45 protein-coding genes are annotated in these 49,185 nt (G+C 73.7%); 20 read left to right on the plus strand and 25 right to left on the minus strand.

Annotation, left to right across the window (positions count from 1 at the left end; translation table 11 throughout):
• The first annotated feature begins 968 nt into the window (after window positions 1–968).
• Both AC068A_RS28035 and AC068A_RS28040 read left to right on the plus strand, forming a co-directional pair.
• Window positions 969–1,649: a TRADD-N-associated membrane domain-containing protein gene (locus AC068A_RS28035; protein WP_478589034.1), complete on the plus strand. Its 681-nt coding sequence runs from the start codon at window positions 969–971 to the stop codon at window positions 1,647–1,649.
• 15 nt (window positions 1,650–1,664) lie between these two features.
• Window positions 1,665–1,907: a DUF2277 domain-containing protein gene (locus AC068A_RS28040; protein WP_478589035.1), complete on the plus strand. Its 243-nt coding sequence runs from the start codon at window positions 1,665–1,667 to the stop codon at window positions 1,905–1,907.
• 26 nt (window positions 1,908–1,933) lie between these two features.
• On the opposite strand, the gene AC068A_RS28045 is transcribed toward AC068A_RS28040, so the two are convergent.
• From AC068A_RS28045 to AC068A_RS28060, 4 genes are all read right to left on the minus strand, one after another.
• The gene (locus AC068A_RS28045; protein ID WP_478589036.1) at window positions 1,934–2,440 is read right to left on the minus strand and encodes a hypothetical protein; all 507 of its coding nucleotides are present in this window, start codon (window positions 2,438–2,440) and stop codon (window positions 1,934–1,936) included.
• A 364-nt stretch (window positions 2,441–2,804) separates the two neighbouring features.
• Window positions 2,805–3,434: a DedA family protein gene (locus AC068A_RS28050; protein WP_478589037.1), complete on the minus strand. Its 630-nt coding sequence runs from the start codon at window positions 3,432–3,434 to the stop codon at window positions 2,805–2,807.
• Between the two features lie 319 nt (window positions 3,435–3,753).
• The gene (locus tag AC068A_RS28055; protein ID WP_478589038.1) at window positions 3,754–5,451 is read right to left on the minus strand and encodes an alkaline phosphatase D family protein; all 1,698 of its coding nucleotides are present in this window, start codon (window positions 5,449–5,451) and stop codon (window positions 3,754–3,756) included.
• A gap of 96 nt (window positions 5,452–5,547) precedes the next feature.
• Window positions 5,548–6,192: an HNH endonuclease family protein gene (locus AC068A_RS28060; RefSeq protein WP_478589090.1), complete on the minus strand. Its 645-nt coding sequence runs from the start codon at window positions 6,190–6,192 to the stop codon at window positions 5,548–5,550.
• A 694-nt stretch (window positions 6,193–6,886) separates the two neighbouring features.
• On the opposite strand from AC068A_RS28060, the gene AC068A_RS28065 reads away from it, so the two are divergent.
• On the plus strand, window positions 6,887–7,480 hold the full coding sequence (locus AC068A_RS28065) for a TMEM165/GDT1 family protein (protein WP_478589039.1): 594 nt from the start codon (window positions 6,887–6,889) through the stop codon (window positions 7,478–7,480).
• A gap of 249 nt (window positions 7,481–7,729) precedes the next feature.
• Here the strand turns inward: AC068A_RS28065 and AC068A_RS28070 are convergent, their stop codons facing one another.
• Complete coding sequence (locus AC068A_RS28070) at window positions 7,730–8,413, minus strand: HAD-IA family hydrolase (RefSeq protein WP_478589040.1); 684 nt, start codon at window positions 8,411–8,413, stop codon at window positions 7,730–7,732.
• A 133-nt stretch (window positions 8,414–8,546) separates the two neighbouring features.
• On the minus strand, window positions 8,547–8,753 hold the full coding sequence (locus AC068A_RS28075; protein ID WP_478589041.1) for a peptidoglycan-binding domain-containing protein: 207 nt from the start codon (window positions 8,751–8,753) through the stop codon (window positions 8,547–8,549).
• Between the two features lie 907 nt (window positions 8,754–9,660).
• Here AC068A_RS28075 and AC068A_RS28080 point away from each other — a divergent pair.
• Window positions 9,661–11,727, plus strand: coding sequence for a DHA2 family efflux MFS transporter permease subunit (locus AC068A_RS28080; RefSeq protein ID WP_478589042.1), 2,067 nt, complete (start codon window positions 9,661–9,663; stop codon window positions 11,725–11,727).
• 143 nt (window positions 11,728–11,870) lie between these two features.
• Here AC068A_RS28080 and AC068A_RS28085 read toward each other — a convergent pair whose 3' ends face one another.
• Window positions 11,871–12,386 (minus strand): GNAT family N-acetyltransferase, encoded by a 516-nt coding sequence (locus tag AC068A_RS28085; protein WP_478589043.1) that lies wholly within the window; start codon window positions 12,384–12,386, stop codon window positions 11,871–11,873.
• Between the two features lie 105 nt (window positions 12,387–12,491).
• On the opposite strand from AC068A_RS28085, the gene AC068A_RS28090 reads away from it, so the two are divergent.
• Window positions 12,492–12,887: a nuclear transport factor 2 family protein gene (locus AC068A_RS28090; protein ID WP_478589044.1), complete on the plus strand. Its 396-nt coding sequence runs from the start codon at window positions 12,492–12,494 to the stop codon at window positions 12,885–12,887.
• A 65-nt stretch (window positions 12,888–12,952) separates the two neighbouring features.
• On the opposite strand, the gene AC068A_RS28095 is transcribed toward AC068A_RS28090, so the two are convergent.
• The 3 genes from AC068A_RS28095 to AC068A_RS28105 form a co-directional block, all read right to left on the minus strand.
• Entirely contained in the window at window positions 12,953–13,297 is a 345-nt protein-coding gene (locus AC068A_RS28095) for an antibiotic biosynthesis monooxygenase family protein (protein WP_478589045.1), read from the minus strand.
• A gap of 354 nt (window positions 13,298–13,651) precedes the next feature.
• A complete protein-coding gene (locus AC068A_RS28100) occupies window positions 13,652–14,029 on the minus strand; it encodes a DUF6193 family natural product biosynthesis protein (RefSeq protein ID WP_478589046.1) in 378 nt (125 codons plus the stop codon).
• A gap of 294 nt (window positions 14,030–14,323) precedes the next feature.
• Window positions 14,324–15,610 (minus strand): cytochrome P450, encoded by a 1,287-nt coding sequence (locus AC068A_RS28105; RefSeq protein WP_478589047.1) that lies wholly within the window; start codon window positions 15,608–15,610, stop codon window positions 14,324–14,326.
• A gap of 246 nt (window positions 15,611–15,856) precedes the next feature.
• Between AC068A_RS28105 and AC068A_RS28110 the strand changes: the two genes are divergently transcribed.
• Window positions 15,857–17,026, plus strand: coding sequence for a steroid 3-ketoacyl-CoA thiolase (locus AC068A_RS28110; protein WP_478589048.1), 1,170 nt, complete (start codon window positions 15,857–15,859; stop codon window positions 17,024–17,026).
• Window positions 17,027–17,242: 216 nt separating this feature from the next.
• On the opposite strand, the gene AC068A_RS28115 is transcribed toward AC068A_RS28110, so the two are convergent.
• From AC068A_RS28115 to AC068A_RS28145, 7 genes are all read right to left on the minus strand, one after another.
• Window positions 17,243–17,647 carry an aggregation-promoting factor C-terminal-like domain-containing protein gene (locus AC068A_RS28115; protein WP_478589049.1) on the minus strand — a complete coding sequence of 135 codons (405 nt, stop codon included), beginning with the start codon at window positions 17,645–17,647 and terminating at the stop codon, window positions 17,243–17,245.
• A gap of 361 nt (window positions 17,648–18,008) precedes the next feature.
• A complete protein-coding gene (locus tag AC068A_RS28120; protein WP_478589050.1) occupies window positions 18,009–18,839 on the minus strand; it encodes an ECF transporter S component in 831 nt (276 codons plus the stop codon).
• Entirely contained in the window at window positions 18,836–20,665 is a 1,830-nt protein-coding gene (locus AC068A_RS28125) for an ABC transporter ATP-binding protein (protein WP_478589051.1), read from the minus strand. The genes AC068A_RS28120 and AC068A_RS28125 overlap by 4 nt, the downstream gene beginning before the upstream one ends.
• Entirely contained in the window at window positions 20,662–21,936 is a 1,275-nt protein-coding gene (locus AC068A_RS28130) for an energy-coupling factor transporter transmembrane component T family protein (RefSeq protein ID WP_478589052.1), read from the minus strand. Before AC068A_RS28130 ends, AC068A_RS28125 begins: the two co-directional genes overlap by 4 nt.
• The gene (locus AC068A_RS28135; RefSeq protein ID WP_478589053.1) at window positions 21,933–22,730 is read right to left on the minus strand and encodes an SCO2322 family protein; all 798 of its coding nucleotides are present in this window, start codon (window positions 22,728–22,730) and stop codon (window positions 21,933–21,935) included. The genes AC068A_RS28130 and AC068A_RS28135 overlap by 4 nt, the downstream gene beginning before the upstream one ends.
• Window positions 22,730–23,998, minus strand: coding sequence for a prenyltransferase/squalene oxidase repeat-containing protein (locus tag AC068A_RS28140; protein ID WP_478589054.1), 1,269 nt, complete (start codon window positions 23,996–23,998; stop codon window positions 22,730–22,732). The genes AC068A_RS28135 and AC068A_RS28140 overlap by 1 nt, the downstream gene beginning before the upstream one ends.
• Before the next feature lie 365 nt (window positions 23,999–24,363).
• Window positions 24,364–25,485, minus strand: coding sequence for an MBL fold metallo-hydrolase (locus tag AC068A_RS28145; RefSeq protein ID WP_478589055.1), 1,122 nt, complete (start codon window positions 25,483–25,485; stop codon window positions 24,364–24,366).
• A gap of 174 nt (window positions 25,486–25,659) precedes the next feature.
• On the opposite strand from AC068A_RS28145, the gene AC068A_RS28150 reads away from it, so the two are divergent.
• Window positions 25,660–27,147 carry an aldehyde dehydrogenase gene (locus tag AC068A_RS28150; protein WP_478589056.1) on the plus strand — a complete coding sequence of 496 codons (1,488 nt, stop codon included), beginning with the start codon at window positions 25,660–25,662 and terminating at the stop codon, window positions 27,145–27,147.
• A 17-nt stretch (window positions 27,148–27,164) separates the two neighbouring features.
• Window positions 27,165–27,401: a ferredoxin gene (locus AC068A_RS28155; protein WP_478589091.1), complete on the plus strand. Its 237-nt coding sequence runs from the start codon at window positions 27,165–27,167 to the stop codon at window positions 27,399–27,401.
• Between the two features lie 31 nt (window positions 27,402–27,432).
• On the opposite strand, the gene AC068A_RS28160 is transcribed toward AC068A_RS28155, so the two are convergent.
• On the minus strand, window positions 27,433–28,050 hold the full coding sequence (locus AC068A_RS28160; RefSeq protein ID WP_478589057.1) for a TetR family transcriptional regulator: 618 nt from the start codon (window positions 28,048–28,050) through the stop codon (window positions 27,433–27,435).
• 184 nt (window positions 28,051–28,234) lie between these two features.
• On the opposite strand from AC068A_RS28160, the gene AC068A_RS28165 reads away from it, so the two are divergent.
• From AC068A_RS28165 to AC068A_RS28180, 4 genes are all read left to right on the plus strand, one after another.
• On the plus strand, window positions 28,235–29,539 hold the full coding sequence (locus AC068A_RS28165) for a glycosyltransferase family 4 protein (protein ID WP_478589058.1): 1,305 nt from the start codon (window positions 28,235–28,237) through the stop codon (window positions 29,537–29,539).
• 57 nt (window positions 29,540–29,596) lie between these two features.
• Window positions 29,597–30,331: a class I SAM-dependent methyltransferase gene (locus tag AC068A_RS28170; protein ID WP_478589059.1), complete on the plus strand. Its 735-nt coding sequence runs from the start codon at window positions 29,597–29,599 to the stop codon at window positions 30,329–30,331.
• A complete protein-coding gene (locus tag AC068A_RS28175; RefSeq protein WP_478589060.1) occupies window positions 30,328–31,416 on the plus strand; it encodes a prenyltransferase/squalene oxidase repeat-containing protein in 1,089 nt (362 codons plus the stop codon). The genes AC068A_RS28170 and AC068A_RS28175 overlap by 4 nt, the downstream gene beginning before the upstream one ends.
• A gap of 120 nt (window positions 31,417–31,536) precedes the next feature.
• Window positions 31,537–32,238: a hypothetical protein gene (locus AC068A_RS28180; RefSeq protein ID WP_478589092.1), complete on the plus strand. Its 702-nt coding sequence runs from the start codon at window positions 31,537–31,539 to the stop codon at window positions 32,236–32,238.
• Between the two features lie 75 nt (window positions 32,239–32,313).
• Here the strand turns inward: AC068A_RS28180 and AC068A_RS28185 are convergent, their stop codons facing one another.
• The 5 genes from AC068A_RS28185 to AC068A_RS28205 form a co-directional block, all read right to left on the minus strand.
• Window positions 32,314–33,324 (minus strand): LLM class F420-dependent oxidoreductase, encoded by a 1,011-nt coding sequence (locus AC068A_RS28185; RefSeq protein WP_478589061.1) that lies wholly within the window; start codon window positions 33,322–33,324, stop codon window positions 32,314–32,316.
• 120 nt (window positions 33,325–33,444) lie between these two features.
• Complete coding sequence (locus AC068A_RS28190) at window positions 33,445–34,248, minus strand: DUF5336 domain-containing protein (protein WP_478589062.1); 804 nt, start codon at window positions 34,246–34,248, stop codon at window positions 33,445–33,447.
• A gap of 137 nt (window positions 34,249–34,385) precedes the next feature.
• Window positions 34,386–35,351: an N-acetylmuramoyl-L-alanine amidase gene (locus AC068A_RS28195; RefSeq protein ID WP_478589063.1), complete on the minus strand. Its 966-nt coding sequence runs from the start codon at window positions 35,349–35,351 to the stop codon at window positions 34,386–34,388.
• 149 nt (window positions 35,352–35,500) lie between these two features.
• On the minus strand, window positions 35,501–36,148 hold the full coding sequence (locus tag AC068A_RS28200) for a class I SAM-dependent methyltransferase (RefSeq protein WP_478589064.1): 648 nt from the start codon (window positions 36,146–36,148) through the stop codon (window positions 35,501–35,503).
• Window positions 36,149–36,233: 85 nt separating this feature from the next.
• The gene (locus tag AC068A_RS28205) at window positions 36,234–37,322 is read right to left on the minus strand and encodes a polyprenyl synthetase family protein (RefSeq protein WP_478589093.1); all 1,089 of its coding nucleotides are present in this window, start codon (window positions 37,320–37,322) and stop codon (window positions 36,234–36,236) included.
• 255 nt (window positions 37,323–37,577) lie between these two features.
• Between AC068A_RS28205 and AC068A_RS28210 the strand changes: the two genes are divergently transcribed.
• Window positions 37,578–39,788, plus strand: a complete 2,211-nt coding sequence (locus AC068A_RS28210; protein ID WP_478589065.1) for an acyl-CoA dehydrogenase family protein — start codon at window positions 37,578–37,580, stop codon at window positions 39,786–39,788.
• 24 nt (window positions 39,789–39,812) lie between these two features.
• Window positions 39,813–41,006 carry a thiolase C-terminal domain-containing protein gene (locus AC068A_RS28215; RefSeq protein WP_478589066.1) on the plus strand — a complete coding sequence of 398 codons (1,194 nt, stop codon included), beginning with the start codon at window positions 39,813–39,815 and terminating at the stop codon, window positions 41,004–41,006.
• Window positions 41,007–41,117: 111 nt separating this feature from the next.
• Here the strand turns inward: AC068A_RS28215 and AC068A_RS28220 are convergent, their stop codons facing one another.
• Window positions 41,118–41,480, minus strand: a complete 363-nt coding sequence (locus tag AC068A_RS28220; protein ID WP_478589094.1) for a response regulator — start codon at window positions 41,478–41,480, stop codon at window positions 41,118–41,120.
• Window positions 41,481–41,774: 294 nt separating this feature from the next.
• On the opposite strand from AC068A_RS28220, the gene AC068A_RS28225 reads away from it, so the two are divergent.
• The 3 genes from AC068A_RS28225 to AC068A_RS28235 all read left to right on the plus strand — a co-directional run bounded on the left by AC068A_RS28225 (window position 41,775) and on the right by AC068A_RS28235 (window position 44,789).
• On the plus strand, window positions 41,775–42,629 hold the full coding sequence (locus tag AC068A_RS28225; protein WP_478589095.1) for a MaoC/PaaZ C-terminal domain-containing protein: 855 nt from the start codon (window positions 41,775–41,777) through the stop codon (window positions 42,627–42,629).
• Between the two features lie 124 nt (window positions 42,630–42,753).
• The gene (locus tag AC068A_RS28230) at window positions 42,754–43,851 is read left to right on the plus strand and encodes a Zn-dependent alcohol dehydrogenase (RefSeq protein ID WP_478589067.1); all 1,098 of its coding nucleotides are present in this window, start codon (window positions 42,754–42,756) and stop codon (window positions 43,849–43,851) included.
• On the plus strand, window positions 43,848–44,789 hold the full coding sequence (locus AC068A_RS28235) for a 3-oxoacyl-ACP reductase (protein ID WP_478589068.1): 942 nt from the start codon (window positions 43,848–43,850) through the stop codon (window positions 44,787–44,789). Before AC068A_RS28230 ends, AC068A_RS28235 begins: the two co-directional genes overlap by 4 nt.
• A 47-nt stretch (window positions 44,790–44,836) precedes the next feature.
• Here AC068A_RS28235 and AC068A_RS28240 read toward each other — a convergent pair whose 3' ends face one another.
• A complete protein-coding gene (locus AC068A_RS28240; RefSeq protein ID WP_478589069.1) occupies window positions 44,837–45,949 on the minus strand; it encodes a hypothetical protein in 1,113 nt (370 codons plus the stop codon).
• A 254-nt stretch (window positions 45,950–46,203) separates the two neighbouring features.
• Here AC068A_RS28240 and AC068A_RS28245 point away from each other — a divergent pair, with 254 nt between their 5' ends.
• The 3 genes from AC068A_RS28245 to AC068A_RS28255 are packed head-to-tail and all read left to right on the plus strand — an operon-like array spanning window position 46,204 to window position 49,075.
• Window positions 46,204–47,061, plus strand: coding sequence for a Nif3-like dinuclear metal center hexameric protein (locus tag AC068A_RS28245; RefSeq protein ID WP_478589070.1), 858 nt, complete (start codon window positions 46,204–46,206; stop codon window positions 47,059–47,061).
• On the plus strand, window positions 47,058–47,801 hold the full coding sequence (locus AC068A_RS28250) for a zinc ribbon domain-containing protein (protein WP_478589096.1): 744 nt from the start codon (window positions 47,058–47,060) through the stop codon (window positions 47,799–47,801). Before AC068A_RS28245 ends, AC068A_RS28250 begins: the two co-directional genes overlap by 4 nt.
• Window positions 47,801–49,075 carry a bifunctional RNase H/acid phosphatase gene (locus tag AC068A_RS28255; RefSeq protein WP_478589071.1) on the plus strand — a complete coding sequence of 425 codons (1,275 nt, stop codon included), beginning with the start codon at window positions 47,801–47,803 and terminating at the stop codon, window positions 49,073–49,075. The genes AC068A_RS28250 and AC068A_RS28255 overlap by 1 nt, the downstream gene beginning before the upstream one ends.
• Window positions 49,076–49,185: the final 110 nt, after the last annotated feature.

Raw genomic sequence — 49,185 nt, forward strand, 5'->3', positions numbered from 1 at the left:
GCACAACCTCGCCCTCGCCGGATAGCCGAGCCACCCACACGGCGACCAACCATGCCCGAGGCAACAGGAAGATCATTTACGGGACAGCCCTTAGGGAACGGACACCGGGCGAGCTTAGAAAGCAGATGTCGGCGGTTCGAAACCGTCCGCGCCCACCAGTAGGACCTGGCAGGTCAGAGCAGTGAGGAAGCCCCCCGGCGCAAGATCGCCGGGGGGCTTCCTCGTGATCGGAGTCCGCCGAGAGTCCACATCGCCCGCGGAGAGTGGCGGTGACGGGGTCTACGGCACGGCGTCAGGATAGGCGCGGGCCAGGCGGCGTGGGGCCGGGTCCGGCCGTGGCGTCGGATCAGGGTCGGCGCGGAGGCCGTGAGCCTTCCGCAGCTGTGCTTCCGTGGCCGGGACGTCGCCCCAGTTGCGTTCGCCGCCGATCTGCACGGGGAGCGCCGTCGTGAGGGAGGCGATCCGCGCGCCGCCCGGTCGTCGGCCGGCTCCGGGGTGTGCGGGGCCCGCCCGTAGTCGAAGCGGGGGCGGCAGCTGACCGTGAACGGAAGGCTGCCCCGCACCAGATGGTGCCGGTCGGTCGGCGTCCTGCCGTCGACCGGGGCATGAAGTGAGCGGGGGGCCGGCGCGGTCGTGTCGGACAGGTGCAGCTGGCGGATCGTCGTGCCGTCCCCGTCCGGGAAATCCACGGCCAGGCGGCAGGGGTCGCCGCGGTCGCGTCGAGGGGCGCGGCGAAGTTGTTGGGGAGTCGGAACGCGGTGTGCACCACCGGTCGATCGTTCCTCCCGAGGCCGACAGGGCCGCGGTCCGGAGGTCGCCGACCATGTCGGGCTCGGCGAGCCTCCCTCCCTCGGTGGGGTGCCGGGGGCCGCAGCGCCCAGGTCCCTCACCGGGCGCGCCGCACGTCAGATGGGCGCATCCCGGCGGAGGGGTGTCGGTGGCGGGCAGGGGCGTGGGATGGTCGGGGGATGGGCGAGTGGGGTGTCGTGGGGGCGGCTCTGCTGGGGGTCGCCGGCGTGCTGGCGGTGTGGGAGAGGAAGGCCGGGGCCGGGTTCGAGCAGCGGCGGGAGGCCGAGCGGGCGCGGCTGATCGCTCAGATCGCCGAGGCGGGGCCGGCGGAGTCGGGGGACGGCGCGGGTAGAGGTGCGGGGAGGACGGAGGCGGCCGGGGATCCGAAGTACGCCGACGTCGGCGGCATCCCGCGCGGGCAGGAGCGGGACAGGCCCGAGGCCCGGGGGGACGCCGGGTTCACGGCCGTTCTGGTCGAGTACTACGCGTACGGGCTCGCGCAGGCGCGCAGCAGCTTCGCCACCAGCCAGCGGTTCGCCGGGGTCGGGGCCGCGATCCTGCTGGTCGGCGTGGCGCTCGGCGTCTGGAAGGCGGAGAGCACCGGCGACCTCTACCTCGGAGTCGTGATCAGCTCGGTCGGGGTGGTCGTCACCCTCATCGGGCAGTTGTTCCACCGGCGCGCCGACATCGCGCTGCGGCACATGGCCGATCAGACCGCGGCCCTGCGGGAGGACCGCCGGGCGGCCGCGGCCATGCAGCAGGCCGTCGTGCTGCTGGACGAGGTCGCGGACCCCGAGCTGCGGGCACGGCTCCAGGCCGGCCTGATCATGAAACTGTCCGGGGCCGAGCTGCCCGGGTAGCGGGATAGTGGGGGTATGTGCCGTTCCATTAAGACCCTCCGCCCGCCCGCCCTCCCCGAGAAGGCCACCGAGGAGGAGATCCACGCAGCCGCGCTGCAGTACGTCCGCAAGGTGTCCGGCTTCCGGGCTCCCGCCGCGCACAACCAGGAGGTTTTCGACGCGGCCGTGGACGCCGTCGCCGACGCGACACGCGATCTGCTGGACGGGCTCCGGGTGCGGGGCTCCACCGCAACGGCCGCCGCCCCTGCCCCTGCCTGATGAGGCCCGATCGGGGGTGACCGGGGTCAGGACGTACGGGCCCGGCGGCGCAGGATCCAGATGCCGGTGCCGAGCGCGCTCGCGGCGAGAGTGCCGCCGATCGCGATCTGGCCCGGGCTCACCGCACCGATGCTGCCGCCCTCGCCGCCGCGGGCCGCGCCGGGGGCTACCTGGAGGGAGACGGTGACGCGCGTCCCGCCGAAGTCCCCGCACTCGAAGGTGACGGGGTGTACGCCGGTGGGGGCGCTGCGCAGGAGGGTGGCGCTCCCGGACAGGATGCCGAAGCTGCTGCCCGGCGACAGCCGGGCCTCGCCGAACGCACTCGACGAGGCCCGGCCGAGGCTGCTCCCGCAGCCCCGGAGGCTGAGGACGACGCGCCCGCCGGGGGCGACGGTGGTGGGTGAGACCGTGGCCGAGAGGGGGGAGCCGCCGGCGGCGGCATGGGCGGCGGGGAGCGGAGCGGCGGTGGCGGCGACGGCGAGCGTCGCGGCCGCGAGGCTCAGCAGCTGGCGGTTCGACGGCTTGGCGGGCATGGAGAGAACTCCTCGGGCTCCTCGAAACGGCGCGGCCAGGCCACGGATGTGACGCGGATTCGGTTGCGCACCGTGCTGTGGACGCTAGGAGCCCGAGCCGCCGACGGCGATCGGGGCCGGGTGAACGGGTGAGCCGCTGCTCCGCCCGGGGGAAGGCACGGAGACGGGCCCGGGCGGGGCGGCGAGGGAGCGCGGCCCGGCAATGCGGGGGCGTAGGACGGCGCCGCGTCGCAACGCGGGCTGTGCGGCGCAGGCTGGCCGTGCGGCGTGGGTGCGCTGTGCCGTCGGCGCCGAGGTCAGGGGGCCGGGGTGATACGCCGTCGGCGCCGAGGACGGGAGGACCGGGCGGGGGCGGGTCTGGCTGTTACGCCGTCGGCGCCGCTGCGGGGACGGGGCGGCGGATGACGAACGCGGCCAGGGCGCCCGCGGCGAACAGGGCGATCACGGAGACCGCGGTACCGAGCCAGGCCGCGCCGAGCCACTGGGTGCCGAAGTAGCCGAAGGCCACGCTGTAACCGGCCCAGGCAATGCCCGCAAGAGCCGACCAGGGCAGGAACTCCCGCACCTTGCGGTGGGTCTTCCCGGCGCCCAGCGACACCACCGAACGGCCGGCCGGTGCGAACCGGGCGATCACCACCAGGGCTCCGCCGCCCCGGGCCAGGGCCGTGCCCAGGCGCTCCTGGGCCAGCGTCAGGCGCCGGGAACGGGCGATGGCCCGCTCCAGCCGGTCGCCGCCGCGCCGGGCCAGCCGGAACGCAGCCATGTCGCCCAGCACCGAGGCGGTCGTGGCGATCAGCAGGAGTGCAGCGATGTCCGGTACCTGCTCCGGCACCGGGACCGGTCCCGCCGCCCCGGCGGCGGCCGCTGCCGCCGCCGCAGTGATCACCAGTACTCCGCTCGGCAGCACCGGAAGGAACACGTCGAGCACGACGGACAGCGCCACGACGGCATAGATCCATGGGCTCGCGGTCAGCGACCCCAGACTCTCCCACAAGACGAGACCCCCCGGTCCGGTTGACGTGCCTCGGCATGAAGCGCCGCGACGTCGCGCGGAAGCGGCAGGGGCGGCTTGACAGCCATACAGCGTACGCCGGGCACTCCCGCTTCGGACGCCCGGGGGCGCCCCACGTGCACGGCGCGTCAGCCGCAGGGTTCCGTTTTACTGCGTTCGGCTCCGCCGGGTCCTGAAGCGTGGTCCGTCGTCGGTCGGCGGTCAGGGTGCCAGGCTGTCAGGTGGTGCGGTTCCGCAAGCCGGATCCGTCCCGGCGGCGCTGGCGGGGTCTGCCCGGTTGCGGGCCGGCCGCCCAGGCCGCTCACGGTTCCGGCGTGAGCCGGCGGTCCAGCACCGTCACCAGCCGGGCGCCTGCGCCCACCCGGCCGCCGCCACGCGGCCTCCACCGCTTTCCGCCCATCCGGCGCGCCTGGTCCAGTTGCAGCCGTGCCGACCGGCCCGACAACGACAGCGTCATCAGCTGGTTCCCGAACCAGGGGCCGCCCGTACGCCGCCAGCTCAGCGGAGGACGGCCCGTCCGTCCGTGCCGCGACAGGCCGCGCCCCAGCCAGCGGCCGACCCTGGACCAGCCCAGCCGGAATCCCCACCGCACCACCGCCGGAATCGAGTTGTGCACGGGCGAGCACGTCAGCTGGAACACCCGCGCCGTGCTGGGTATTCGGGGCTCGGCCACATACGCGTGATGCACGTCCCCCGACAGCACGGCCACCGTCGCCGGCGCCCGCGGCCCCGTCCCCACCTCCTCGATCAGATCGCTCAGTGCCTTGAACGAGGCGGGAAACGCCGCCCAGTGCTCCAGATCGCTGCGCCGCCGCAGGTCCTCGCCGATCCGCGCCCAGCGGGGCCCCCGCCCACCGCTGCACAGCGCGGCGTTCCACACCTCCGCGTCATGGATCAGCGGGGGCATGAGCCAGGGCAGGGAGGACCCGATCAGCAGGTGGTCGAACGTTCCTTGGTCGGCCAGCGCGTTCTTCCGGAGCCACTCCTGCTCGGCCGGGCCGAGCATGGCCCGCCCGTCCTCGGCCAGCACCCGCGCCGCCCGCGTGTCCACCATCAGCAGTCGCGACCGGCCGAGATCGCGCCGGTAGCTCCACCGCACCGAGCTGGGGTCGGCGTCCGCCGCGGCGGCGAAGGCACGCAGCGCGTCCGTGCCGTCCGCGTCCTTGCACACGGCCTGGTACAGCGCGTCGGCCGCGCGCTCGGCGGGCGAGAGATTGCCCAGGTGCTGGTACACCCAGTACGACATCAGCCCGCTGATCACCCGCTCCTGCCACCACGGCGTCGCCCGCATCTCCGCCAGCCAGGCAGCGCTGGTGTTCCAGTCGTCCACGATGTCGTGGTCGTCGAATATCTGGAGGCTGGGGACGGTCGACAGGAGCCAGCGGACCTCCGGGTCGAGCCACGACTCGTAGTAGAGGCGGGTGTACTCCTCGTAGTCGGCGACCTGCGCTCCGGGCGCCTCCCGCAGGCCGCGCCGGGCCGCGAGCCACTGCCGGGTCTCCCGGGACAACCGGTCGGCGTACACCTGGTCGCCCAGGAGCAGCAGGACGTCGGGCCGCGGCTCGTGCGGGGCGGCGGCCAGCCGTGCGGCGAGGGTGTTGAGCGCGTCCGGCCCGTGCGGCCCGTGCCGGTCGGCGGGCGGGGCGGCCTGCCGGCAGGAGCCGAACGTGATCCGCAGGCCGGGGCCCGGCCGGCCGGGATCGTCGAGGGCAGGCGTGCTGATCGTGCTCGGAGGGAAGTCGCTGTCGGGCAGCGGCCAGACACGCACCCCGTCCAGCAGCACCTCGTACGGGGTCGCGGTCCCCGGGGTCAGGCCGGTCACCGGTACCAGCGCGTAGTGGTGCCCGGCGATCTGGAAGGTGCGCACGCTGCCGGCGGCCCCGTCGGCGCAGCGCACCTCGGCCGTGCACGGGCGATCGGTCTCGACCCATATCGTGGCCGAACCGCCCGTGTCCCAGTCGACGTGGCGCAGCAGCGGCCCCAGGCGCAGCGTTGCCATGGAACTCCCCCTCCTCCGTAGCTTTCGATCACGGTACGACGAGGAGGGGGAGCCTGGCCTCCCTCTCGTGGGGGAAATCGGTCGGGTGTCGGGCTGTCAGCAGCCGTTCAGGACATTGACCAGGGCCGTCTTCTCGGCGGAGTCCATGCTCAGGCCCCAGTACTGCTTCACGTGGACCCACATGCGGGCGTAGGTGCAGCGGTAGGAGGTGCGGGACGGCAGCCACTCGGCCGGGTCCTGGTCGCCCTTGGCCTGGTTGACGTAGTCGGTGACCGCGATGAGCTGCGGGCGGGTGAGGTCGTTGGCGAACTGCTGGCGCTTGGAGGTGGTCCAGGAGCTGGCCCCGGAGCGCCAGGCCTCGGAGAGCGCGACGACGTGGTCGATGTCGAGGTCGGCGGCGGCGGTCCACGTGGCGCCGTCGTACTCGGAGAACCAGCTGCCGCTGACCGAGGCGCAGTTGGAGTCGGTGACGACGTTGATGCCGTCCCGCTTGAGGACGGTCTCGCGGGTGTTGCAGGTGCCGGAGACGGTGCTCCAGTGCGGGAACAGGCTGCGGCTGTACCCGCTGGAGGAGCCCTCGGCGCGCGGCGTGACGGTGGCGAGGTAGGCGCGGGCGGCGGAGGCGCTGATGGGGGTGGGCGGGGCGGCCTGGGCGACCGGGGCGTTCACGAGGGAGGTGAGGGCGGCCAGCGCAACGGTTGACGCGAGCACGCCGAGACGACGCGCGTAGACGGAGGGTATGCGGGACGAAAGGGCCATGGGGATGCTCCCTGGGTGCGGGGGGTGTACGGCCAAGTGGCCCCCAGAGGGGGCGCGGCCAGGGTGGCGGTGCCGGATTGCGTGACGGCGGGCGCAAGGTTACAGGTATGCGACATGGGCACGTCACATTCGGGGGTCCAACTTTCCTGAAACAAATGGAAGTTGAAATTCCGAGCACGCCTCTGCTGCGTAACCGGGTGGATGTGGGTGGGAATGGGCGCGGTCGCAGTCGCAGTCGCAGTCGCAGTCGCGGCCGGGTCTGGGCGGGGGCCGGGGGGTGCGTGGGCGTGGCGTGCGCGCGGGTGATGTGTGGGGTGCGTGAGGCGCGTGAGCAGGCCAGGGCGCAGCGCGAGCGTGTGGCGCAAGCGGCCAGAGTCCCGGTCCGGGCGGTCCCGCGCTCCCGTATCCTGGTCTCAGCAGAAGGGGAGTAGCTCTTCGCCGGACCGTCGACATACTGCTGGACACCCAGCCGGCGCCCGGAGGCAGACCGCACGCATGCGGTCGGCCAGCGAGACCTTCGGCCGCAGTGTCCTGTCCAGGTTCACCTGCATCCGTCCGCAACCGGGCGTGTGCGCGTGAACGCCGTCAGGGCGCCGCCGAGCCGAAGCGACCCCTGACACATCCCAGGTCTCTCGGAACCGGTGGCGCCCCACCCACCGATCGAGGTCCCATCCCCGTGCTCAGCGCGAACTTCAGCATCACCGTCACGGCCATCGCCTTCGGCGTCGTCTTCCTCGCCGAACTCCCCGACAAGACGGCCCTCGCCGGCCTGATGCTCGGCACCCGCTACCGCGCCGGCTACGTCTTCGCCGGCGTCGCAGCCGCCTTCGCCGTGCACGTCGCGCTCGCCATCGCCGCGGGCAGCGTCCTCACCCTGCTCCCGCACCGGCTCGTCCAGGCCGTCGTCGGCATCCTCTTCCTCGCGGGCGCGATCACGCTGCTGCTGAAGAAGAGCGACGGCGACGAGGAGATCAAGGCGCCCGCCGACCAGTCCTTCTGGAAGGTCTCCGGAGCCGGATTCATGCTGATCCTCGTCGCGGAGTTCGGCGACCTCACGCAGATCATGACCGCCAACCTCGCCGCCCGCTACGACAACCCCGTCTCGGTCGGCATCGGTGCCGTGCTCGCCCTGTGGGCGGTGGCGGGCATCGGCATCCTGGGTGGCCGCACGCTGATGAAGTACGTGCCGCTGCGTCTGATCACCAAGGTCGCCGCTGCCGTGATGGCCGCCCTGGCCGTGTTCTCCCTGTACGAAGCGATCGCGGGCTGACGCGGGCGGGCGGGTGTGGGCGCCGGGCCGGCGCCGGGCGGAGGGCGGGGCCGTGGAGTAGCCGGCCGGGCGGCCCGCAGCGGTCATGTGTGGCCGGTGGTGGTGGCGACTCGGCGGGCTGCGGACGCCCGTGGTCGACAGGGCCGAGGGCTACGCCCGAGCCGGGCTGGACCTGCCGACTTCCCTTGGCGGGCCTGGACCTGCGGCGGAGGGACGGGGCCGCGGGCAGCCCCGGCCGTGCGTGCGGCGTCAGGCGGTCGGAGTCAGGGCGAGGTGGATCGCGCCGGTCGGGGTTGTGGTGACGCGTACCGCGGTCAGGTCGGGGACGTGGGCCGTCGGGGCGTGCTCGGCGGCGCGGGGGCCGATGCCGACCACGCGCATCCCGGCGGCGCGCCCCGCGGCTATGCCCGCGCCCGAGTCCTCGAAGACGATGCAGTCGGCGGGGTCGACGCCCAGTTCGGCGGCGCCCTTGAGGAAGCCCTCGGGGTCCGGCTTGCTGGCCCCGACGCACTCGGCCGTGATCCGCACCTCCGGCATCGGCAGGCCGGCTGCAGTCATCCGGGTCGCGGCCAGGGCCGCGTCGGCGGACGTGACCAGGGCGTGCGGCAGCCGGGCGATCGCCTTCATGAACTCCGCGGCCCCGCCGACCGGGACCACGCCCTCGGTGTCGGCGGTCTCCCGGGCGAGCATGACGGCGTTCTCGGCGTGGTTGACCTCCATCGGGCGGTCCGGCAGGAGGACCGCCATCGTGGCGTACCCCTGGCGGCCGTGCACCACCTTGAGGGCTTCCTCCGGGTCCAGGCCGTGGGAGACCGCCCACTCGCGCCAGCACCGCTCGACCACCGCGTCCGAGTTGACCAGGGTGCCGTCCATGTCGAGGAGCAGGGCCTTGGCGGTGAGGACTACAGGGGTGGCGGTGGTGCTGGCCGACATCGGCGGGGCTCCAGACAGGGCGGGAGAAGAGAACAAGCGGTTCCGTCCACCGGTCAGGGAATGCGGACGGAACCACTTTGTTCCTACACGATACAAAACAAAGGGCGGTGTGCGCCACTGCCGGGTCGGGATGTCAGCCGAGGCCTTCCAGCACCTTGCGCGTCTGCGGGCCGTAGACGCCCTCCGGGTCGCCCTCGATGTCGTGCTCCCACTGGAACCACGCGACGGCGTTCTCCGTGCGGTCGTCGTACTTGCCGCTGTGCCGCCCCCGGTACAGGCCCTGGGCTGCGAGGAGCCGCTGGAGCTTCTCCACCTCGGGGCCGGAGTCGCCGTACTGCAACGTCGGCCCCTTGGGGGCCGCCGGAGAGCTGCTCGCCGCACGCGGGGCCGACGGGGTCGGCGATGCGGGTGCCGATGAGCGGGAGGTGCTGGGCGACGGTGACACCGATTTGGAGGGCCTGGCGGATTTGGAGGCCGAGGCCTTGGGAGACGGATCTGCCGAGGTGGACGTCCCCGTCGGATCGGTCGGCACCACGCTGACCGCCGGCCCCGTCGGCTTGGCATCCAAAAGAACCGTGTCGCTCTCGGCGGAACGCGGCAGCACCGCCAGCGCCAGGGTCGCCGTACCGACCGCGACCACCGTGCCGGCGCCGGCGAGGACGGTCGGCAGGCGGCGTCGGCGGGAGCCCGAGGAAGGCCGCTTCCCGGGGGCCCCACCCCCACCCCCTCCCCATTTCCTTCCTTCGAGTGTGCCGAGTTCGCCCAAGTCCTGCGGGAACGGCGGCAGCGGGGCCGTTTCCGCAGGCCAGGTCGCCTGCGCTGGTGCATCCGGCCAGATCGCGGGTGTTCCGTACGCAGGGGTGGAGTCCCCGTGTGCCGGCGCATGGGGGTGGGCGTAGCCGTGCCCCGGGCCGGCCTCCGCGCCGTATACCGGCCGGGCTGGCGGTATCGGCGGCACCGGCGGTATCACCTGCGTGGCCTGTGAGTCGGCCTCGCCGGGATGGGACAGCGATATGTACGGGCGGATGCGAAGTGGCTTGAAAGCGCCCCCCGGACCCCCGGGCGCGCACTCGCAGACGACGCCCACCGCGTCGCAATCCGGACAGCGCTCAGCGATCACTGGACTCCCTCCCTGGCCATTGCCTGCGATTATGCAGACCCGTCAAGGGCCGCCCAACCCGCCCGAGAGGCCATAACCGGACACACCGCTCAGGATGGAAATGTTGATCCGGCCTGAGGAGGAGCGGATGGCTCGCGAAGTCACCAAGGGCGCCGTGGATCCCGTCTCCGGCCCGGGGAAATCCGGTCCCGCCGCCGAACACGCCTCCCGTGAGGTACTCGTCTCCATCGGCGCACTGATGCTGGGACTGCTGCTGGCCGCGCTCGACCAGACCATCGTCTCCACCGCCCTGCCGACGATCGTCAGCGAGCTGGGCGGGATGGAGCACCTGTCCTGGGTCGTCACCGCGTACATGCTCGCCTCCACCGCCGCGACGCCCCTGTGGGGCAAGCTCGGCGACCAGTACGGGCGCAAGAAGCTGTTCCAGGCCGCCATCGTCATCTTCCTGGTCGGATCGGCGCTGTGCGGGATCGCCCAGGACATGTCCCAGCTGATCGGGTTCCGGGCCCTCCAGGGCCTGGGCGGCGGCGGACTGATCGTGCTGTCCATGGCGATCGTCGGCGACATCGTCCCGCCCCGCGAACGCGGCCGGTACCAGGGTCTCTTCGGCGCCGTCTTCGGCGCGACCAGCATCCTCGGACCGCTGCTCGGCGGCCTGTTCGTCGACCACCTGTCCTGGCGCTGGGTCTTCTACGTCAACCTCCCCATCGGTCTCGTCGCACTCGCCGTCATCGCGGCGGTCCTGCACATCCCGGCGCGCCGCACGAAGCACACCATCGACTACCTCGGCACCTTCCTCATCGCATCCGTCGCTACCTGCCTCGTCCTCATCGCCTCCCTCGGCGGCACCTGGGGCTGGGGCTCGGCCCGGATCATCGGCCTGGCCGTCCTCGGCGCCCTGCTCGTCGTCGCCTTCGTCCTCGTGGAGCGCAAGGCCGCCGAACCCGTCCTCCCGCTCGGTCTCTTCCGTATCCGCACCTTCACCCTCTGCTCGGTGATCAGTTTCATCGTCGGGTTCGCGATGTTCGGCGCGATGGTCTACCTCCCGACGTTCCTGCAGGTCGTGCAGGGCATCTCGCCGACCATGTCCGGCGTCCACATGCTGCCGATGGTCCTCGGCATGCTCATCGCCTCCACCGGATCCGGTCAGATCGTCAGCCGCACCGGCCGCTGGAAGGTCTTCCCCATCCTCGGCACCGGGGTCACCGCGATCGGACTCCTGCTGCTGCACCAGCTGCACCGCACCAGCGGCAGCTGGGAGATGAGCGCCTACTTCTTCGTGTTCGGCCTCGGGCTCGGCCTCGTCATGCAGGTGCTCGTGCTGGCCGTGCAGAACGCGGTCAGCTACGCGGACCTCGGCGTGGCCACCTCCGGTGCGACGTTCTTCCGCTCCATCGGAGCCTCCTTCGGCGTCGCGATCTTCGGCACGATCTTCACCAACCAGCTCGACGGCAAACTCACCACCGCCTTCGCCGGGCTTTCGCTCCCACCCGGCACGGCCGCCCAGGTGGAGGCCGACCCCCGGGCCATCGCGACACTGCCCGCCGACGTGCAGCCCACCGTGCTCGACGCCTACGCCGAATCGATCACGGACGTCTTCCTCTACGCCGTCCCCGTCGTTCTTCTTGCCTTCGCCGTCGCCTGGTTCCTCAAGGAGGACAAGCTCCGCGGCTCCGTGACCGCCCCCGACGTGACCGAGACGCTCGCCTCCAACCCCGTCCAGCGCTCCTCCCGCGAGGAGGTGGCCCGCGCCCTGTCGGTCCTGGGCACCCGCGAGGGCCGCCGCCACGTCTACGAGAAGATCACCGAACGGGCCGGGCTGGACCTGCTGCCCGCCTCCAGCTGGCTGCTGCTGCGGATCAACAGGTACGGCTCGGCAGAGCCCGCGGTGCTCGCGGAACGCACCACCGTGCCGCTGAAGGTGATCACCGACGCCGCCCGCCAGCTCGAGGAGCGCGGGCTCGCCGTACGGGACGGGCTGCCGCTGATCCCGACCGACCGCGGACGCGCATGCGCGGCGAAGCTGGCGCAGGCCCGGGAGGAGTCCCTCGCCGCGCTGCTCGGCGACTGGTGGGGCCCGGACCGCCCGACCGACCTGACCGAACTGGTCAAGGAGATCAACGCCGAGCTCTGCGGATCGGACGCCGAGGAACCGTACGACGCGCCCGCGCGCCGCGACCACGCCGCCCACTGACCGGCGCGGTCTGCTCACCAGCGCGGCACGCTCACCGGCAGCGCAGCACGCTCACCGGCAGCGCAGCACGGCGCACCGGCAGCGCGGCACCGCTCACCGGCGCGGGCAGCCTCAGACCGGTCCCCGGGCCCTCGGGCCGGGGTTCACGCCAGGCGCTTCTCGAACCAGTGCTCTGCGTACGGGCCCGAGTTGTACGCCGGTATCTCCGCGTACCCGTTCCGCGCGTACAGGGCCCGCGCCTCCACCAGGTCCGACCGGGTGTCCAGGCGGACCCGCTCGGCGCCCAGCGCCCGGGCCTCGTCCTCCAGTACGGCCAACAGCGCCGCGCCGCCGCCGGTGCCGCGGGCGCGGGGGTCCACGTACACCCGGGTCAGTTCGGCGGTGACGGGGTCGAGCATCCGTATGCCGCCGCAGGACAGGGGCGCGCCGTCCAGCCGGCCGACGACGAACTGGCCCGTCGGCGGGACCAGCCCGTCGGCCGGGTCGTCCCGCAGCCCCTCGTCGACCTCGGCCTCGGTCGCGGGCCGCTGCCAGTAGCGTCCGGCGACTTCCGCGTAGTACGCGCGCCGCAGTGCGGTGGAGTCGGGCGTGTCGAAGTGTTCGGCGGCGACGGTCCAGGTGCCGTCGGTGCCCGTGTCGGTGTCGAAGGTGATGTTCATGGCGTCATTGTGGAAGCGCGCCGCGGCCTGCCGCATGGAATATCCACAGGAACGGGCCGATGATGGGAAAAGGGTTAAATCGTACTGATGGAGGGCGTGACCGCCATGTCCCAACACCCTGACGCTGCCCTGATCCGCCGCGGCTACGAGGCCTTCGGCAAGGGCGACATGGACACCCTGGGCTCGCTGATGACGGCCGACGTCATCCACCACGTGCCCGGCAACAACCCGCTGTCAGGCCACCACAAGGGCCGGGAAGCCGTCCTCGGCCTCTACCGCCGGCTCGCCGAGGAGACCAACGGCACCATGGCGGTCGACCTGCACTCGGTGTTGGTGGACGGCCGCGGGCACGGCATCTCCCTGCACACGTTCCGCGCCGACCGCGGTGACCGCGGACTCGAGATCCAGCACGGCCTCTTCTTCACGATCGTCGGCGGGAAGATCAGTGACATCGACGAATGCACCCAGGACATCGACGAGGAGGACGCCTTCTGGAGCTGACGGCCTCCCCGTCTCCCTGCCTTCGTCGCAGCTTCGGGTCCTCCCGGTCCTGCCGGTCCTCCCCGTCAGGCCCCGGTCTTCGGCCCCGCCTGCTGGACGACCTCGAACGACCACACCGTCGACGCCGAGGCCGCCGGCTTCGGCCGCTCTCCCGCCCCCGCCGCGCCGCCGCCGGCCCCGCCCTGGTGCGCCGCCTTCATCGGGCCCTCCATCCACGCCTGGAAGTCCTCCTCGGACCGCCACCGCGTGTAGACCAGGTACTGGTCCGTGCCCTCCACCGGACGCAGCAGCTCGAACCACTCGAACCCGTCCGAACCCTCCACAGCCCCCGCCCGTGAGGCGAACCGCTGCTCCAGCACCTCCCGCTGCTCGGCGGGCACGGTCAGAACGTTGATCTTCACGATGCTCATGACCGACATCCTAGGGATCCGGCGGGGGACATCGTCGTTCCGGGCGATTCAGCGCGGCAGCCGGGCTGATTCACGGCTGTCGTCCGTGTCCGCGCGCCCGTAGGGGCCGGCGCGGCCTCGGGTCGGCCGGGTTCGGGAACGACCGCCCCGGGGTGGTGAATTGGGTGCTCTGTATGCCTTCGGGGAGTGGTGGCCGAGCCCGTGTGGCCGTGTGGGTGGCCGTAGGGGCGCCGGGCACGACTGCTCCGGCGCCCCTTCGGTGGATCGCCGCGTTCTGTCAGGATCCGCCCGCGCCGGCGCTGCCGCCACTCGGGCGCGGTCCGGCGCCCGGGCTCGCTGATGCGGCGCCCGGGTTCACTGCTCCGGCGTCGCCGACAGCTGTGCGAGGAGCAGGGCGACCGCCGCCTCCGCCGTGTCGGCCTCGCCGATGACGCGTGTGAGGCTGGGGCTCAGGACGCGGAACCGGCCGTCGCGCAGCGACTCAACGGCCGGCGCGTCCGCTTCGGTCGGCAGGCCGCTGCCGGAGCCGAACCGCAGTACGCAGCGGCTGGTGAACGGATACAAGCGCCGGAGCTCCGGTTGCGCGGAGGCGGCCTCGATCAGGGCGAGGACTCCCCGCCCCGTGGCCGCGGCCTGGGAATCACCCCGGTCGAGCATCAGCCGCCACGTCGTCGGCAGACGCTGCCAGCGCGCCTCCACGCTCTCGTCGGTACCGCTGTCCTGGAGGTTCATCCGCGCAGTCTGACGGCGCTGCCGCCGCCGGGACAATCCTCCGGACGGCATCGATGGCGGGCCGTTACCGCGGCTTGTCGCGATCGTCGCCTCACTCTGTGCAACCCCCGGCCCAACAGTGGAGAACACGGAGATCGCGGAGAACGCCGGTCAAGAGCGGCCAACGCGGCCGAACTCCCCGAACCGGCCACCCCGGTGAACAACCGCCAAAACCCCCGCCCCCAGGGAACGGCAGGGACCGGGGCGTGGGAGGAGCGGCCCCTGCCGTCCTGGAACCGGTCCTGCCGCATCCGCTCAGGCGCGGCTGACCCGGAGCTCCTTGATGCCGTTCAGCCAGGCCGCGCGCAGCCGCCGCGGCTCGCCGACCAGTCGCAGGCCGGGGAGGGTGTCGGCGAGTGCGTTGAAGATCAGTTCGATCTCGAGGACGGCCAGGGACTTGCCCAGGCAGAAGTGCGGCCCGCCGCCTCCGAAGCCCAGGTGCGGGTTCGGGTCGCGGGTGATGTCGAAGACGTCGGGGTTCTCGAAGACCTCGGGGTCGTGGTTGGCGGAGGAGTAGAACAGTCCGATCCGGTCGCCCGCCTTGATCTTCTGCCCGCCCAGCTCGGTGTCCTGCGTGGCGGTTCGCTGGAAGGACACCACGGGGGTGGCCCAGCGCACGATCTCCTCGGCGGCGGTCGCCGGCCGGGTCGCCTTGTACAGCTCCCACTGCTCGGGGTGGGTGAGGAAGGCGTGCATGCCGTGGCTGATGGCGTTGCGTGTGGTCTCGTTGCCGGCGACCGCCAGCAGCAGGACGAAGAACCCGAACTCGTCGGAGCTGAGATTGCCCTCGCCCTCGGCGGCCACGAGCCGGGTGACGATGTCCTCGGCCGGGCATTCCTTGCGTGCCGCGGACATGTTCATCGCGTAGCCGATGAGCTCCATGGCGGCCTCGGCTCCGACCGCCTCGGTGATGGCGTACTCGGGGTCGTCGTACGCGATCATCTTGTTGGACCAGTCGAAGATGCGCAGCCGGTCCTCCTGCGGTACGCCGATCAGCTCGGCTATGGCCTGAAGCGGGAGCTCGCACGCCACCCGCGTGACGAAGTCGAAGCCGCCGTCGCCGTCGCCGGCACCGCCCCCGTCGCCGGCACCGCTCCCGCCGCCCGTCGCCTCGGTGTGTGCCTGCGCCACGATGTTCCGGGCCCGTTCGCGCAGGGCGCCCTCCAGGCTCCGGATCGCCCGCGGGGTGAAGCCGCGCTGCACGATCTGGCGTACGCGGGTGTGCTCGGGCGGGTCCATGTTCAGCATGATCAGGCGCTGGGCCTCGATCTGCTCACGCGGGATGTGCGGGTTGAAGCGGATGATGGCCGTGTTGGCGGTGGAGGAGAACAACTCCGGGTGCGTGGAGACGTACTTGACGTCCGCATGCCGGGTCACGGCCCAGTAGCCCTCGTCGTCGAACCCGGTGACGCCGCGCGGCTGCGCGCACCACCACACGGGGGCGGTCTGCCGGAGCCGTGCGAACTCGGGGAGCGGGACCCGGTCCTGGAGGAGGTCGGGGTCGGTGGGGTCGAAACCCTCGGGCAGCGCGGGACAGGTCATCGGGCGACTCCAAGTCTGACGTCCCATCAGGAAGTTGAAGTGGCTGAAACGTAGTAACGAGTTCTAGAACTGACAAGGGACGGAGCGTCAACTGTTGCGTGGGGAATCCGTGGAGGCCGGGTGCAAGACCCTTGCGTGCGGGCCCCGGGGGTCATAAGACTGCGGGGAGAACTAGAACGCGTACTAGTTCAGGCGGGGCGCCGGGACGGCCCGCCGCGCCGGCACTGCGCAGGAGAGGACGAGCTCATGGCCGCGGAACCCGTCATCGTCGAAGCAGTACGCACGCCCATCGGCAAGCGCGGGGGCACGCTTGCCAACCTCCATCCCGCCTACCTGCTCGGCGAGACCTACCGCGAGCTCCTCGCCCGTACGGGCATCCAGCCGGACTGCGTCGAGCAGATCGTCGGCGGCACCGTCACCCACGCCGGCGAGCAGTCGATGAACCCCGCCCGGACCGCCTGGCTCGCCATGGGCCTGCCGTACGAGACCGGCGCGACCACCGTGGACTGCCAGTGCGGCAGCTCCCAGCAGGCCAACCACATGGTCGCCAACATGATCTCCGGCGGTGTCATGGACATCGGCATCGCCTGCGGCGTCGAGTCGATGAGCCGGGTGCCGCTGGGCTCCGGGTCCAAGCACGGCCCCGGCAAGCCGTTCCCGGACGAGTGGAACGTCGACCTGCCCAACCAGTTCGAGGCCGCCGAGCGGATCGCCCGCCGCCGGGGCCTGACCCGCGAGGACGTCGACCGGCTCGGACTGCTCTCCCAGCAGCGGGCGGCCACCGCCTGGGCCGAGGAGCGGTTCAAGCGCGAGACCTTCGCCGTCCAGGTCCCCACCACCGAGGAGGAGCAGGCGGCGGGCCAGGGCATGTGGCGCCTGGTCCACCGCGACGAGGGGCTGCGCGACACCAGCATGGCGGCCCTGGCCGGGCTCAAGCCGGTCATGCCGACCGCCGTGCACACCGCCGGGAACTCCTCGCAGATATCGGACGGCGCCGCCGCCGTGATGTGGGCCTCCCGCCGGATGGCCCGCGCCCTGCGGCTCAAGCCGCGGGCCCGGATCGTCGCCCAGGCCCTGGTCGGCGCCGACCCGCACTACCACCTGGACGGCCCGATCGACGCGACGCGGGCCGTGCTCGGCAAGGCCGGGATGTCCCTCAAGGGCATCGACCTCGTCGAGATCAACGAGGCCTTCGCCTCCGTCGTGCTCAGCTGGGCCCAGGTCTTCGAGCAGGACCTGGACAAGGTCAACGTCAACGGCGGCGGCATCGCCCTCGGCCACCCCGTCGGCGCGACCGGCGCCCGCCTGATCACCACCGCCCTGCACGAGCTGGAACGCCGCGACGGGGAATTCGCCCTGATCACCATGTGTGCGGGCGGGGCACAGGCCACCGGGACGATCATCCAGAGGCTCTGACGCCGCGAGCCGGGGCCCACGGGCAGTAAGCCGCAGGCAGTAGGCCGCAGGCAGTGAGCCGTAGGCCGCACACGGCGCCTCCGGCGCCGCACGAACCCTGTGTGGGATGGGAAGGCGAAGGCCCCGGGGCCGGACCTGGGGAGGCCGGCCACCGGGGCCTTCGTGTGTGCACGTTCGTGCGTGGTGCGGTGCGCCTGTCGGCGTGGTGCCACCGGCTTAGTACCAGTGGTTGGCCTGCCAGAAGTTCCAGGCCTCGACCGGGGAGCCGTAGCGCTCGTTCATGTAGTCCAGACCCCACTTGATCTGGGTGGCCGGGTTGGTCTTCCAGTCGGCGCCGGCGGAGGACATCTTCGACGCCGGCAGGGCCTGGACCAGGCCGTACGCGCCGGAGGACGCGTTGGTGGCCGTGTGGTCCCAGCCGCTCTCGTGGGTGACGATCTTGTCGAAGGCGGCGAACTGGGCCGGGTCCTTGATCATCTGCTGGGCGATCGCCTTGGCGCTCGTGGGGGCGGCCTGGGCCGGAACGGCGGCCAGCATGGAACCGGCGGCGGCAAGGCCGATCACGGTGCCCGCGAGGGTCTTCTTGGAAGCGGCGATGCGGCGGATGACGGTGTTGGACACGGAGAGCCTTCCGTAGGGGACAAGGTCGGTCGCGGGCATGTCGGAGACATGCGTGAGCCACTCACGTGAGGGAGAGGGGTTCGTCCCGGCGGGGGGCTGTGCGCCCCGGCCGCCTCGGCGACAACACCAGTTAGCCAGGCCGTCGCCGCCCTGGCAAAGCCCCCCCTCTACTAGGGGGCCTCGCAGGTCGGGGTGGGGGAGGAGGCGGTGCGGGGCGCGGTGGCCGTGCAGGTGGGAGGGGTTCGGGGAGGGGGAGGGCGGGTGCCGTGAGGGCTACTAGGGCGGGCCGTATGTGACCTGGGTCCTGTGGGGCGCCTCACGACCTAAGGCCCCGAATGTCACCTTCCGTGGCTGCTTGTACCTATTTCTGGGCGTGTCCTGGGCCACTTTCGGCCCCTGAATCGAAGGAGACCGGCGCGTCGAAGGCAGCTTTCCGAGTCGCCCGCCGCAGTGCCTTCAGCAGCGTGCCGCCGAGGGCGAGGGTCAGTACGACCGTCAGCGCGGCCCGGCCCAGGTCCCAGCCCAGCGAGGTCGCCAGGCAGTACGCGAGGAACCGCGCCAGGTTCGCCGCGACCGGATCCCCGGGATGGAAGGACACGCCCTGGCCCATGCCCTGAAGCAGGACCCAGCCCTGCAGGTTCATGATCGTTCCGTACGCGAACGAGCCCGCGAACCCGTACGCCGCCAGCATCAGCAGCTCCGCCCGGCCCCGGAGCCGCTCCGGCCCGGGCAGCAGCCCCGCACCCAGCGCGAACCAGCCCAGGGCCAGCATCTGGAACGGCATCCACGGCCCGACCCCGCCGGTGAGCAGGGCCGACGCGAACATCGTCACCGAGCCGAGGACGAAGCCGAAGCCGGGGCCGAGGACCCGGCCGCTGAGCACCATCAGGAAGAACATCGGCTCCAGGCCGGCCGTCCCCGCACCCAGCGGCCGCAGGGCCGCGCCCACCGCGGCGAGCACGCCGAGCATCGCCACCGCCTTGGCGTCCATGCCCTGGTCGGCGACGGTCGCGACGACGACGCCGACGAGGAGGGGGAGCAGCGCCGCGAAGAGCCAGGGGGCGTCCTGGGAGTGGGCCAGCCCGGACTGGCGGTCGGCGAGCAGCGGCCAGCCGAACGCGGCGATGCCGATCAGGGTGACGAGGACGAGGGCGGCCGCGGCCCGCGGGCCGATCCGCAGGGGGCGGCTCACGGCGCACCCGGGGCGGCGGCCGGGGCGGGGGCCAGGGCCGCGGCGACCTCCGGCACGGTGAGCCAGCGGCCCGGCGCCAGGATCTTGGCCACCTGCGGTGCGAAGGCCGGCGAGGACACCACGACCTCGGCGGTCGGCCCGTCCGCGACGATCTCACCGCCGGCCAGGACGACCACCCGGTGGGCCAGCTCCGCGGCCAGCTCCACGTCGTGCGTGGCCAGGACGATCGCGTGCCCCTCGGCGGCGAGCCCGCGCAGGATCCCGATCAGCCGGGCCTTGGCCGCGTAGTCCAGGCCGCGGGTCGGCTCGTCGAGCAGCAGCAGCGCCGGCCGGCCGGTGAGCACCAGGGAGAGGGCGAGGGCCAGCCGCTGCCCCTCGGACAGGTCGCGCGGGTGGGTGTCGTCGGCCACCTCGGGCAGCAGCGCCGACACCAGGCCCCGGCAGGTGCCGGGGGCCGCCCCGGCGTCGGCGTCGGCGGCCGCGCACTCGGCGGCGACCGTGTCGGCGTACAGCAGGTCGCGGGGCTCCTGCGGGACAAGTCCGACGCGGCGCACCATCTCCGCCGGCGGGGTGCGGTGCGGCACCCGGCCGCCGACCGACACCTCGCCGCCGGCGGGGGCGAGGGTGCCGACCAGGGCGCCGAGGAGGGTGGACTTGCCGGCGCCGTTGCGGCCCATCAGGGCCACGGTCTCGCCGGCGGCCACCGCGAGGTCGACGCCGTGCAGGACCTCCGCGCGGCCGCGGCGCACCGACAGCGCGCGGGCCTGCGCCACCGGGACGGCGGCGTCCGGAAGGCGGCCCGGGCTCGTGGCCGGGGCCGGGTTCAGGGCCGGGTTCGGGGTCGGATCCGCGCTCGGGCCGCCGGTGCGGCGGAGCAGCCGCGCCAGGAGTCCGGGGCGGGCGGGGGCGGTCGCTGCCGCCCCGGCGCCGGTCGGGGGCTTCGCCTCGGCGGGGCGCGGGCCCGGGCGCGGCCGACCTGCTGGGCGAGCCGACCGGGGCGGGAGCGTCGGTTCGGACAGGCGGGCCCGCAGCGGGGGTGCCAGGCGGCGGGCGTCGCGGACCGACAGGGGCAGCGGGGACCAGCCGGCCAGCCGGCCCAGCGAGACCACCGGCGGGTGGACCGGCGAGACGGCCATCATGTCCGCAGGGGCTCCGATGACCGGAGCCGCGCCCGGCCCGGGCAGGAGCAGCACCCGGTCGGCGTACTGGACCACCCGCTCCAGGCGGTGCTCTGCCATGAGCACCGTGGTGCCCAGGTCGTGGACCAGCCGCTGGAGCACCGCGAGGACCTCCTCCGCAGCCGCCGGGTCCAGGGCCGAGGTGGGCTCGTCCAGGACCAGCACCTTGGGGTGCGTGGTCAGGACCGAGCCGATGGCGACCCGCTGCTGCTGCCCGCCCGACAGGGAGGCGAGGGGGCGGTCGCGCAGGTCGTTCAGGCCCAGCAGGTCCAGGGTCTCCTCGACGCGGCGGCGCATCACGGCGGGCGCCAGGCCCAGGGATTCCATGCCGTACGCCAGCTCGTCCTCGACCACGTCCGTCACGAAGTGGGACAGCGGGTCCTGGCCGACCGTGCCGACGACGTCCGCCAGCTCACGCGGCCGGTGGGTACGGGTGTCCCGGCCGTCGACCGTGACACGGCCGCGCAGGGTGCCGCCCGTGAAATGGGGGACGAGGCCGGACACCGCCCCGAGGAGGGTGGACTTGCCGGAGCCCGACGGGCCGACCAGCAGCGTCAGCTCCCCCTCCGGGATGACCAGGTCGGCCTCGCGGAGGGCGGGCTGCGGGGCGCCGTCGTAGGTGACCGACACCTGCTCGAAGCGGATCACTGCGACTCCTCCTTCCTCTGTTCGCCGTGCGGAGCGGCCTTGGGCGGATGGGGCTCGGAATCGCGGCTCGGGTCGGGGCCCGGGCTCGGGCCGGGCACGGCTGGTTCGCGCTCGCGTGCGGGTCCGGGTACCGGTCCGGGTGCGCCTGCCGGTCCGGGTACCGGTGCCACGACCGCCGGGAGCAGGCCGATCAGCACCGCGGCCGCCGGCCACAGCGGCAGCACGGGGGCCGCCAGCGGGACCACCCCGGGCCGCAGGGTCTGCGGGTCGGCCCCGGCGGCGTACACGAGGGCGGCGGCGACGGCCGCTCCCGAACCGGCGACCAGCCACGCGCGCGCCCCCCAGCGGTCGGGCCGGTAGCGGGTCCGGACGCTGCGCCGCCCGCCGAGCCGCAGGCCGGCGAGGGCGAGCACGACGCCGACGAGCAGGACGGGCAGGCCGTACGCGGCCCCTTCGGCGGCGAGCAGTCCGTACGTGCCCGCGCACATGCCGAGCAGGCCGCCCAGGGTGAGCACGGTGGTGGTGTGCCGTACGAGGGGCGGGACCTCGGCGGTCCGGCCGTACCCGCGCGCGTCCATCGAGGCGGCGATCGCGACGGAACGCTCGAGGGCGCCCTCCAGGACCGGCAGGCCGATCTGGAGGACGGCCTTGACGCCGCCGGTGGGGCGGCCGCGCAGCCGGCGGGCGGTGCGCAGGCGGGCCACGTCGGCGACCATGTTCGGCGCGAACGTCATGGCGACGACGGCGGCGACGCCCGCCTCGTAGAGGGCGGCCGGAAGGGACTTCAGCAGGCGGGCGGGGTTGGCGAGGGCGTTCGCGGCGCCGACGCAGACGAGGAGCGCGGCCAGCTTGGCCCCGTCGTAGAAGGCGAAGACGAGCTGCTCGGCCGTGACGCGGCCGCCGAGGCGGATGCCCTGCGCCCACGCGGGGAGGGGGACCTCAGGGAGGGTGAACAGCACGTGCGTGCCGGGGATCGGTGAGCCGAGGAGTACGGAGAACAGCAGCCGCAGGCCGATCACGAACAGGCCGAGCTTGAGGAAGGCGGCGTACGAGCGCGCCCACGGCGCGGCGGTGCGGCGTGCGGCGACGACGTAGCCGGCCACGGCGATGATCAGCCCGAGGAGGAGCGGGTTGGTGGTCCGCGACGCGGCGGTGGCCAGCCCGAGCGCCCACAGCCACCACGCCCCCGCGTGCAGGGCGTTGCCGCGCCGGGCTTCCGGGGCGGCGTACCTGCGGGTGCGAGTGCGGGGGAGGGTGGTGGCGGAGGTCATCGGCGGCGTCGTACGGATCGCCAGACGGCGGCCATCGCGAGGCCGGACAGCACCGCCACGCCGGCGACGGGGCCCACCCACGGACCTTCTTCGTCCTTCTTCTTCTCCCCGTCCTCCTGGCCGTTCCCCGGCGCGTCGTCGCCGCTCTGCGGCGCCGCGGCTCCAGGAGTCGAGGGGGCGGGGGCGGCGTCCGCGATCTGCTCGCCGCAGCCCTGCTCCGGGTAGCCCGAGATCGCGCACAGCAGCGCCGCGCCGTTGTAGCGCAGCGGCTTGGCCACCTCGGCCAGCGCCTCCGCGGCAGTGGCCTCCGGGGCCAGCTGCGCGCAGGCCGTGCGCGGGGTGTCCTGCGGCGGGGTCGCGCCGGCCGGGGCGTCCGCCGGGACGCCGAAGTCCACGACCACGGCGACCCGCTTGCGGCCCGGCGCCGCCGGGGTGGCGGAGCAGACCGCGTCGAAGTCCGCCGCCGCCCGCGGCCGGGCGGCCTCGGCGGCCGCGTCCTTGCTCACGGCGAAGCGGAAGCCCTGGACCGAGCCATCGGCCGGGCGGGCCGTCGAGGGGCCCTGGGTGGCGTACGACCACTGGCCGCCCGCGCCGTCCCAGTACGACCAGTAGCGGTACCCCGCCGCCGGCGCGGGCGAGGCCGCGAGGAGGGGGAGGAGGAGCGCCAGGACGGCCAGGGCCAGGGCTCGGGTCCAGGTCCGGGGCAGGATCGTCCCGGACCGGGGCGTGCTTCTGCGGGTGCGGGTGCGGGTGCGGGTGTGGGTGAGGGCGTTGCGGGTGCGGAGGCTCGGCATCAGAGCTGGTTCTTCTTGCGGCGGCCGCTCAGCAGGATGCCGATGCCCATGCCGGCCGCGGCGCCCACGCCGATCATCCACCAGACGTTCTGGTCGTCCGAGCCGCCGTCCTTCTCCTCCTTCTCTTCCTTCCCGCTCTTGGTGGCGCTCGGCTCCGCCGCGGCCTGCGGGGCCGGGCCCGTCGCGTTCAGGGCCGAGACCAGGTCCGTGCCGCCGAACGCCTTCGGGTCGGTGCCCGTCGCGTGCGCGGCCAGGACCAGGGTGCCGAGGGCCGCCGGGCTGCCCTTCGACCACTCCGCGGCGTTGCCCTTCAGCCACTCCAGCGCACCCGCCGCCGACTGCTTGTGCCCGGCCGCGGCCAGGGCGATCACCGCGTCGACGGTGTTGCCGGTGTCCGGGGTCGGCTGGTCCGAGCCCGGGGTGACGGCCATGAGGTGGTCGCCGCCCTTCTTCAGCGCCTCGGCCAGGTGGCCGGCCGCCGCCTGGGCGGCGGCCTCCGGCTCGGCGGCCGCGGCGCAGCCCGACGGGCCCGCGGGGGTGTCCTTCGCCGCCGGGGCGACGACCGCACCCCTGCCCAGGGCGGCCAGGACCGCGGCGGCCGTCGCATCCGCATTGGGGAGCAGCTTCCCGTCGGCCGGCTGGTACGCGAACGCGCCCCCGTCGGAGGGCGGCTGCGCGGCGCAGCCCAGCTGGAACGCGAGCAGGCCCTCGTACGCGGACTTGCCGGCCTTCGACTTCACCTCGGCCGGCTTCTCGCCCGCCGCGGCCAGGGCGCTGATGACCACGGCGGTGGAGTTGGCGTCGCTCGGGGAGCCGGGGACGAAGGCCCAGCCGCCGTCCTCGTTCTGGACGGACTTCAGCCAGTCCACGCTCTTCTTCACGGCGGCGTCCTGCCCGCCCAGCGTCTTCAGCGCCTGCACGGCCATCGCGGTGGCGTTCGTGTCGTACATCGTCGTCGCGTCGCAGGCCGCGGAGGCGTCCGCGCGGAAGGAGGCGAAGCCGCCGTTCGCGCAACTCTGCCCGGCCAGCCAGCCCACGGCCTCCTTGGCGGGCTTGACGCCGACCGTGTGCTGGGCGAGCAGCGCGATGGACTGCCGCCACACGCCGTCGTACGTGGGGTCCTTCCTGCCGAACAGGCCGGAGGGGATCGCCGGCGGCGTCGAGGCCGACGGGGACGGCGCCGAGGGCGCGGCGAAGGCCGCGGGGGCGGCACCCGCGCAGAGCACGGCGGAGGCGGCGAGCGCTGCGGCGCTGCGGCGGATGTTCATGCGGGTGGGTGCCTCTCCTGCTGGGGGAGCGGGAGGCAGGCGCGCGCAGGCACCGGGCTCCGACTCCGTTGACCTCGACGGTGCCGGCCGCCGGAGACTCCGGCGGCACGAGCCGCGCACCTTCGTGTACGGGGCAGTCCGGCTGCCGCCCGGCGGGGGCCGGGGCGGGTCACGGTTGCGGGTCAGCGCCGGAATTGCACCGGCTTCCCCCCGTACGGAAGGGTGGACGACGGCCTTACTGTACCGGCCGGTATCGAGGGGGCGGGTGGCGCAGGGGGCGGGCGGCCCTTACCGGTGGGGCCGGGGTCGGGGCCGGGGTGGTGGGTGGGCGTTGTGTGGTGCTTGCCGGGTGCGTGCCGTCGTCCCTACAGCGCGCGGTACGCGGTCGGGTCGCTGCCCGGCACCGGTTCGGCCCGGCCCTGTTTCACCAGGCGCCGCAGGTGCGCCTCCGCCTCCGAGACCGCGATGCTGCGGGAGCCGTACGGGATCTGCTCCCAGGGCCGGTTCCACGCCATGCGCTCGGCCAGCCCCCACGGCGTCAGCGGCTCGGCCAGCAGCTCCCACAGCCCGGCCAGCCGTTCCTCGTGGTGGCGCAGCAGCTCGCGGACCCGGGCCGGGGCGTCGGTGAAGGCGTGCTGGTGGGCGGGGAGCACCTCGGCGGGGTTCAGGCGGGCGATGCGTTCGAGGGAGTCGAGGTAGTCCCCGAGGGGGTCGGGGGCGCGGGTGTCCTCCGGGTTCTCCGGATCCGGCTCCGGGGCCTCGTAGAGGCCGATGTGCGGGGAGATCCCGGGCAGCAGGTGGTCTCCGGAGAAGAGGCGGCCGTTGCCGGGCAGGTTCGCCGGGTGCGCTTCCTCCAGGTGCAGGCAGACGTGGCCGGGGGTGTGGCCGGGGGTCCAGACGGCGCGGAGCCTGCGCCCGGCGAGGGGCAGCAGCTCGCCGTGGACGATCTCCCGGTCGGGGACGGCGGCGCGCAGGCCGGGCAGGGGCCGCATCCGGCCGCTCGCGCGGGCCGCTCGCAGCGGGGCGATGTGCTCGGCGGGGGCTCCGGCGGCGGCGAGCTTGGCGGTCAGGTGGTCGAGCCAGACGGCGGGGGCGGCGGAGCGGGTCCGCAGGACGACCTCGGTGTCGGCGGGATGCAGGGCGATCCAGGCGCCGGAGGCGTCCCGGACCTTGCCGGAGAGGCCGTGGTGGTCGGGGTGGTGGTGGGTGATGACGACGCCGTGTACGTCGGAGACCGCGGTGCCGAGGATTTTCAGGCCGGCGGTGAGGGTGTTCCAGGAGTGCGGGTCGTCCCAGCCGGTGTCGATGAGGACGGGGCCGTGGTCGGTGTCGAGGACGTGGACGAGGGTGTGGCCCAGCGGGTTGTCCGGGATGGGCACCTTGACGGCTGCGACGCCACCGCCGTGGTGGGTGACTTCGGGGGGAGCGGGTTCCGCCGTCGCGGGTTCCGCCGCCGTCTTTGTCGCTGCTGCTTCTTCCTTCGGCATGCCGTCTCCTGACGCCCCCGATGAGAACGTGTTGCATTGGTAGCCCAAGTCGACCATTCGAGAGGTCTTCTGGCTAGTCGTCGGATCTCCTTCGGGGTTCCGTCCCGGCCGTGGACTCCTGGAACTGGAACTGGTATCAGTTCGTGAAATGCCAAGCCGGAGGAGGCGTCGGCCATGACCGAGCGCGTGGAACACGGACAGCTGTTCATCGGCGGGGAGTGGGCGGATCCGCTGGGCACCGGGACGATCGAGGTCGTCTCCCCCCACACCGAGCAGGTCATCGGCAGCGTTCCGCACGCGTCCCGGGGCGACGTGGACCGGGCCGTGGCCGCCGCCCGCCGGGCCTTCGACGAGGGCCCCTGGCCCCGGATGCCGCTGGACGAGCGGATCGCGGTCGTCACCCGGATCAAGGACGCGATCGCCGTCCGGCACGAGGAGATCGCCCGGTCGATCAGCTCCCAGAACGGGTCCCCGTACTCCTGGAGCATCCTCGCCCAGGCGCTCGGCCCGATGATGGTGTACGACGCCGCGATCCAGGTCGCGCGCGAGTACGCGTACGAGGAGCGGCGTCAGGGCGTGCTCGGGCCGATCCTCGTGCGCCGGGAGCCGGTGGGCGTGGTCGCGGCCGTCATCCCGTGGAACGTGCCGCAGTTCGTGGCCGCGGCGAAGCTCGCGCCCGCGCTGCTGGCCGGGTGCACGGTGATCCTCAAGCCGTCTCCCGAGGCGCCGCTGGACTCGTACATCCTCGCCGACATCGCCCGGGAGGCCGGGCTGCCCGAGGGGGTGCTGTCGGTGCTCCCGGCCGACCGGGAGGTGAGCGAGTACCTGGTGGGCCATGCCGGCGTCGACAAGGTCTCGTTCACCGGGTCGGTGGCGGCCGGCAGGCGGGTGATGGAGGTCGCGGCCCGCAACCTGACCCGGGTCACCCTGGAACTCGGCGGCAAGTCCGCCGCTGTCGTGCTGCCGGACGCCGACCTGGAGGCCGCCGTCGCCGGGATCGTCCCCGCGGCCTGGATGAACAACGGGCAGGCGTGCGTCGCCCAGACCCGGATCCTCGCCCCCCGCAGCCGCTACGGGGAGGTGGCCGAGGCCCTCGCCGCGGCGGCCGGCGCGCTGGTGGTCGGCGATCCCCTCGACCCGGCGACCCAGCTCGGCCCGCTCGTGGCGCGGAGGCAGCAGCAGAGGTCGCTGGAGTACATCCGGATCGGGCAGGAGGAGGGCGCCAAGGTTCTGGTGGGCGGCGGGCGCCCGGCCGGGCTGGAGCGGGGCTGGTACGTCGATCCCACGCTGTTCGGGGACGTGGACAACCGGATGCGGATCGCCCGGGAGGAGATATTCGGGCCCGTGGTGTGCCTGATCCCGTACGGGGACGAGCGGGAGGCGCTCGGGATCGCGAACGACTCCGAGTTCGGCCTGAGCGGAAGCGTCTGGACGGCGGACGTCGAGCACGGCATCGACTTCGCCCGGCAGGTGCGGACGGGCACGTTCAACGTCAACACGTTCAGCCTGGACATGCTGGGGCCGTTCGGCGGCTACAAGAACAGCGGGATCGGGCGGGAGTTCGGGCCCGAGGGGCTGAGCGAGTACCTGGAGCACAAGATGATCCACCTGCCGGGTGGGTACGGGGCCGGGGCCGGGGCCGGGGCCGGGACCGGGGCTTGAGGGCGGTGTCGGCGTCGGTGCCGGGTGACAGGTGGCAGGTTGAGGTGGACCGGGGGGTGTGCATCGGGTCGGGGATGTGCGTGAACCATGCCCCTGAGGGCTTCGCCCTGGACGCGGCGCGCCAGTCGCACCCCCGTGCGGCGGAGATCGATGCGAACGAGCCGGTTCTGGCCGCGGCGGAGGGGTGCCCGGTGGAAGCGATCGCGATCACGCTGGCCGGGAGCGGGGAGGCGGTGTTTCCGCCCGAGGAGTAGGGAGGGGACGCCGATCGGCCGGGGGGCTGGATCAGGACTTTTCCGGGGGTGCCGTCAGGTCGATCAGGCGGCAGGCCGTTTCGATGTCGATTTTGACCTGGGCGATCGAGGCGCGGCCCGACAGCCAGGTGATCAGGGCCGAGTGCCAGGTGTGCTCGATGACGCGGACCGCTGACAGCTGCTCCGCGGTGGGCGGGGCGTCCAGGCCCATGGCGTCCAGGATGATGGCGGTCGTCAGGCGGGACACCGTGTCCACCTCGGGGCTGACGCTGCGGTCCGCGAAGGTCAGGGCGCGGACCATGGCGTCTGCGAGGTGGGGTTCGCGCTGGAGGGCGCGGAAGGCGCGCATCAGGGTTTCCGCGACGCGGGCGGCGGGGTCCTCGGCGGCCGGGGGGCGCTTGCGGAGGGCCGTGTGCATGTGCTGGAGCTGGTCCTGCATGGTGGCGACCAGCAGGTGCACCTTCGAGGGGAAGTAGCGGTACAGGGTGCCCAGCGCGACGCCGGCCGCCTCGGCGACCTCGCGCATCTGGACGGCGTCGAAGCCGCCGCGGCCGGCCAGCTGGGCGCTGGCGTGCAGGATGCGGCGCCGGCGCGCCTCCTGACGCTCCGTGAGCGGAAGGGATGCCGACGTGTTCGGTTGCGCTGTCATGTGCCCCGTTCCATGCGCTCCTGGCAGGCGACGCTGTCGTGGCGCGAATCACCTGCTCCGCCTCTTACGGTGTGGTTTCCGGCCGGTAGATTCAATGGTCTTCGACGGATCAAGTCTGAAACTTGTTCTACATTATCCGAGCGGTTACGCTCCGGCGAAAGTTGCAGGGAGAAGGGGGCCGAGAGTGACCGCAGAGGCCATGGTGACGAGCCCTTTCGCAGGGTCCGTGACGGACGGTGACCGGCCGTTGCGCATCGCGCTCCTGACCTATAAGGGGAACCCGTTCTGCGGGGGCCAGGGCGTCTACGTCCGGCACCTCTCCCGTGAGCTCGTCCGGCTCGGGCACTCCGTCGAAGTGATCGGCGCGCAGCCCTATCCCGTGCTCGAGGGCGGGGCCGTGCTCACCGAGCTGCCCAGCCTCGACCTGTACCGCCAGCCCGACCCGTTCCGCACGCCCGGGCGTGAGGAGTTCCGGGACTGGGTCGACCTGCTGGAAGTCGCCACCATGTGGACCGGTGGGTTTCCCGAGCCGTTGACCTTCTCGTTGCGGGCCCGGCGGCATTTGGCCGCCAGGGCCGGCGAGTTCGATGTCATCCATGACAACCAGACCCTGGGGTACGGGTTGTTGGGCGGGCTCGGTGCGCCGCTGGTGACCACCATCCACCATCCGATCACCGTGGACCGGAAGCTCGAGCTGGATGCCGCTCAGAACCGGTTGAGGCGGTTGTCCGTGCGGCGCTGGTACGCCTTCACGCGGATGCAGGGCCGCGTTGCGCGGCGCCTGCCGTCCGTGCTGACCGTTTCCGGCTCGTCGAAGCAGGAGATCGAGGAGCACCTGGGGGTGCGCGGCGAGCGCATCCACGTCGTGCACATCGGGGCGGACACCGATCTGTGGTCGCCTGATGCGGCTGTGGCCGAGGTGCCCGGGCGGATCGTGACGACTTCCAGCGCCGATGTGCCGTTGAAGGGGCTCGTCCATCTGGTCGAGGCACTGGCGAAGCTGCGTACCGAGCAGCCCGGTGCCCATCTCGTGGTCGTCGGCAAGCGGGCCGAGGAAGGGCCCGTTGCCCGGGCCATCGAGTCCTACGGGCTGCAGGACGCCGTGCGCTTCGTGAAGGGCGTGACGGACTCCGAGCTCGTTGATCTGGTGCGGAGTGCGCAGGTCGCGTGCGTGCCTTCGCTGTACGAGGGTTTTTCGCTGCCGGCTGCGGAGGCCATGGCCACTGGTACGCCGCTCGTTGCCACCACGGGCGGCGCCATTCCCGAGGTTGCCGGCCCCGATGGCGAGACCTGCCTCGCGGTGCCGCCCGGTGACGCGGGAGCGCTGGCCGCGGCGCTCGGCCGGCTGCTGGGCGACGCGCAGCTGCGGGCCCGCCTCGGTGCCGCCGGACGGGAGCGGGTGCTGACCCGGTTCACCTGGGCCAAGGCCGCCGAGGGCACCGTTGCGCACTACCGGGCCGCCATCGAGCAGGCGCGCCGGGTCCGCTGACTCCGTGTTTTTCATCGTTCCCACCGTTCACCCCCGCGACTGCGAAGGCAGGACCCCGTGCTGACCGTCGATTTCTCCCGGTTCCCGCTCGCCGCAGGCGACCGCGTACTCGATCTGGGCTGCGGTGCAGGCCGCCACGCCTTCGAGTGCTACCGGCGCGGCGCCCAGGTCGTCGCGGTCGACCGCAACGGCGAGGAGATCCGCGAGGTCGCCAAGTGGTTCGCCGCCATGAAGGAGGCCGGCGAGGCCCCGGCCGGTGCGACCGCCACCGCCATGGAGGGCGACGCGCTGGCCCTTCCGTTTCCGGACGAGTCCTTCGACGTGGTGATCATTTCGGAGGTGATGGAGCACATTCCCGACGACAAGGGCGTGCTCGCGGAGATGGTGCGCGTCCTCAAGCCGGGCGGGCGGATCGCCGTCACCGTGCCGCGGTACGGGCCGGAGAAGGTGTGCTGGGCGCTGAGCGACGCCTACCACGAGGTCGAGGGCGGCCACATCCGCATCTACAAGGCCGACGAGCTGCTGGGGAAGATACGGGCCGCGGGCCTGAAGCCGTACGGCTCGCACCACGCCCACGCGCTGCACTCCCCGTACTGGTGGCTCAAGTGCGCGTTCGGTGTGGACAACGACAAGGCGCTGCCCGTGCGCGCCTACCACAAGCTCCTGGTGTGGGACATCATGAAGAAGCCCCTGGCGACGCGGCTGGCGGAGCAGGCGCTCAACCCGATCATGGGCAAGAGCTTCGTGGTGTACGCGACCAAGCCCCACCTCCCCGTCGGCGCGGCCCAGTGAGCTCCACCGGGCGCACCGAACGCCTGGCCCTGGACGGTGTGCTGACGGCCGAGGAGGCGGCGGCGACCGTCGCCGGGATCCTCGCCGCGCAGCGCTCCGACGGCGCCATCCCGTGGTTCCGCGGGCACCACCTGGACCCGTGGGACCACACCGAGGCTGCGATGGCGCTGGACGCTGCCGGCGAGCACGAGGCCGCGGAGCGGGCGTACCAGTGGCTGGCCCGGCACCAGAAGGCGGACGGCTCCTGGCACGCGGCCTACGCCGACCGGCCGGACGGGGTGGACACCGCCGATCCGCAGGACGCCGGGCGGGAGAGCAACTTCGTCGCGTACGTGGCCGTCGGGGTGTGGCACCACTACCTGGCCACCGGCGACGACCGGTTCCTGGAGCGGATGTGGCCCGTCGTGTACGCGGCGGTGCAGTTCGTCCTCGGACTCCAGCAGCCGGGCGGCGAGATCGGCTGGAAGCGGGAGGCGGACGGCACGCCCGTCACGGACGCGCTGCTGACCGGCTCGTCCTCCGTCCACCAGGCGCTGCGCTGCGCCCTGGCGATCGCCGAGCACCGGGAGGACCCGCAGCCGGACTGGGAGCTGGCGGCGGGTGCGCTCGGGCATGCGATACGCCGGCACCCGGAGCGGTTCCTGGACAAGGACCGGTACTCGATGGACTGGTACTACCCGGTTCTGGGCGGGGCGGTCACGGGTGTGCAGGCGCGCGAGCGGATCGAGGAGCGCTGGGACGAGTTCGTCGTCCCCGGCCTCGGGGTGCGGTGCGTGCTGCCGAACCCGTGGGTGACCGGCGGGGAGTCCTGCGAACTGGCGCTCACGCTGTGGGCGATGGGGGAGTCGGACCGGGCGCTGGAGATCCTGCGGTCCATCACGCACCTGCGCGCGGACAACGGCATGTACTGGACGGGCTACGTCTTCGAGGACAAGGCGGTGTGGCCCGTCGAGCAGACCACCTGGACCGCCGGGTCGCTGCTGCTGGCGGTGGCGGCGCTCGGTGGTGACGAGGCCACGACGGCGGTGTTCGGCGGGCAGGAGCTGCCGGCCGGGCTGGAGCCGGACTGCTGCAACGGCGGATGATGCGGGCGGGGCGGCGGCCGCGCCAGTCGGGTGGCCCGGACGGGTGGCCCGGGTGGCGGTGCCGGTGCCCCGGGGTGACGCTGCGGGGGACACCTCACTCCCCCGGAGGAAACCGTGTCCATACGCAGAACAGTCCGATTCCGCCGCGCCGTCACGGCGCTGACGCTGTCCACCGCGCTGCTCGCCGGGGCCACCGGATGCAGCGGCGGCAGCGGCGGCAGCGGCAGCAGCGGGGCGAGGGCCCAGCGCGCGGACGTGTCCCTGTCCGCGGCGGCACACCCGGAGCAGATCGAGGCCGTGGAGCTTCAGGCCGCGCTGGCGCAGATGCGGGCGGAGATCGCCTCCCTGGAGGCCGCTTCCGTGGACGCCGTTCCCGTGGCCGTGGCCGAGCCGACGCCGACCACGTCGGCGGAGCGGCAGAGGTTCGCCAAGACGCGGTTCGTCGTCAACGCCGGGCTCGCGGCCGGGGCGACGTACCAGTGGATCGTCAAGCCGTACCGTGCGGGCAAGTTCAAGAAGGGTGCGAGCGGTCGGACGTTCGCGCTGGTCAAGGCGGGCCTCGCGGGTGCCTTCGCGTACAACCGGCTGAAGGCGGCGGTGAACAACGCCAAGGGCGACCCGCTGCTGTCCAAGGCGCTGGTCCCGCTGACGGCGGGCATCGAGTCGCTGAAGGGCCTGGGCGCCAAGCTGCGTTCGGGTCAGGCCGGCGACGCCGACATCAGCTCGTTCGAGGACGTCATCAGCGGTGTGAAGGACGCCGGCAGGAGTGCGGGCGCCACGGTGACCGACCAGGTGCCGAGCCTGTCCCAGCTGGGCGGGTAGTGCGTACGGGGGCCGGCCGGCCGGGGGTGTCGCGTGTCCCGCGGTGCCCGGCCGCCGGCCCCGTGCGGCCGGCCGTCAGGTGTTGAGGTCGGCCAGGACGCGGAGGGTGTGCGGGTCCGGGGCGGTGACGAGGAGGTCGGTGACCGGGCCCTTGCGCCACAGGTCCAGGCGTTCGGCGATCCGCTCGCGGGGGCCGACCAGGCTGATCTCGTCGGCGAACGCGTCGGGGACGGCGAGGACGGCCTCCTCGCGGCGTCCGGCGAGGAACAGGTCCTGGATGCGGCGGGCCTCGTCGGCGTAGCCCATGCGCGCCATGAGGTCGGCGTGGAAGTTGCGGGCGGCGTGGCCCATGCCGCCGATGTAGAAGCCGAGCATCGCCTTGACCGGCAGGAGTCCCTCGGCGACGTTGTCGCAGACCCTCGCCCGGGCCATCGGGGCGATCAGGAAGTCCTCGGGGAGGTCGGCGAGGGAGGCCTGGTGGACGTCGGTGCGGGTCGGAGACCAGTAGAGGGGGAGCCAGCCGTCCGCGATCCGGGTGGTCTGGGCGATGTTCCGCGGGCCCTCCGCGCCGAGCAGGACCGGCAGGTCGGAGCGGAGCGGGTGGGTGATGGGCCGGAGGGCACGGCCGAGGCTGGTGCCGTCCGGGCCGCGGTACGGGTGGGTGTGGAAGCGGCCGTCCAGGGTGACGGGGGCTTCGCGGCGCAGCACTTGGCGGACGACGTCGACGTACTCGCGGGTGGCGGTGAGCGGGCTCGCGGGGAAGGGGCGCCCGTACCAGCCCTCGACGACCTGGGGGCCGGACAGGCCCAGGCCCAGCATCATGCGGCCGCCGGAGAGGTGGTCGAGGGTGAGGGCGTGCATGGCGGTGGCGGTGGGGCTGCGGGCCGCCATCTGGGCGATGGCGGTGCCGAGGCGGATCCGGGAGGTGTGCGCGGCGATCCAGGTGAGGGGGGTGAAGGCGTCCGATCCCCAGGCCTCGGCGGTCCACACCGAGGTGTAGCCGAGCCGCTCGGCCTCGGTGGCGAGGGCGAGGTGGGCGGGGTCGGGGCCGCGGCCCCAGTAGCCGAGTGCGAGTCCGAGGCGCATGGCGCCTTCCTTCCGCCGGGGTAGTCCTGACGGAGCGTCAGGCGGGCGGGGTGACTGTAGGGCAACGACCCCCCGCCCGGAAGGGGCGGGGGGCCGTCGTGTGCCCGGCGGGGGCGGCGGTCAGCCGCGCTGGATGCCGGAGGTGTCGTTCAGGACGCCGCGGCGGCCGTCCTGGGTCTGTGCGATCAGCGTGGCCGGGCCGCGCTGATCCACCGCCAGGTACCAGGTGCCCGGGGCGAGTTCGGCGATCGGGGTGGGGGAGCCGTCCTCGGCGAAGAGGGGGCGGGCCACCGGCACGGCGAACCAGAACGGGGCGAAGTCGGCCGCCGGGGCGGGCGCCGCCGCCTCCTGCGGGCCCGGGGCCGGGGCCGGGGTGCCGCCGTACGGCGGGACCGGCTGCGGGGTGGTGCCGTAGCCGGGCTGCTGCTGGGCGCCCGGGTAGCCGTACCCGTCGGGCTGCGGCTGGCCGCCGAACGGCGCCGGCGCGGCGGGCCGGGACTCCGGCACCAGCGGTCCGGCGAGCGCCGGGATCTTCGTACCGGCGACGGCGACGCCGGCCAGCACCAGGGTGGCGAGGAACGCGATGATGCAGCCCGCGCCCAGGTCGGCGCCGCTCGGGCTGGTGATCAGCGACCACAGGGAGGACCAGGCGGCCGCGACTGCGAGCACCGTCCCCCACGCGGACAGCGGCAGGCCCGCCAGCTTGCGGAACTCCGGCAGGAACCGGCCGCCGACGATGAGGCCGGCGGCGATGAAGCCCAGCAGGAAGATGGTCGGAAGCGCCAGGCGGTAGACGTCGGTGTCCCACACGCTCGGCAGGTCCAGGCCGGTCGCGGAGTAGAAATCGAGGAACGAGGCGATGAACAGCAGCACCGCTGCTCCGATCACCACGCCGTCGCCTCGAGTGAGGGAGCGGATGTTCACGTCTTAGGTGTCCTTCTCGGTCTCGGTCGTCTCGTGGTGCCGCGGTCGCGCATCCAGGAGCGGGGGGCGGGCTGGACCATGGTACGGAGGTTTCCCGCAACCGAGAGGATCGGGTCGGGCGGGGCGTCCTGTGGGGACTACCCGCCCAGGAAGCCGACGATGCCGTCCGCGATGCCCTGGGCGGCCTTCTGCCGCCACTCCGGACTGGTCAGCAGCGCCGCGTCCTTGCTGTCACGCATGTTGCCGCACTCGATGAACACCTTGGGCCGCGTGGACAGGTTGAGGCCGCCGAGGTCGTCGCGGACGACCAACCCGGTACCGCCGCCGAGGTAGTTGGCGGGCGCCGAGCCGGTGGTCCGGGCGAAGTTCCCGGCGATCCGCTCGCCGAGGGCGCGGGAGGGGCCGACGATGTCCGCGGTGTCCGCGGCGCCGCGCCTGACCTTGGCCGGGAGGATGACGTGGTAGCCGCGGCTGCCCTCGGAGACGCCGTCCGCGTGGAGGGAGACCACGGCGTCGGCCTTCGCCTCGTTGCCGATGCGGGCGCGTTCGTCGATGCAGGGGCCCCACGGGCGGTCGCCGTCGTGCGTGAACACCACCTTCAGGCCCTCGGCTTGGAGGGCGGTGCGCAGCCGGTGGGCCACGTCGAGGGTGAACTCGGCTTCCATGTAGCCGGAGTTGGTGGTGGTGCCGGTGGTGTCGCACTCCTTGGTGTTGGTGCCGATGTCCACCTTCTCGTTGATCTCGCTGGTGTGCTTGAAGTTGCCGGTGTTGTGTCCGGGGTCGATGACGACGGTCTTGCCGGCGAGGGCGTTCTCGGCGGCGGTGCCGGGCGTCGTGGCGGGTGAGGTGGAGAGGGCGGGCGATGCCGGCGGGGTGAGCGAGGCGTTCGTGGCGTCGGCCGCCGGCATCACGATCCGGGGCGGCCGCGCGTCGTCGGCCCCGGCCCCGGTGGTCACCTGGACCAGGACCCAGCCGGCCAGGGTGGTCGGGGCGAGGACGGCCGCAGCGACGGCCAGGGCGGAGCGGCGCGCGAACCGGCGCCGGTCCGGGCTGTCCGAGGAGGCGGACTCGGGGGGCGGGGGGCTGTCGTCGTCGTAGCGCACGGCGCGAGCCTAGACCCGGGGGCCGCCGGGAGGCGGGCACTGGGCCATCCGAGGGCGCGGTGCGATAGTCGTCACATATGCCCGGATGGGCGGTCCGTCCGGGCCCCGCCCTCGGCCCCGCCGTCCGGACCGCCGCTGTGCCCGGGGCGTCACAGGCCCGGGCCGGTCCGGCGCAGGACGCGCAGGGAGTCGGTCACCGAGACCTCCTCGAAGGCACCGGAGGCCATGGCGCGCAGGTAGATCCGGTACGGGGCCTGGCCGCCGTCGGCCGGGTCCGGAAACACGTCGTGGATGACGAGGGTGCCGCCCTCGGCGAGGTGCGGGACCCAGCCCTCGTAGTCGCCCGTGGCGTGCTCGTCGGTGTGGCCGCCGTCGATGAAGACGAAGCCGAGCTTGCCGCCCCAGACCGCGGCGACCTGCGGGGAGCGGCCCACGATCGCGATGACGTGCTCCTCCAGCCCGGCCCGGTGCAGGGTGCGGCGGAAGGCGGGCAGGGTGTCCATCAGGCCGACCTCGGGGTCCACGACGGACGGGTCGTGGTACTCCCAGCCGGGCTGCTGCTCCTCGCTGCCCCGGTGGTGGTCGACGGTGATCGCGCTCACCCCAGCCTCGCGGGCCGCGCCGGCCAGCAGGATCGTCGAGCGCCCGCAGTACGTTCCGACCTCCAGCAGCGGCAGCCCCAGGGTCGCCGCGGCGGCCGCCGCCTCGTACAGGGCGAGTCCCTCGCGTACGGGCATGAACCCCTTGGCGGCCTCGAAGGCGGCGAGGGTCTCCGGCTTGGGGGTGGCGGGGGCCATGGGTTCCTCCTGAGCTGCGCGTGAGCGGCCCATGCTGCCCTACCGCCCGGTAGGGCGCCACGCCCGGGTCGGCCGGCGGGTACGGCTAGACCGGCTGCACCGAGGCGGTACGGGCCGCCACGGGCTCCGGATCCGGCTCCCGGACCGGGGCGGGCCGCAGCAGCATGGCGGCGGCGTGGTCCACGAGATGCCGTAGGGCCGCCAGGTACCGCTCGTCCCCGCCCAGTACGCCGAGGATGCGATGGGCGTCGGCCCGGAAGGCCTCCAGGTCCGCGCGGTAGCGGTGGAGCAGGGCCGGGGAGAGCAGAATCCGGGCGAGTTCCGCACGCGCGGGAAGGGAATTCCGGGCGGCGGCGGTGCACAGGGCGAGGATGTGTTCCCGGCCGCCGGTGCCGCGGGAATCCTCCAGGGCGCAGGACAGCAAGTACGTGGCCGTCCCGTTGAGGAGGTCCTCATTGCGGCCGGAGAGTATGTCCTCCTGGTCGTTGAATATTTGCCAGAGTATGCCGAAGGCGTATCCGAACTCGCGCCAGAGTCCCACTCTCTCGCCGTCGGACCCGGCCAATATCGCCGCCATGGCCGTGATCATCGAGAAGGGTCCGCCGGATTTACCGCGGTAGCCCGCGATGACGGACTGCGGGGTCGCGCGGGCGGGGTCGGAGCCGATGTCGGTCAGCTGGCCCTCGGTGCCCACGGCCCAGCCGGTTGCGATCTCGGCCGTGAGCAGGCCGTGCACGGCCGCCGGCACCGGCAGCGACTGGACGATCCGCAGCGGCAGGACGGTGCCGCTGAGGACGGAGGCCAGCAGGCCTTCGTTGCGGTCGATGCCCGGGGGTGGGGCGGGGGCGGGATGTTGCGCGGGTTGTGGCGCGGCGTGCGGGGGGCGGGTGTCGGCCAGGTCGTCGAGATAGCAGGCCGAGGTCCACCACAGCACGTGCAGGGCGGCCAGCGGGACGGCGGGGGCCGGATTTCCCGTCTCGATTCCGTGCACGAGCATCGGGAGAACGGAGAGCGGATGCCTCAGCTTTTGATGGCGCAGGAGTTTGGTGACGGCGCTCTTGGCCGCGCTCCTGGCCGTTCCCGCTCCGGACGCGGGGACGAGTCCTGCGATGGCGGCCTGTATTTCCGCTTCGATGTCCAGTGATACCTGGCGGTGCAGATCCGCGTACGTCATGGAATTCACGGGTGATTTCCGTCCTGGAGTTGACTGATAGGGGTGGCGTGAACGCCCAGATTCGATCATTCGGGGCGGAGGTCAGCTAGAGCGTTTTTCGGCCATGGCCGATTCGTGGCGCATCCCGCGCGGGCCCGCATTCCGGCCTTCCGTCGGAATGGAACGTGTTCTACTCTGCCCGCGATCAGGGACCGCCGGGCGCCCGCGCCCGGGCCGGCGCCGACCGGCGGACGTGGAGAGGCGGCAGGGATCCGCATGGGCATCGCCATCACGCAGGAGCAGCGGGACCTCGCCGAAGCCGTACGCGGCTGGGCGGCCCGCACCGTGCCGCCCGAGGAGGTCCGCACACTCCTCGACCGCCCGCCCCGCACCGGGGTCCGGCCCGCCTGGTGGGACGCGCTCGCCGCCTCCGGGCTGCTCGCTCCCCACCTGGACGGCGGCACCCTCCTCGACCTCGCCGTCGCGGTCGAGGAAGCCGCCCGGGCCGCGCTGCCCGGGCCGTACCTGCCCGGCGCCCTGGCCTCCGTCCTGCTCCAGCGGGCCGGAGCGGCCGAACTCGCCGGCGCGCTGGCCGACGGCACCCGGATCGGGGCCGTCGCCCTCGGACCCGGCAGCGTGACCGCCGCCCCCGCCCCCGGCGGCGGGCACCTGCTCGACGGGCTCGCGCCGCCCGTGCTCGGCGCCGGGGAGGCCGACCTGGTGCTGCTCGCCGCCGCACCCGCCGCACCCGCCGACGGCACGGCCGGCGCCACCGCCGGGAGCACCGCCGCCGGCGCCTCCGGCGGCATCTCCTGGTACGCCGTGGACGCCGCCGCGCTGGAGATCCGTACGCACGCCGCCGCCGACCCGACCCGGCCCACCGCCGAGGTGCGGGCGCGCGCCGTCCCCGTCCCGCCCGGCCGCCGGCTGGCCCTGGACGGGGAACTGGTCCGGGACCTCTCCTGCGCCCTGTTCGCCGCCGACGCCTGCGGCACCGCCGCCTGGGCCCTGCACACGGCCACCGCGTACGCGAAGGTCCGGGTGCAGTTCGGCCGGCCCATCGGGCAGTTCCAAGCGGTCAAGCACCTGTGCGCCGACATGCTGGTCCGCCTGGAGCAGGCCCGGGCCCTGGCCTGGGACGCCGCCCGGTCCGCGGACGGGCCCGCCGGGCCGCGCTCCCTGGCGGCCGCGCTCGCCGCCGGGACCGCGCTGGACGCCGCCTACTCGTGCGCCAAGGACTGCATCCAGGTGCTCGGCGGGATCGGCTTCACCTGGGAGCACGACGCGCACATCCACCTGCGGCGGGCCCTCGTCGCCCGGCAGCTCCTCGGCCCCGGCGACGAGCACCGCCTGCGGGCCGTCCGGCTGGCGTCCGCCGGGGTCCGGCGCGAGCTCAGGCTGGAGCTCCCGGAGCAAGCCGAGGCGTACCGGCCCGCCGCCCGCCGCGCCGCCGAGGCGGCGCGGGGCCAGGACCCGGCCGCGGCCCGCCGCACCCTGGCGCCCACCGGCTACGCGGCCCCGCACCTGCCGCCCCCGTACGGGCGCGGCGCCGGGCCCGTCGAACAGCTCGTCGTCCAGCAGGAGCTGGCCCGGGCCGGGGTGCGGCTCGCCGACCTCGGGATCGCCACCTGGGTCGTGCCCTCGCTGCTCGCCTACGGGACCCCCGCGCAGCAGGAGCGGTACCTGCTGCCCGCGCTGCGCGGGGACACCGCCTGGTGCCAGCTCTTCTCCGAACCGGGCGCGGGCTCGGACCTGGCCGGGCTGCGGACCAGGGCCGAGCGGTCGGAAGAGGACGGCTCCTGGAGGATCAACGGACAGAAGGTGTGGACGAGTTCCGCGCACAGCGCCGACTTCGGGATCCTGCTGGCCCGCACCGACCCGGACGCCCCCAAGCACCGGGGGCTCGGCTACTTCGTCGTCGACATGCGCCACACCCCCGGCATCGACGTGCGCCCGCTGCGGGAGATCACCGGCGAGGCCCTGTTCAACGAGGTCTGGTTCGACGACGCCGTCCTGCCCGCGGACGCCCTGGTCGGGGCACCCGGCGACGGCTGGAAGGTCGCCCGCAACACCCTCGGCAACGAGCGCGTCCACATGGCCGACCAACTGGCCTTCGCCTCCGGCGTCGAAGCCCTCCTCGACCGGGCCGCCGGACTCGGCGAGGCCCACCGCGCCCGCATCGGCGCCCTCGCGGCCGAGGCGCACGCCCTCGCCTGCATGGGGCTGCGCACCACGCTCCGGCAGGTGTCCGGGCTGGAGCCGGGCGCGGGCGCCTCCGTACGCAAGCTCGTGCAGACCCCGCACCAGCAGCGGACCGCGGAGCTCGCCCTCGAACTGCTGGGCCCGGCGGGAGCCGTACGGGAGGGGGCGGGGGAGCGGGCGGTGCACGGGCTGCTGATGTCCCGCTGCCTGACCATCGCCGGCGGCACCACGCAGGTCCAGCTCAACGTCGTCGCCGAGCGGATCCTCGGCCTGCCCAGGGATTGAAGGGACTCGAAGGAGTTGAGGGGCGTGAAGTCGTACATCGTGGGTGTCGGCATGACGCGGTTCGCGAAGCCGGAATCGCGGGACTGGCAGTACTGGGACATGGCGAAGGAGGCGGGCGGGGCGGCGCTCGCGGACGCGGGCATCGGCTACGAACTGGTCGAGCAGGTGCCGGTGGGCCACTGCTTCCAGGCCTCCACGGCCGGCCAGCGGGCCGCGTACGGGCTGGGGCTGACCGGGGTCCCCGTCTACAACGTGAACAACAACTGCGCGACGGGCGCCACCGCGCTGATGATGGCCCGGCAGTTCGTGGCGGGCGGCCTCGCCGACTGCGTGCTCGCGCTCGGCTTCGAGAAGATGAAGAAGGGCGCCCTGGGCGGCGGGTCCGACGGCGGCGACTTCGCCGCCTCCCCGGTGGCCCGCCACTACGGGATCATGGCCGCCCGGCACGGCTTCGCGATGTCACCGCCCACCGCCCAGATGTTCGGCAACGCCGCACGCGAGCACATGGAGCGGTACGGGACCACGCCGGCGCAGCTCGCGGCGGTCGCGGCGAAGAACCACCGGCACTCGGCGAACAATCCGAACGCCCAGTTCCAGGACGTGTACACGGTCGAGCAGGTCCTCGCCGCGAAGCCGATCCACCCGCCGCTGACCCGGCTCCAGTGCTCGCCGACCTCCGACGGGGCCGCGGCGGCGGTGGTCGTCTCGGAGCGGTTCCTCGTACGGCACGGGCTGCACGCCAGGGCGGTGGAGATCGCCGGCCAGGCGATGGCGACGGACACCCCGGACTCCTTCGCCTCCGGCTCCTGCATCGACGTCGTCGGCAGGCCGATGAGCACGGCCGCGGCCCGGCAGGCGTACGCGGCCTCCGGCCTCGGCATCGAGGACGTCGACGTGATCGAGCTGCACGACTGCTTCTCCGTCAACGAGCTCCTGACGTACGAGGCGCTCGGCATGTGCGCGGCCGGCGCGTCCGGCAGGCTCGTCGAGTCCGGGGCGACCACGTACGGCGGCCGGTGGGTGGTCAACCCGTCCGGCGGCCTGATCTCCAAGGGCCACCCGCTGGGCGCGACGGGCCTCGCGCAGGCCGCGGAACTGGTCTGGCAGCTGCGCGGCGAGGCCGGCCCCCGCCAGGTCGGCGGGGCGCGGGTGGGCCTGGCCCACAACATCGGCCTGGGCGGGGCGGCGGTGGTGACGCTCCTGCGCCGTGACGCCTGAGCGCTCCGCGGGAAGTGCGGGACACAACCTGCGGGCCGTCTGTGGCTGGTCGCGCAGTTCCCCGCGCCCCTGACGGGGCACGGCACCCCCACCGGACTTCCCCGTGTCCGCTCAGGAGCCGGTGCGCAGGGCCGGGTCCACCACCGTCTCGCCCTGCGCCGCCCGGCGGATCGCGTCCGCCAGGTCCTCCGGCGGTCCGTCCCGCAGGACCAGGCCGGAGGCGCCGGAGGCGAGGACCGCGTCCAGCAGGCCGGGGTGGGCGGAGCCGGTGGTGACGAGGACGCGGCACTCCGGGTCGTCCGCCATCACCTCGGCGACCGCCGGCACGTCGTCCACCACGGCCACCGCCGGGCGCTCCATCGGGGAGGACACCATCTCGATGTCCGGCTGGAGCCCCAGCAGGACCGCGAGGGCCGGGTCCGGCGGCCAGAGGAGGACCCGCAGGGAGCGGGAGGGGCGGTGCGAGCGGGGCATTTCGTCCACCCGGTCAGGGTAGGGGCGGGGCGGCCGGAAATCGGGCAGGACGCTTCACCCGAAGGGATCTGACGTGATGTCAGGAGCCTTCACAAGTGCTGGGGCGTGCGTTATACATTCCCTCACCGGTTTCTGGAACGCGTTCTAGAACGCCCGGGCCGGGCGGTCGCCCCGAAGCCCTCCGGAGTGTTCGAGCGTCCGCGCGTCCCGGACCGGTCCGCACGCGACCTCGGCGCGGCCGACGGTGCGGACGACCGCGCCGAGGTCTTCCACGGACAAGGGAGCAGCACCCTCATGCCGATCGATGCCGCCAGGGCCCTGGCCGCCGAACCCCGCCTCGGGGACATCGCCTGGGACCACAAGGACATCCAGCTCTACCACCTCGGCCTCGGGGCCGGAACCCCGGCCACCGACCCGGACGAGCTGCGCTACACCCTGGAGTCCAGGCTGCACGTCCTGCCCAGTTTCGCGACCGTCGCCGGCGCCGGCATGGCCATGCTGGGCGGCCTCGCCGCGCCGGGGATCGACGTGAACCTCGCCGCCGTCCTGCACGGCGGCCACTCCATCGAGCTGCACCGGCCCATCCCGGTCACGGGGCGGGCCAGGTCCAGCAGCAAGGTCGCCGCCGTGTACGACAAGGGCAAGGCCGCGGTCGTCGTCCTGCGCTCCGAGGTCGCCGACGCCGACGGCCCGCTGTGGACCAGCGACGCGCAGATTTTCGTCCGCGGCGAGGGCGGCTTCGGCGGTGACCGCGGGCCCTCCGCCCGCGCCGAGACCCCCGAGCGGGAGCCCGACCGGATCGAGGAGCGCCTCATCCGCGAGGAGCAGGCGCTGCTGTACCGGCTCTCGGGCGACTGGAACCCGCTGCACGCCGACCCCGAGTTCGCCAAGACGGCCGGCTTCGACCGGCCCATCCTGCACGGCCTGTGCTCGTACGGGATGACCCTCAAGGCGGTCGTCGACACCCTCCTCGGCGGGGACGTGTCCCGGGTCCGCGCCTACCGCACCCGCTTCGCCGGGATCGTCTTCCCCGGGGAGACCCTGCGGATCCGGATGTGGCAGGAGCCGGGCCGGGTCCGGGCCGAGGTGGGCGCCGTGGAGCGGGGCGGCGCGCCGGTCCTCGCCGACACGGTCGTCGAGCACGCCTGACCGCCGGGGCAACGCCCGGCCCCGAGCCTGCGAAGCCCGGAGCCGCAAGCCGTGAAGCCCGAAGCCCATGCCCGCGAAGCCCCATGCCCGCGAAGCCCGAAGCCCGAAGCCAAGGAGCCGCACCGTGCGCGCAGCGCTGCAGAGCGAGACAGGCCAGGACAAGCTGGAAGTCGTCGACGACATGGAGGCCGCGGGCTTCGGCCCCGGGAAGGTCCGCATCCGGATCAGGGCCACGGGCCTGTGCCACTCCGACCTCTCCGCGATGAGCGGCGTCCTGCCGCAGCCCGCCCCCTTCATCCCCGGCCACGAGGGCTCCGGCGAGATCGTCGACGTCGGCGACGGCGTCACCACCCACGCCGTCGGCGACCGGGTCCTGGTGTGCTGGCTGCCGCCGTGCGGGCACTGCCCGGCCTGCAACCGCGGCCAGGGGCACCTGTGCCTGGAGGCCTTCGGGAACGCCGCCACCCCCAACTTCCGCCGCCTGGGCGGCGGGGACGTCTTCGGCTTCGCCGGCACCGGCACCTTCGCCGAGGAGATGGTCGTCCCGGCCGCCTGCGCCGTGAAGATCCCCGACGACCTGCCGTACGACATCGCCGCCCTGATCGGCTGCGGCGTCACGACCGGGCTCGGCGCGGCCATCAACACCGCCAAGGTGGAGGCCGGCTCCTCGGTCGCGGTCATCGGCTGCGGCGGCGTCGGCATCTCCGTCGTCCAGGGTGCCAGGGTGCAGGGCGCGGCGCAGATCGTCGCCGTCGACCCGGTGGAGTCGCGGCGCGAGGCGGCACTGCGCTTCGGGGCGACCGAGGCCGTCGCGCCGGAGGCCTTCGCCGACGCCCGGCACCGGATCACGTCCGGCGAGGGCTTCGACTACGTCTTCGAGGTCGTCGGCAGGTCCGCCACCGTGCAGACGGCGTACGAGATGACCCGGCGCGGCGGCTCGGTCGTCGTGGTCGGCGCCGGCGCCCTCGACGACACCTACTCGATCAACATGTTCTCGCTGTTCTTCGACGAGAAGAAGATCCTGCCGTCGATGTACGGGGGCGGGGACGTGCTGCGGTCGTACGAGCGGACCATCGCCCTGTGGCGGGCCGGGCGGGTGGACCTGGCGGGCCTGATCACGCACCGGGTGCCGCTCGCCGAGATCAACGGCGCCCTGGACCAGATGCGCACCGGGGTCGCCCTGCGCACCTGCATCGACATCCGAGAGGAGCCCCGCGCATGACGCTCCCACTGGAGGGACTGTCCGCCGTCGTCACCGGCGCCGGCCGCGGGCTCGGCCGGGCCGAGGCGGTCGAGCTGGCCCGGCTCGGCGCGAGCGTGGTCGTCAACGACTTCGGCCGGCCCGGCCGCGACGGCTCCGGCGAGGACTCCGCCGGGCCGGCGCAGGAGGTGGCCGAGGAGATCCGGGCCGCGGGCGGGCAGGCGGTCGCGCACCTCGGCGACGTCGCCGACTTCGGGCAGGCCCGCGGGCTCGTCGAGCTGGCGGTGAGCAGCTTCGGCAAGCTCGACATCCTGGTCAACAACGCGGGCATCCTGCGCGACCGGATGGTGTTCTCGATGTCGGAGGACGAATGGGACTCGGTGATCCGGGTCCACCTCAAGGGCCACTTCAACACCACCCGCTTCGCCGCCGTGCACTGGCGCGAGCGGTCGAAGGCGGCGGGCGGCCCGGTCCACGGCCGGATCGTCAACACCTCCTCCGAGGCCTTCCTCGGCGGCTCGGCCGGGCAGCCGAACTACGCGGCGGCCAAGGGCGGCATCGTGGGCCTGACCACCTCGACCGCGCTGGCCCTGGCGAAGTACGGGGTGACGGCCAACGCCATCTGCCCGCGCGCCCGTACCCGGATGACGCAGGACGTCTTCGCCGGCTTCCGGGAGCCGGAGGACGGCGGGCTCGACCCGCTGGCCCCCGAGCACGTCTCCCCGCTGGTCGGCTACCTGGCCTCGCCGGCCGCGGCCGGGGTCAACGGGCAGCTGTTCGTCGTGCACGGCGGGATGGTGGCCGTGATGGAACGCCCCAAGGTGGCGGCGAAGTTCGACACCGCCAAGGAGGCCTTCTCGTACGAGGAGCTGGACGCCCTCCTCACCCCGCACTACGCGGCGCGCCCGGCGAACGAGACCTTCGCCGCGGCCGAGGTGCTGGGCCTGGCGCGCGGCTGAGCGGCCGAGGGCCGCCCGCCCCGGCCCGCGGGCGGCCCCCTCCGGGGTCAGACCCGTGCGGGCTGCGGGAGGGGCGCCTGCTGGTGCGGTACCTGCTGGAGGGGGGCCTGCTGGAGCGGCACGGGGCGGGGAGCGGGGACGGGCGGCGGGTCGAGCCGGACCGGCGGCAGCGGCGCCACCGGCATGGTCAGCCCGGCGATCCCGCACGGCACCTCCGGGGTGGAGTACGGCAGGTGCAGCCGGCCCTCGGGGCTCCACAGCCCGGTGCCCAGCCAGCCGACGGGCGCGGGCAGGCGGAAGACGCGCCGGTCGGCGGGCCGCCACAGGCTCAGCGCGCCGTCCTCCGTGCGGAGCGCGACCGCGCAGGTCTCCGGCATCAGGGCCTGGCCCGGCTGGACCGCGAACGGGACCGCCGCCTCGCCGCGCAGGCAGTCCGGAAACCGGACCGGCAGCGAACTGCCCAGGACGCCCCAGCCCAGGCGGGGCGTGCCGGGGGCGTCCGAGCGGATCAGCAGCAGCCCGCTGTCGGGGTCGGCCAGCAGCAGCCGGTCGTTGCTGCCGTCCGCGATCTGCAGCAGCGGGGAGGCCGCCCCGCCGCCGGCCAGGTCCACCGCGACGGCCTTGACGATGCCGTCCAGCTCCCGGTCCAGGGCCAGCATCCGGCCGCCGCGGTCCAGCCAGACGCCGCCCGTGCACCGGCCCGGGATCCTGGCGGCCTGCCCGAAGGGGCCGCCGGCCACCCGCCAGACGGCGGTCTCGGTGCCCGAGGCGGCCAGGGCGAAGGCACTCCGCCCGTCCGGGGACGGGGGCAGCAGGGACACCCGTACGCCCTCCCCGACGGGCTCCACCGAGCCCAGCGGGAGCTCCCCGGTCCGCGGCCCGGCCCCGGCGCTGCCGGTCGGGTAGAGCAGGGCGAAGGCGTGCCGCCGGGCGACCCGCCGGTGGATCAGCACCCGCCCGTCGGCCAGCGGCAGGACCTCGCTGTCCGCCTCCTCGGGCTGGGCCAGCGGCAGGGGCACCGCGTACGGCTCCGGGCCCGCGAGGGTCCAGCGCTCCGGGTAGCGCGCCTCGCCGGTGCCGGCCAGCCGGGCAGCGTACGACCCGTCTGCGGCGATGGTGAACGGGGCCGCCGTCGTGATCTCGATGGCACAGACAGTCATCCGTGCGTCACCTCCGGTGAGGAAGCTAGTTTTCGCATTTCCACGCGAACAACGCGACCCCCGGTGCTTCACACGTACGGGTGGCCGCCCGGCGGTTCTGCCGTGGGGGAGGCGGAGCGTGTGCCTGCGCATGGGCCCGCGGTTGTACCCGTGCTGGCGGGGCGGGCCGGTGCGCGGGCGGGAGCGGGGCCGGCCAGGGCCGTGGCAGGGCCGGGGCGACTCCCGCCCTCCCGCACGGACGGTAGCCTTGGCCTGTGCCACGTCTCTCTGAAGTCATCGCCGCGCTGGACGCTCTCTGGCCCCCCTCGCGGGCCGAGGAGTGGGACGCGGTCGGAACCGTCTGCGGTGACCCTGATGCCGAGGTCACCCGGGTCCTGTTCGCCGTCGACCCCGTGCAGGAGGTCGTCGACGAGGCGGTGAAGCTGGGCGCCGACCTGCTCGTCACCCACCACCCCCTCTACCTGCGCGGCACCACCACGGTGTCGGCCGGCACCTTCAAGGGCCGCGCCGTGCACACGCTCATCAAGAACGACATCGCGCTGCACGTCGCCCACACCAACGCCGACACCGCCGACCCGGGCGTCTCCGACGCCCTCGCCGGCGCCCTCGACCTGCGCGTCACCGGCCCGCTCGTGCCCGACCCGACCGACCCCGAGGGCCGCCGCGGCCTCGGCCGCATCTGCGAACTGGACCGCCCCGAGACGCTGCGCGAGTTCGCTGCCCGCGCCGCCGCCCGGCTGCCGCGGACGGCACAGGGCATCCGCGTGGCCGGCGACCCGGACATGACGATCCGTCGGGTCGCCGTCTCCGGCGGTTCCGGCGACAGCCTGTTCGCGCAGGTCCGGGACGCCGGCGTGGACGCCTTCGTCACCGCCGACCTGCGCCACCACCCGGCCTCCGAGGCCCGCGAGCAGAGCCCGCTCGCCCTCGTCGACGCCGCCCACTGGGCCACCGAGTGGCCCTGGTGCGAGCAGGCCGCGGCCGAGCTCGACGCCGTCTCGGAGCGCCACGGCTGGGGCCTGCGCACCCACGTCTCGCGCACCGTCACCGATCCCTGGACGGCGCACGCGCCGTCCGCCGACTCCCCGACTACCCCTGGAGCCCCCAACTGAACGCCGAGCCCGCCGACCAGATCCGACTCCTCGACGTCCAGGCGCTGGACGTGCGGCTGTCCCAGATCGCCCACAAGCGCTCGTCGCTGCCCGAGCACGCCGAGGTCGACTCCCTGACCAAGGACCTGAGCCAGCAGCGCGACCTGCTCGTGGCGGCGCAGACGCAGGCGAGCGACGCCGCCCGCGAACAGACCAAGGCGGAGCAGGACGTCGACCAGGTCCGCCAGCGCGCGGCCCGCGACCAGCAGCGCCTGGACTCCGGCGTCGGCATGTCGGCCCGCGACCTGTCGAACCTCCAGAGCGAGGTCGTCTCCCTCGCCAAGCGCCAGGCCGACCTCGAGGACATCGTCCTCGAGGTGATGGAGCGTCTGGAGGCCGCCCAGGAGCGGGTCACCGAGAACACCGAGCGCGTCTCCGCCCTCGAGGCCAAGCTGGCCGACGCCACCGCCCGCCGCGACGCGGCCACCGGCGAGCTCGACGCCGAGACCGCGAAGGCCACCAAGGACCGCGAGGTCGTCGTCGCGTCCATGCCCGCCGACCTGATGGCCCTGTACGAGAAGATCCGCCTGAAGCAGGGCGGCGTCGGTGCGGCCCGCCTCTACCAGCGCCGCTGCGAGGGCTGCCGCCTGGAGCTCGACATGTCCGAGGTCAACGAGATCAAGGCCGCGGCCCCCAACCAGGTGGTCCGGCACGACTCCTGCGGCCGCATCCTGGTCCGTACGGCCGACTCGGGCATCTGATGCCGCGGCTGGTCGTGGAGGCGGACGGCGGCTCCCGGGGCAACCCGGGGCCCGCCGGCTACGGCGCGGTCGTCCTCGACCCGGCCACGGGCGAGACGCTGGCGGAACGCGCCGAGTACATCGGCATCGCCACGAACAACGTGGCGGAGTACAAGGGACTCATCGCCGGCCTCACGGCCGCCCGCGCACTGGACCCCGACGCGCAGGTCGAGGTCCGGATGGACTCCAAGCTCGTCATCGAGCAGATGTCGGGCCGCTGGAAGATCAAGCACCCGGACATGAAGCCGCTCGCGGCGGAGGCGGCCCGGATCCTGCCCCGCGCGCAGGTCGCGTACGAGTGGATCCCGCGCGAGCAGAACAAGCACGCGGACCGGCTCGCCAACGAGGCGATGGACGCCGGCCGGCAGGGCCGGCAGTGGGAGCCGTCGGCCTCCACCGCCGCCCTGGACACCTCCGCCGCCCGCGCCCTCGCCACCCCGCCGCCGTCCGGCCCGCCCGGGGACGCGACGGCCGGCGCCGCGGCGGTCCGCGCGGCACTCGCCGCCACGACCACGGTCCCCGTCCCGGCCCCGGGCAGCGTCCCGTCCCCGGCCGCGCAACCGTCCGCGGGACCGTCCAAGGGCGGAGCCCAGGGCTGGGGCCCGGACATGGGCCCGCCGGCCACGTTCGTCCTGCTCCGCCACGGCGAGACCGCCCTCACCCCGCAGAAGCGCTTCTCGGGCAGCGGCGGCGGCGACCCCGAGCTCTCCCCGGCCGGCCGCCGCCAGGCCCACGCCGTGGCCGAGGCGCTGGCCGCGCGCGGCACCGTCCAGACCGTCATCAGCTCCCCGCTGCGCCGCTGCCGCGAGACCGCGCAGACCGTGGCCGACCGGCTCGGCCTCGACGTGACCGTCGAACCGGGCCTGCGCGAGGTGGACTTCGGCGCGTGGGAGGGCCTGACCTTCGCCGAGGTGCAGGAGCGCTTCCCCGAGGACCTCCAGGCCTGGCTGGACTCCCCGAAGGCCGCCCCGACCGGCGGCGGCGAGAGCTTCGCGGCCGCCACCCGCCGGATCTCGGCCGCCCGCGACCGGCTGCTGGCCGCACACGCGGGCCGCACGGTGCTGCTGGTCACCCACGTGACCCCGGTGAAGATCCTCGTCCGGCTGGCCCTCGGCGCCCCGCCGGAGTCCCTGTTCCGGATGGAGCTCTCCGCGGCCTCCCTCACGGCGATCGCGTACTACGCCGACGGCAACGCCTCGGTGCGCCTCCTGAACGACACGTCCCACCTGCGGTGACCTGACACGACACCGCGGAATCGGGGGGGGGGGGGGGGGGGAGGGGGGGGGGGGGGGGGGAAGGAGGGGGGGGAAAAAAAAGGAGCGCCGGCGGAGGGGGGGGGCGTTGT

This window comes from Streptomyces sp. NPDC043854, from assembly GCF_056436005.1.

Excerpts from the sequence above, each read along its gene's own strand:
- AC068A_RS28200 (WP_478589064.1), bottom strand. The coding sequence starts at position 36,148 with ATGGCCCCCGCCACCCCCAAGCCGGAGACCCTCGCCGCCTTCGAGGCC.
- AC068A_RS28055 (WP_478589038.1), bottom strand. The coding sequence starts at position 5,451 with ATGGCAACGCTGCGCCTGGGGCCGCTGCTGCGCCACGTCGACTGGGAC.
- AC068A_RS28135 (WP_478589053.1), bottom strand. The coding sequence starts at position 22,730 with ATGCCGAGCCTCCGCACCCGCAACGCCCTCACCCACACCCGCACCCGC.
- AC068A_RS28090 (WP_478589044.1), top strand. The coding sequence starts at position 12,492 with ATGTCCCAACACCCTGACGCTGCCCTGATCCGCCGCGGCTACGAGGCC.
- AC068A_RS28040 (WP_478589035.1), top strand. The coding sequence starts at position 1,665 with ATGTGCCGTTCCATTAAGACCCTCCGCCCGCCCGCCCTCCCCGAGAAG.
- AC068A_RS28225 (WP_478589095.1), top strand. The coding sequence starts at position 41,775 with ATGCCGATCGATGCCGCCAGGGCCCTGGCCGCCGAACCCCGCCTCGGG.
- AC068A_RS28080 (WP_478589042.1), top strand. The coding sequence starts at position 9,661 with ATGGCTCGCGAAGTCACCAAGGGCGCCGTGGATCCCGTCTCCGGCCCG.
- AC068A_RS28110 (WP_478589048.1), top strand. The coding sequence starts at position 15,857 with ATGGCCGCGGAACCCGTCATCGTCGAAGCAGTACGCACGCCCATCGGC.
- AC068A_RS28255 (WP_478589071.1), top strand. The coding sequence starts at position 47,801 with ATGCCGCGGCTGGTCGTGGAGGCGGACGGCGGCTCCCGGGGCAACCCG.
- AC068A_RS28160 (WP_478589057.1), bottom strand. The coding sequence starts at position 28,050 with ATGACAGCGCAACCGAACACGTCGGCATCCCTTCCGCTCACGGAGCGT.
- AC068A_RS28240 (WP_478589069.1), bottom strand. The coding sequence starts at position 45,949 with ATGACTGTCTGTGCCATCGAGATCACGACGGCGGCCCCGTTCACCATC.
- AC068A_RS28205 (WP_478589093.1), bottom strand. The coding sequence starts at position 37,322 with ATGACGTACGCGGATCTGCACCGCCAGGTATCACTGGACATCGAAGCG.
- AC068A_RS28100 (WP_478589046.1), bottom strand. The coding sequence starts at position 14,029 with ATGAACCTCCAGGACAGCGGTACCGACGAGAGCGTGGAGGCGCGCTGG.
- AC068A_RS28210 (WP_478589065.1), top strand. The coding sequence starts at position 37,578 with ATGGGCATCGCCATCACGCAGGAGCAGCGGGACCTCGCCGAAGCCGTA.
- AC068A_RS28130 (WP_478589052.1), bottom strand. The coding sequence starts at position 21,936 with ATGACCTCCGCCACCACCCTCCCCCGCACTCGCACCCGCAGGTACGCC.
- AC068A_RS28140 (WP_478589054.1), bottom strand. The coding sequence starts at position 23,998 with ATGAACATCCGCCGCAGCGCCGCAGCGCTCGCCGCCTCCGCCGTGCTC.
- AC068A_RS28220 (WP_478589094.1), bottom strand. The coding sequence starts at position 41,480 with ATGCCCCGCTCGCACCGCCCCTCCCGCTCCCTGCGGGTCCTCCTCTGG.
- AC068A_RS28185 (WP_478589061.1), bottom strand. The coding sequence starts at position 33,324 with ATGCGCCTCGGACTCGCACTCGGCTACTGGGGCCGCGGCCCCGACCCC.
- AC068A_RS28150 (WP_478589056.1), top strand. The coding sequence starts at position 25,660 with ATGACCGAGCGCGTGGAACACGGACAGCTGTTCATCGGCGGGGAGTGG.
- AC068A_RS28070 (WP_478589040.1), bottom strand. The coding sequence starts at position 8,413 with ATGTCGGCCAGCACCACCGCCACCCCTGTAGTCCTCACCGCCAAGGCC.
- AC068A_RS28145 (WP_478589055.1), bottom strand. The coding sequence starts at position 25,485 with ATGCCGAAGGAAGAAGCAGCAGCGACAAAGACGGCGGCGGAACCCGCG.
- AC068A_RS28235 (WP_478589068.1), top strand. The coding sequence starts at position 43,848 with ATGACGCTCCCACTGGAGGGACTGTCCGCCGTCGTCACCGGCGCCGGC.
- AC068A_RS28105 (WP_478589047.1), bottom strand. The coding sequence starts at position 15,610 with ATGACCTGTCCCGCGCTGCCCGAGGGTTTCGACCCCACCGACCCCGAC.
- AC068A_RS28035 (WP_478589034.1), top strand. The coding sequence starts at position 969 with ATGGGCGAGTGGGGTGTCGTGGGGGCGGCTCTGCTGGGGGTCGCCGGC.
- AC068A_RS28045 (WP_478589036.1), bottom strand. The coding sequence starts at position 2,440 with ATGCCCGCCAAGCCGTCGAACCGCCAGCTGCTGAGCCTCGCGGCCGCG.
- AC068A_RS28095 (WP_478589045.1), bottom strand. The coding sequence starts at position 13,297 with ATGAGCATCGTGAAGATCAACGTTCTGACCGTGCCCGCCGAGCAGCGG.
- AC068A_RS28085 (WP_478589043.1), bottom strand. The coding sequence starts at position 12,386 with ATGAACATCACCTTCGACACCGACACGGGCACCGACGGCACCTGGACC.